Source organism: Moraxella catarrhalis (genome assembly GCF_001656295.1).
Taxonomy (GTDB): Bacteria; Pseudomonadota; Gammaproteobacteria; order Pseudomonadales; family Moraxellaceae; genus Moraxella; species Moraxella veridica.
This window is the reverse complement of sequence record NZ_LXHE01000002.1, coordinates 403,698-461,368: the sequence shown is the minus strand read 5'-3', so window position 1 is coordinate 461,368 and position 57,671 is coordinate 403,698. Positions and strand designations below refer to the sequence as shown.

Here is a 57,671-nt window from a genome sequence, read left to right as displayed (position 1 = left end):
ATACAGCCAATAGACATTCATTGTCAGACCCATAAAAACATGCTAAACTAGCCCAAATTTAGACCAATTCATGAGAATTCCTATGAAATCACAAAATAAGCTGATTGCCGCCATGATGGCAGCAACTTTGACTGTTACAGGCTGCCAAAGCGTGAACGGACTGTTTGACCGCAAGGCTGATACCGTAGAGACTGCTGAAAAAACAGATGCTGCATATTATCAACAGGCCAGTGAAGCACTTGATAAAAATCAAAATCGTAACGCCATTGAAGCACTAAATAACATCCGAACCTTTTATCCGACAGGTCAATATGCACAGCAGGCACTGCTAGATCTGATTTATGCCCAATACAAAGCCAATGATTTTGAAGCAGTTCTCCAAAGCACAGAAGAATTTATTCGCCTATATCCAAATAGCCGCTCGGTGCACTATGCACTGTATGTGCAAGGTGTTACTCATATGGGCGGCGCTCCCAAAGCTTCGCGTTTATTTAGATTTGATCAGTCTCAGCGTGATGTAACCTATCTACGCCTAGCTTTCCAAGATTTTCAACGCCTACTTAATAACTATCCAAACAGTCCATATGCTGCCGATGCCGCCCAGCGCATGATTGCGATTTATAATGACTTTGCTGAGCACGAATTGGTGGCGGCGCGTTGGTATGTCAAACGTGATGCGATGGTCGCTGCCGCTAACCGAGCTAAGTGGGTATTTCAATATTATCCACAGTCCACAGGTGTACCCGAAGCCATCGCCATCTTGGCTTATACCAATCAAGAACTTGGCTTGACTGAGACTGCCAACCAGTACAAGCAGCTGCTGCAAATTAACTATCCGAAATATCTCAATCAAGATGGCTCAGTGCGCCTAAATGATACGAGTGCTAAGACGCGTACACAGAAGGTATTATCAGCTCTAAGCTTTGGGCGTTTGGGTCGTGTAAGCGAAAACCTTGACAGCTATCAAGGTCAATATAATGGCGCAACACGCACCCAAATCATCAGCCAAGCAGGCGCCATTAGCTTACCTGCCACAACCCAAGTCCCAGAAGACATTCCTACAGCTGGCGGCACAAGTCGTCGTCCTGCCATCAGTCTGGATCTGCCAGCTGCAGAGGCAGAAGCTGGGCATCTGAATGAAGTACCGCGCTAATGCCAGTATTTAAGTAAGTTATCATTTGTTAATTATAATCTGTTAATTATAATCTCAGGCGGTGTATGACCGCCTGAGATTATTGCATCAATTGGAATTTCGGACATGAATATCCCCGAGTCCATCATCGAGCAGCTCAATAGCCAAGCTGACTTGGTGGGGATGATTGGCAAACATACCACGCTCAAAGCAGCAGGCCGCGAGTACAAAGGCTGTTGCCCCTTTCATGGTGAAAAAACGCCATCGTTTTATGTCAATCCTGAGACCAACTTATATTATTGCTTTGGCTGTCATGCTAAGGGCAATCCGATCACTTTTTTAAAAGAATTTGAGCGGATGAGCTTTATTGAATCGGTCAAATACTTGTCCGAACAAACGGGCATCGAGCTGCCCAAAGATGACGCTTACCAAAAAAAATTCAAATACAAAAAAACCACCAAGACTCAGGGTGCCAAGCCGCCCACTCAACCTTCGCCAGATGCGAACATCGCCCAACATACTGCCGAGCAGCAGCCTGACATACTCCCATCACCGACGACCGACTGGACAAATGATTTATCGGCATACGATACTTATTTTGGTTTAGATGATTCCCATCAACCCTGTTACAACGAACCTTATGACACTCAAGCGCCCGTCTTGACTCAGCCGCCAAGCGAAGCACAAGGCGATTTGTACACACTATTAAATGCAGTGCATGACTACTATCAGTTCATGCTCGGTAGCTTTGCTTTTGCAAAACAGTATTTTTTAGATCGTGGTCTTAGCGAAGAGACCATCCAAACCTTTAGTCTAGGATATGCACCCGAAGGTTGGCAGCACCTTGAACAAGTTTTCCCCCAAGACATCGAAGGCTTGAAAATATTAGGCTTGGTTCGAGAATCCTCCAAGGGTAATGGAAGAAACTTTTGCCTGCTGCGTCATCGGGTGATTTTCCCCATTCGCGATAACCAAGGGCGCGTTGTGGGTTTTGCAGGGCGAAGCCTAGGAGATGAAAATCCAAAATATATCAACTCAAGCGAATCGCCAGTTTTTCAAAAGCAGCACATTTTGTATGGTCTGTATGAATCGCGCAGACAAAAAGCCAAAGACTACTTACTGGTTGAGGGTTATATGGATGTCATCGCCTTATACCAAGCAGGGATTTATGGGGCGGTAGCGCCTATGGGTACTGCCGCTAACGAAAAGCAAATCGAGCGACTTTTACGCTATAACAATCAGCTTACCTTATGTTTTGATGGTGATAGCGCAGGGCAGCGTGCAGCTTGGCGCACACTAGAAATTGCCGCACCTGTCTTAAGTGATGGTCGCGAGCTTAAGTTTTTGACTTTGCCCGATAATCATGATCCTGACACTTACCTAAAATCTCATGGCGCAGCTGCGATGCGTGATGCCATCGAAGGCGCGGTGAGTCTGTCGGATTATATTTATGGCGTTTTGGCAAGTCAATACGACCTGACTCGTCCTGAATCTAAAGCGCAAGCCATGGCGACACTTAGGCAGCTGACCGAACTGCTGCCAAAAGGCTCTAGCTTAAAATGGTGGCTAAATGGCGATATTTATCAAAAATTAAAAGCGGTGGGCAAGGGAGGACGGTTTAGCCCAAAGGTTGATTTAATCAATTATAGTCGCCGCGATGAAGCCGATGCGATCACTGAAATCGGGCTACATCTGATCCATACCCCCATTTTGCTCAAATCCGATCCTTTGGCATTTGTGATCGAGCATTCAGGTATGGCACAGGCACACATGCCACTATCAAATCATCTTGAGCGTCAAGAAATTGACTTACCCAAGCTGCCAAATTGGGCAAGTTTTAAAAGTCCATTATTAGATGAAATCATCGCGACCATCAGCGCATTACCAGACGAAATCCTACAAGATAGCGCCGAAACGGCTCAAAGCTGTGCGTATTTCATCATCGCTGCTTTGAGCGATGTCAATAAAAGTCAAATACAGCTGCACTGGCAAAGATTTATCCAATCTTGGTCTAATCAAGATCTCAAAGCCATCACGCCAGTATTTTATGGACTGATTTGCACCGCCTTAAAAGACATTCTGCTCAAGCAACAAACTAACAGTAAAAATTTGATTTTATCAGAAGTTTATAAAAGACGCTTACAAGCATTGGTTCATTGGGATAATATCCATAATAAATCAAAATTGGCAGAAATTTTGACCAAATAACCCAAATCCTACCAAAGACGCGCTACACTATTTTAAATTAAGTCTTTGTGTCAGTGATAAGTCTTTGTGTCAGTGGTTTGGCAAATGACAATACCGCTTTGGATGGCAGGTACTTGATTGATGGATTTACAATAATTCATTTGGCGCGACTGATGGGAAAAATATCCTGCCACAAAACTCAATACACATAGCACGCCCACCAATATCTTGACACCACTGTTTTGTAAAATCACTGGCTTGTTCTTTTGCATCGCCATAAGCTCCTTGATTATGCCCGCTTACAACGGTGGGCCTGCCAAAGAAACAGCATACTTAAAACCTTGACGACCTTCACAAGTGCCAAGCCAAGCATGCGTATTGGTGTGCGTTTGTGGTATCAATCCACGCAAGCGTGCGCCATACACTGCCAAATACATCTGTATGTCAGCGGCACTAAATTGCCCTGTTAAGTATAACTTATCAGACAAAGCCGTCTCTAGCATCTTTAAAGCATTCATCAAATTCTTATCCAAAATGATCTGATGAATACTTGAGTTGAATTTATTGAGTACAGGTTTAACAAACCAAGGAGATTTTTGGCGAGCTTTATCTAAAATCAGCCCCATCACCAAAGGTGGCATCACTGACCCTTCTGCAAAATGCATCCAAAAAGTATAATCACGCCACACTTTGTCATTGGCTTGTTCATTTGGGGCAGCTGCCGCAGGATAAAAATACGCTTTAGAATCATAAGCTTTTAATAAATAAGATAAAATCAGCGCAGATTCTGCCAAAACTTGCTCCCCCTTAGGCAGTCTGTCATCGATTAAAATCGGTGCCTTCCCCATGGGGTGAATCTGCTCAAGATTTTTGGGTGCTAAAAAAGTTTTTTTATCACGCTCAACCAAATGGAGCTGATACTCTAAGCCATAAGCCAATTTAAGCTCTTCAAGCAGCCAAACCACTCTAAAAGAACGAGAGCTATTCAAATGATATAAGTGCAACATGATTGACAATTCCAAAAAGCCACGCCAATAAGCTTGGCTGAATATTTATTGAATAGACTCGGATGCCTGTTGCACCACATCAGCCAATACCTCTGACTCTTCGATTTCGTCTTCATCATGTTCAACACACGCCATGCCAACCAATACCTCTTCATCAGCAATGCGAATCAGCTTAACGCCTTGAGCATTGCGACCAGCGGTAGCAATCTGAGCCACAGGCGTACGCACCAAAGTGCCTTTATCCGAAATCAAAATGACATCTTCTTCGCCAGTCACTGCAATCGCCTTGACTAACTGACCATTACGCTCAGAGGTCTTGATTGCAATAACGCCTTTACCGCCACGACCTTTGGTTGGATAATCATCAATCGGCGTGCGTTTACCAAAACCATTTTCACAAGCACACAAAATCTCACCTTGTTTGGGTGCAACCACCAGCGACACAACTCGGCTCACCGCAAAATCATCGCTGATTTCATCGCCATCTTCATCCAACAGCTCTTCTTCATCAATTGTTGCAAGCAAATTCACGCGCATACCACGAACGCCTTTGGCAACTCGGCTCATGGCACGGATACTATGTTCTTTGAAGCGGATGGCTTTGCCTTCATTACTAAATAGCATGATCTCTTGTTCACCATCGGTGATTGCAACACCAATTAAGGTATCACCTTCCGCCAAATCAATCGCTCGCAAGCCTCCAGCACGCAGATTGGCAAATTGTGATAAAGCCACACGCTTGACTGTCCCTGATGCTGTTGCAAAGAACACAAAGCTATTTTCGTCTTTTAGGTCATTGACAGGCAAAATTGCTGTGACCGACTCATCTGACTCAAGATTAATCAAATTCACCAAAGGACGACCTTTTGAGCCACGACTGGCAATCGGAATTTCAAACCCACGCAATCTAAAGACACGACCTGTATTGGTAAAGCATAAAATATGGGCATGTGTACTGGTCACCAACAAATGCTCAATCACATCATCTTCTTTCATGGCAGTCGCTGAGCGTCCTTTACCCCCACGCTTTTGAGCCTGATAGTCACTGATCGGCTGAGTCTTGGCGTAGCCTGTACGAGAAACTGTCAAAACAACCGTTTGTTCAGGGATTAAGTCTTCACGATTAAAGTCATGGCGAGCATCGACGATGTCAGTTTTACGCTCATCACCAAATTCATCACGAATGTCAATCAATTCGGCACGCACCACGCCCATTAAGACATCAAAATCATCTAAAATCAAAGTCAGGCGTGCAATCTCGCCTAAAATTTCTTGATATTCACCCGTCAATTTATCCTGTTCAAGACCAGTTAAACGATGCAGCTGCATATCCAAAATGGCGTTCACCTGATCAGGTGACAGACGATAGCGAGTTTTGTTCTCAATCAAGCCATACGGGGCTTTAAGATCCTCACCATCAATGATCTCAGGGCGAATAGAATCAGCGCCCGCCGCTTCAAGCATTTTGACCACACCGGCTGAATGCCAAGTCTTAGCTAGCAAATTTTCGCGTGCTTCGCTGCGGTTAGCTGACTGCTTGATGGTCTCAAGCACATCGTCAATATTAGCAAGGGCAATGGTTAAGCCCTCAAGCAAATGCCCGCGCGCCAACGCTTTGTTAAGCTCAAAAATCGTACGGCGCGTCACCACCTCTTGGCGATGGCGAATGAACGCTGCCACCAAGTCGCGCAGTGTCATAAGCTTGGGCTGACCATTATCCAATGCCACCATATTAATACTAAAGCTCGTCTCAAGCGGCGTTTGGTTAAATAAGTTATTAACCATCACTTCGGCATTTTCGCCTCGGCGCAAATCAATCGCCACGCGCACGCCTTCTTTATCTGACTCATCTCGAATCTCCGTGATGCCTTCAATTTTTTTGGTATTCACCAAATCGGCGATGTGCTTGATCAGATTGGCTTTATTAACTTGGTAAGGAATTTCTGTAAAAATGATGCGCTCACGGTCTTTGTTTGCACCGCTATCGCCCATTGATTCGATATGATAGCGACCACGAATGTGCAGACGACCTTTGCCAGTACGATAAGCATCAATGATGCCACTTCTGCCATGGATGATGCCGCCCGTTGGGAAATCAGGTCCTGAAATGTGCGTAATCAGCTCATCGGTTGAAATATTTGGATCTTCGGCGTATGCTAAGCAGGCATTCAGTACTTCTGTCAGATTATGCGGCGCCATATTGGTTGCCATACCCACGGCGATCCCTGTCGCACCATTAACCAACAAATTTGGAATGCGCGCCGGCAATACGCTTGGCATTTTCATAGAGCCGTCATAGTTATCTTCCCAATCAACTGTATCTTTATCAAGATCGGCAAGCATTTTGTGCGTCAGCTTCTGCATTTTCATTTCTGTATAACGCATGGCTGCTGGCGGATCGCCATCCATTGACCCAAAATTACCTTGACCATTGACCAGCATATAACGCAAGCTAAAATCTTGTGCCATACGCACAATGGCATCATAGACAGCAGTATCACCATGTGGATGATATTTACCAATCACATCACCGACCACACGCGCCGATTTGAGGTATTTTTTATTATAATCATTCCCAAGCTCATGCATGGCATATAAAATACGGCGGTGAACAGGCTTAAGTCCATCACGCACATCAGGCAGCGCACGCGAAACGATGACACTCATCGCATAATCCAAATACGAACGCTTTAATTCTTCGACAATGCCAATTGGACTGACCGAATCACTCATAAATAATCCTAGCTACAAACGATTAATTTACACGGTTGTGGTAAATATCTCATCACCAAACCCATGCACAAATACCTTAAAAATAAGGCGATATTTTAGCACAAAATGCCCAAAAAATGTAGGTAATCACTGATTTTTATTTGGGCGGTCAAATTAAAACCAGCCAATCCATATCCCAAATCTAGCCACCAATTAAACCGTGTTCAGCTTAATCACACATCAGATAGCCATCTTAGGCTAAGATTTGGTTATTTGGATTTTTTGTTGGGGCGAATGACGCTGTTGAGCATCTGTTCATGTGTGATGATGGTTGCTTGGTTTGGTGTGCGTAGCTGCGGCTGATGGTTATGCTTATAGGCGGTAATCGCCATACAAGCGGCGACCTGTTTTGGCGCAAGCGCACGTTTGTTTTTATTTAGTTTAGATAATACACCATTGAGTGCTTGGCTGCCGAGGTTTTTTAGGCTCAGGCGCTGCTTGGGCAAGGTTAAGCGATGCAGCCGAAAAATTGCCAATGTATCAAAACTCAGCGTGCGCAAATAATACTCTACATCCGCCTTGGCTGTCAGCTCATCGTCATGGTTGGGCGCATCGGCACCATCTTTGGATAAAAAATAAAACTGCTGTACGCCCTTTTGTTTGCAGGCTTTGGCAAATTCTAGATTGTACAACACATTGACTTGATAAAATTCATCATGACTTGGTACTTGCTGTTTTGAGACACCAAGACAACTAAAAGCATCTGTATCAGCACCAATTGCCATCGCCTCAATGGTCGATGCCAGTGCCCGAAAATCCGCCACATGATACACCTGCATATTCGCACTCATGGCACGCGGCTGAGTACGCGTGATGAGTATCACTGACTCATAGATCAGTGAAAGCTCTTGGGCAAGTGCCTCACCCACTCGACTCGAACCACCGATTAAGATTGCTTTGGTTTTCATCAATTTTCACTCACGCTAAATATACGCATTATATTCAAGCAATCAATCGATTGCGCCAAGTGCTGATTTTTGAATTTATTATTCTAGCACAAAATCCATCAAAAAAATCAAGCACCAATTCCGTCAGTCAATCGACTAAGAAAATTTTTATTTGCATATTGTGAGATTGCCAAGATTTTGGTATCATAGATGGCATATTGTCCAAGCAATGCGTCTCCTCAAGCACATTGCCCCACTTTTTACAATTTATCATTTCAATTTTTTAAGGATTTATCCTATGGCAAACTCTGCACAAGCTCGCAAACGCGCTCGTCAAAATACCAAGCGTCGTCAGCACAATGCATCTCAGCGCTCTATGGTGCGTACCTACATCAAACGCGTCAATTCTGCAATTGAAGAAAAGTCTTATGAGCTTGCAACCGAAGCCTATAACAAAGCTGTGCCAGTCATTGACCGTATGGCTGATAAAGGCATCATCCACAAAAATAAAGCTGCTCGTCATAAGAGCCGTTTGAATGCTGCAATCAAAGCTCTAAAAGGCTAATAGTTGCTCAGCATCACAGAGTCCAAGTTGTCTTGGGCTCTTTTTTATATCCCAAATGATGCGATCAGCCAAAACCCATTGATGCATTATTTTTGAATAAAATGGCGACATGAACCTAAATTCTTGTTACAATATTCTTATCAATAAATAGTATAGGCGTTTGATGAGTATTAAAGTTTTGGTCGCAGATGACCATGATTTGGTAAGAATGGGCATTACTCGGATGCTTGATGATGATCCGAGCATTGAGGTCATCGGTGAAGCAGTTGATGGTGATAGTGCAGTCATGCAGGTGCGTGCGCTAAGCCCTGATGTTGTTTTATTGGATGTTAATATGCCGAATATCGATGGTGTGGAAGCCACTCGACGCATCAAGCAATTTAATCCAACCATTAAAGTGCTTGCTGTCTCAAGCTTGACAGCTCAGCCATATCCTTCCATGCTTTTAAAAGCTGGCGTAAATGGGTATATCACCAAAGGAACGCCGCTAGATGAGATGATCCGCGCCATTAAAAAAGTGCACGCAGGATCGCGTTATTTTAGCCATGATGTTGCTGAGCAGCTTGCCGAGACAGTGCTTGGTGAACAAAAAGAGTCGCCCTTTGACGCCCTATCTGAGCGCGAAAAACAGGTTGCCATGATGGTCGTTAACTGCCAAAGTACGCAGCAGATCGCCGATCAGCTATTTGTGAGCGCCAAAACAGTGAACACTTACCGTTATCGCATTTTTGAAAAACTGGGTGTAGATAGCGATGTTAAGCTTACGCACCTTGCCATCCGACATGGGCTGATACAGGCTCATTAATCAGTAATCAAATACAAAAATATCGCAATCAAAACAGCCAATTCATTGATCTTTTGATTGCGATTTTGCCTTAAATCAGCTTTGATTTGCTTTTGCTTGCTCCATCAAATCTAGGCTCAAGCGCAACCATTCATCGTCTTGTGAGTCATTAGAAGGCGGTTTAAAACTCACATCAGGCACTACACCGATTTTATCGATCTTTTTGCCATCAGGCGTTAGATAGTGTGCGGTAGTCATCTTGATCCCTTGATTATTCCCCAAAGGAATCACCGATTGCACCGACCCCTTACCATAACTGGTCTCACCGACGATCAGCGCACGCCCATGAGTTTGCAGTGAGCTTGCAAGCACTTCAGCTGCTGATGCCGAATAGCGGTTTTGTAAAATAATCACTGGCATGGATTCTAGCACAGGTGAGCCATGCGTTTCTATCACCCTTTCTATGCCACTTCGGTTTTGGACTTGGGTCACCACTTGCTTTCGCATAAATAAAGAGGCCACTTCAGCGGCTGAATCAAGCACACCACCAGGATTGTTTCGTAAATCGATTACCACACCCCGAACCTGCCCTTCTATCAAAGCAAGACGATTAATCATATCTTGTCTGGTGTTATTTTGAAAGACGGGAAGCTTGATGACAGCAATGTCATTTTGAACAAAAACTTCAATGCTGCTTTTTTGAACTTGGTTACGAATGACATTGGCAGATTGCTTGGATCGACCTGCTCTTGAATAAGTGATATCAACGCTTGAGCCTGCAATACCACTTAAAAGCTGAATGATGTCATTTTCAGTTTGGGATTGGTTCAGTTTAATATCACCAATCTGGTGTAAATAATCGCCAACATTAATACCTGCAGTTTTGGCAGGGCTATCGGCAGTCACTTCAGTCACCACCCAATGTGCATCTTGGCTTTTCCAAACTGCCTTTAGACCCACGCCTGCCACATTACCTGTGGTAAATGAGCTAAGATTGGCAAAGGCAGTCGCATCAAGAAACTCAGCATTGCGATCCACACGATTTAGCATCCCATGAATGGCATGATAAAATAACATCTCATCATCTACAGGCTCAATGTATTCACGACGCATCAAATCAACTACCTGCACAAAAGTTTTGAGCGTGGTGGGACTGATGGTATTCAAAGGCACTCGCCCAGAGTGCAAACCGTCAATACCGTACAAATGATTTGGTGCTACATCCAAAGCATCCAAGGCAGGCGTATCCATCATCAGATCGTCTACATCTGCTTGAGCATCAAAAGCCTGTTGATTGGCAAATGCACTCGCATAGCCCATCACACCAATTAATAAAGTCGTTATTACTGCCGAAAATCGCATACCAAACCTTCTTTATCTAATTGCTCAAAAAACCAATAAACTCTCTCCAGTCATCTGATTTGGCTTATCTAACCCCATCAGATCCAACAGTGTTGGTGACACATCGCACAGCTTGCCGCCACGACGCACAGTCGCTTTTTTATCACCAATATAGATAAAAGGTACAAGTTCTGTGGTATGCTGCGTGTGTACCTGACCACTTTGGTAGTCTTGCATCTGCTCACAGTTGCCATGATCAGCGGTGATTAATAAATGACCGTCAGCGGCACGAACATGCTTGACCACCTCGCCTATGCACTGATCCACCGCCTCTACTGCCTTAACTGCCGCCTCAAATACCCCCGAATGCCCCACCATATCGCCATTGGCATAATTGACAATCAATACATCATATTTGCCCGAGTCAATCGCATCATTTAATTTTTCGGTGACCTCAAAGGCACTCATTTCAGGCTTTAGGTCGTATGTTTTCACATCAGGACTATTAATCAAAATGCGATCTTCGCCGTTGTACAGATCTTCACGACCACCGCTAAAGAAAAAGGTTACATGTGCGTATTTTTCGGTTTCGGCAATTCTAAGTTGAGTTTTGCCCAAATTTTGCAAATATTCACCCAGCGTATTTGCCAGACTTGTTGGATGATAGGCGATGTCGGTTTTTGGATTATTTTCAAGCTCATCTGAATATTTGGTCAGCATAACAAATGCCGATAACTCAGGCACAATATGACGATCAAAGCCATCAAAATTAGCATCCAAAAAAGCCAAGCTGATTTCTCGTGCACGGTCAGCACGGAAATTCATAAAAATCACGCCATCATTATCACAAATAATACCATCTTCTTCGATGAAAGTTGCAGCGATAAATTCATCCGTCTCCCCTGCAGCATATGCTTGCTCGATTGCATCTAGTGCATTATCTGCTGTTCTGACCGATTTGCCTTCGGTTAATAGCTCATAACAAGATTCCACACGATCCCAACGCTTATCACGATCCATGGCATAAAATCGACCGATGATGCTGGCAATTTTAACATTACCTTCAAATTCTTGATTAAGCTGAGTAAAATAATCTTCAATATCAGTAACATAGCCTTTGGCAGACTGTGGCGGTGTATCACGACCATCCAAAAACGCATGCACAAACACTTGCATCGCCCCTTGAGATAAAGCAAGCTTAGCCGCTGCCTTGATATGATCAATATGCGCGTGCACACCGCCATCAGACAAAAGCCCTAAAATATGCACTGCGCCTTCATTGTTAAGCGTGGCTTGAACAGCATTCGTCAATGCCGAATTATTAAAAAATTCCCCTGACTCAATCTCATTCATAATTCGAGTTGAATCTTGGAACAAAATACGACCCGCCCCCAGATTCATATGCCCCACTTCAGAGTTACCAAACTGACCATCTGGCAATCCCACATCCATGCCAGAACCAGAAATCAGTCCATTGGGACAGCTGGCAAGCAAAGCATCTAAGTTTGGTGTATTGGCTGCCGCGACGGCATTATCTTTGGTCTCTTCACGATGGCCAATACCATCTAAAATCATCAATACATGGGGAATTTTTTTCTGATTTGACATCGTAAGCTCCAAATAAACTGATAAAAATACATCGTATTGTAGCATAATTTTTGGCAAATCATGCTTAACCGCTGAGAAATAAAATTCATCCTAGCGCTGCATCTTTTCTTGCAAATTCTCATAGAGTTTTATAAAATACCGACCAGTTGGTTTTATTTATCTTTATCAAAGATAAGTTTTGTCAATCATTTTTTAGTTTAGGATAATTTATTATATGAATGACACTTTATTTGCCAGTGAAAGCAATCTTCACGCTGACGCATCCAGCGCCAAACGAAAAAATAAACCAGAGGAGCTTAAACATGGGTTAATCATGGCGGCCAAGCATTTGATGGTCAGTGACGGCGTGGTGAATTTATCCATGCAAAAAGTTGCAGACGCTGCAGGTACCAGTAAAGGTGGGCTGTTTCATCATTTTAAAAACAAAGAAGAGCTGTTAAATGCTGTGGTGGGTCTTTATATCGCTCAGCTCAATACCGCAATTTTATCCATCACTGATGAACTGGGTGATGTCCAGGGGCGGTTTACCAAAGCATATTTACAAGTGATTTTTCAAAATCCTGAGATTGGATTGAATAGTAACTGGTCTGGGCTTTTAAAAGCCATTCATGCTGATGCCATCATGTTTGAGATATGGCAAAACTGGATGGCTCAAAAACAAAAGCAGTTCGCCGCCACTGACAGCCATGCACAGTATCAAGTGGTGCGCTATGCCATCGAAGGTGCTCAGCTTGACAGTGGGCTAAAATCCGACCAAACCAAACAGCAGGAGATTTATGAGAACTTAGCCAGTCTGATTTAGCACAAAACTAGCACAAAAAACCCTGCCAACTTTGACAGGGTTTTATTTAGGCGCTTAGTATCAAATGGCATAGCCGAGCGCATAAAATGCGACAAGAACGACAGCGATAATCACAGTGCCAATATTAAGCTTATTAAATTCACCAGAAATCACCCGTCCAAGCACCAATGCACCAAAACCAAGCATAATTCCTGTGACAATATTGGCAGTCAAAACAATAAATACGGCACAAATTAAACCGCTCATTGCTCCGACAAAATCTTCAAAATCAAGTTTTGAGACATTGCTTAGCATCAAAAGACCGACATACATGAGTGCAGGTGCAGTAGCATAGCTTGGTACCAAAAATGCCAATGGCTGAAAAAATAGCATCAATAAAAACAGCACACCAACCACAATCGCTGTCAAACCTGTCTTACCGCCCACTGCCGTACCAGCAGCAGATTCGATATACACCGCAGCAGGTGCTGTCCCAAAAATACCCGAAAACACGCTACTGACCGAATCTGATGTCAAAGCACGACCACCATTGATGATTTGACCATCTTTATCCAGTAGATTAGCCTGACCTGCCACAGCGCGAATGGTGCCTGTCGCATCAAAAATTGCCGTCATCACCAAGGCAAACACCACTGGCAAAATCGCGGCATTGAGTGCGCCCATGACATCCATTTGCATAAATAAAGAATCCGCGCCAAAGCTTGGTACTTTTAAAATAACACCATCTGACTTCACTGTAGGATCAAAAAGTAGCCCAATTATCGTAATGGTAATAATCACCCATAAGATACTGCCCTTAATGCGTAATCGCTCAAGACCAATAATCGCCGCCAGCCCCACCAAGGATAAAATCACAGGCAACGACATAAACTCACCCATCGTCACAGGCAAGCCTGCGTCATTTTTGATGACCAAACCCACGCCATTGGCAGCAATCAGTAGTAAAAATAGTCCAATACCAATGCCTGCGCCATGCGCAATCGATTCAGGTAAATTGCGTAAAATCCACGCACGCACGCCCGTCACCGAAATTAGGGTAAAAACCACACCCATCAAAAAAATCGCACCCAGTGTCACAGGAATGCTCACACCTTGCCCAAGCACCAAGCTAAAAGCAGTGAACGCCGTCAAAGAAATCGCACAGCCAATCGCCATCGGTACATTTGCCCAAAGTCCGATTAATATTGAACCAAGACCCGCCACCAAGCATGTTGCGATAAAAACCGATTCAGCAGGAAATCCAGCTGCTGATAACATATTTGGCACAACGATGACCGAATACACCATCGCCAAAAAAGTCGTCAAGCCAGCAATAATTTCTTGACGCACGGATGAGCCACGCTCATTAATTTTTAAATATGATGATAAAGACATATTCTATCCAAATAATAATCGCTAAAGTCTTAATTCAAAAGCGGTCAGCGAACGAAATAGCAAAGTAATTGCCTGTAATTAAAATAAAAAATTGTAATTTTACCGCAAAGTCATTTTGATGCCAAACAAAAATTTGCAAATTGATGCAGTTTGGAAAGAATTGATGATTACTAAGCAATTATGATGAATAAAAATGTTCTTTCATGGGTAAATTTTGCTAAAATATACATCGTTTAACTGTTATGATTAAAATGACAACGAGATACCAATGCTACAAAATTCTAACGAAACCATCGTGCTACCAAGTTTTGAGTTAACCATGGTGGCAGCTGATACCCAAGAAGCCACTTCGGTGCAGCTTGATCAACTACTCAGACAAAGCGATCAAGGTCTGATTTTGTATTTTTATCCCAAAGATAACACGCAAGGCTGTTCCATTCAGGCGATAGATTTTAGCGAACACAAAGCTAAGCTTGAATCCTTAGGATTTTACATTCTTGGCGTATCACGAGATGGCGTCAAATCTCATCAAAATTTTATCAATAAAAAAGCTTTGTCCATTGATTTGATTAGTGATACCGACGAAAAACTGTGCCAACACTATGATGTCATCAAAGAAAAAAAGATGTATGGTAAAACCCATCTTGGCGTGGTGCGCTCTACCTTTGTGTATAACAAAAACGGTGAGATGATTGGCAGTTTCCGTAATGTGAAAGCCAAAGAGCATGTTGCAAAAATTTTAGATTTTCTTGAAAATAAAACCAGTTGAACATCAGATGATCAGTGTATGAAAGTTCTTCAACTGTCATCTTCGCTTAGGCATGATGAGTCTGAGCGTGGCATTTATCCCATTTCGCATGCGCTCATCAAAGCTGGTCATGAGTCTATCATCATCGGCAGCGCACCAACCGACAGCAAGCTTATTGTGCGTCTTGTGCGTGATGGCGCAACATATTACCGTCTGCCCATGCCCAAAAAAAGCTGGTGGGCACTCATGCATACCTTCACGCTTCGGCGGATCATTGAAAAACATCAGCCCGACATCATTCATGTGCATTCTCGCACGCCTGCTTGGGTGCTGTATTGGGCGCTGCGCCCTTTTGCAAACGACAAAAGACCCAAAATTATTTCAAGCTTATATGGGTTTTATCCTTTAAATTCTTATTCAAAAGCACTGTTTAATGCCGATTTGCTGATCAGCGCATCTAGAAGTATTGATAAACATTTTAATAAAATTTTTGAAAAAATAAAACCAGAAAAAATCGATAAATCCATCAAGTTGCCTGATATTATTTGTGTGCCGCGTGGGGTAGATGTCCGAAAATATCCGTATCGCCATCACTCATCCGTGCATTGGCTGCATCAAACCTTTGCTCAATTTCCTGAGCTTGAACACAAAAAATGGTTGGTTTTTCCAACACCGATCGGTCCAGAATACGGTCAAGAATGGCTGATCGATATTTTAGGAAATTTACAAGAAAAATTTCCAAAAATTCACGCAATTATCATGGATGACGACCCCACAGCACGCATTCATCAGTGTGTGTTTTATGAGGATTTTGTCCAACGCCTGCATACTTTGGGCTTACAAGATCGGGTCTCTTTTATCGGTAAAAATCCGCCCGACATGCGTGAATGGCTGTCGTCAGCCAATATCGTATTATCGCTTGCTAATCGGCCTGAGAGCATTGGCATGACATCGCTTCAAGCCATTCACTTGGGGACGCCCGTGATTGGTTGGGCAAAAGGTGCTTTTGCTGATATCTTGGGAGACCTATATCCCCAAGGACTGGTCAAAGAACAAACCGCGATCATGCTGTGCAAAAGTGTTAAGTTTTTATTATCAAACCCAATCCCGCCCGCTATGACGCACGCTTACGAAATTGATGACATGGTCGTTAATACGATTCAAGTTTATCAAGACTTAGTCAATCAAAGCACAGAGTGATAAATTAAACTTGACCCTCACCCTCGATTTTGATGACCTGAACTTCACCCATCTGTTGCCATAGCTGGTGGGTACAAATTAATAATAAGCCAATATCACCAGATTTTTGGGCATCAATTAGACTTGACCATACATTGTGGCGTGTATCTGGATCCAAGCCTGCAAAAGGCTCATCTAGCATCATGACCGCTTTTGGAGTTAATAAAAGCCGAGCCAAGGCGATACGCCGCGCCTGCCCGCCCGACACAGCCATACCATATTCTCCAAGACGAGTTGCCAGACCTTTAGGCTGATTATTTAGCCAAGTTAATAAATTGACCTTCTTAAGAACCGCTATAAGCTCATCATCAGTCGCATTTGACTTACCTAAGCGCAGATTATCCGCAAGCGTTTGATCAAAAATATCAACTACCTGCCCCAAGAATCCAAGCGATTGACCAAAATCGACTGACTGCCAAGGATAGCGCTTGGCGTTAGTACACAACCAAATATCGCCTGAGATCAGATCATGTTCTTGGGCAAGCGTATGCAGTAAAGTGGATTTGCCAGAACCTGAAGGACCCACAATCAAGCAAGGTGTATCAGAGCTGATCTTAGCATGATGAATGTGAGCGCTGATGATGGCTTTTGGCGCTCTCACAACGGCATGATCAAGCTGTAAAGTCAAATTGTCATACTGATTAACAATCTGATCAAGATTGACTTTAGGGGTATCACTTTGGCTACCAAGCATCTCGTTCAGTCGCTGCTTAGCGACCTGACTGCGCCCCAAAGCCAATGGCTCAGCAATTAAGTTTTGGATAAATTCACCCAGCCCCATCAAACCTAAAAATACCGCCAGCGCCACTGCTGAACTCATCATCGGATAATCATTCAATGTCTGAACGCTAAAAGCAATGATGTCAGCCTGTCCAAAAAACTCTCCCATACCCCAAAGTAGCAGCACCGCCGCCAGTGCCAGCGCTACTTGCACTCCCAAGATACCGATTCGGCGCAGACGATGTGATGACAGGGTAATTTTGGTCTGCTGAGCATCCAAATCACTCAGCTGATGTATGTGCGCCTCCCAGCGATGCCAAATCAGCAAAGATGTCAGCGCAGGCAAGGTGTCTAGCAGCTTGGATTTACGAGTTTCAAGTAGCGCGCTCTCACGATGCGCCAAATCAATGCCGCGATATACCACCAAAGCAGCAATCAATATCGCCAAGCCAATCGGTAATAGCCCAAACCATGCTCTGGGCAACAGCAATAGCGTCACGCCAGCCACCAAAAGTACTGCACCGATTGCCATAATCCAAGGCGATATAAAGCGTAAAACAAATTCATCCAAAACATCAATGTCTTTGACAAGGCGATGCATTTTTTGGCTGCTAGATTGCCCTTGAAGATTGCGAGCTTTATAATCTAAATTTGCCCAAGCACCAAAAAATCTAACGCGCAAATCCTTTAAAAGCCCAAAGACAGCATGATGCGATACCATCAAGTCACCATAGCGAGATAAGGTGCGCGCAATGGCAAAGGTACGTATGATGGCTGCCGGCATCATATAGTTAAACGTATGAGTGCCTACTGCAACTAAGCCTGCTACGGCTGACATGGTCACAAACCATCCTGAAACCATCGATAATCCCAAGACCGACCAAACAGTCACAAGTCCCAACAGCCAAGCCAAGATCCATACCCAGATTTGGGTACTGATGAGTTCATGAAGCTTAAATGGTTTATTTGGTTTCATCATAAGCTCCCAAATGATGGACATCATCAAAGGTGATATCAGCGCTCTGATCATGAGTGATCCAGATGACCGTCCGCTGCGCTGATAAGCGTTTTAATAAATCTTTTATCACCAAGGCAGTCTCGCTATCTAGATGCTCTGTCGGCTCATCAAGCAGCCATACTTTGGCATCTTGAAGTAGAAGCTGTGCAATGGCAAGTCGATGTGCCTGCCCGCCTGACAAGCCACCGCCCCGCTCACCAAGTATGGTATCCATCTGCTCGGGCAAATCTCGGATCAAAGACCACAGACCAACCGCATCCAATACATTAGCCAGCTCATCATCGGTCGCATCAGATTTTGCCAATGTCAAATTATCGCGAATACTGATGGGTAGCAGCGCTGGCATTTGCGCCAAATAACCAAATTGGCGTCTAAGATACGCCATATCCAGCGTATCATAGCGATATCGCCCCTGATCATCATGTACCTCGACCACGCCAGTATATTGTCCAAATCCCAATAAGATCTGTAGAAGCGTTGATTTACCAGCGCCACTTTCTCCTTTTAATAATGTTGATTTGCCTGCTTCAAACTGAAATGTCGTCGGAGCCAATCTAACTCGCCCATCATCACCAAAGGCAGCCACTTGCCTTAAACAAAATCCCACTTGTCCTACCAAATCCACCTGGCGAAGCTCGGTTTTGCTATTTTTAAAATCAAGTATGCCCACCATCTCCTTGGCAGCGCCGACCGCTTGACCCTTGACATGATACTCGGCGCCCAAGCGGCGTAGTGGTGCATAAAATTCAGGCACCAATAATAAAATCATCAAAGCTGAACTGTAAGTGGTCATGACAACACCAGATTGCCAAGGTAAAATTCCAATCAATCCAAAACCCAAATAAACCGCCACAAGCGCAATGGATAGGGCTGATAAAAACTCAAGCACCGCACTATTCAAAAACGCAATGCGTAGCACCGCCATGGTTTTTTTGCGGTAATTGTCGCTGCTGATATCAATATCTCTCACAGCGATATCAACCGCGCCCAGACGCGATAATGTATTCACCCCGCGTATCCAATCAAAAAATCGCCCACCAAGCTGTGCCATCGCATCCATCTGTTCACGACTTTTGCGAGCTGTTGCCACACCAATCATTGCCATAAAAATTGGTACCAGTGGCGCCGTCGCCAATAAAATGACTGCCGACATTTTGCTAAAAAAGCTGACACAAATTGCCAATAAAATGGGGGTACTCACCGCGGTACGCTTTTGAATCTCAAAACGGGCATAACCGATCAGGTGCTCAGGCTCGTCAATGATCTTACTTGCCAATGCACCGTCAGAGCCAAAAAAGCGTCTGGCAGGACCCATTTCACCCAGCTTAATTAATAGCCGCTGACGCACATCACTGGCTGCTTGCACACCGATGCGCGTTAGTAACACATCTTTGGCATAACCAATCAATGCGCGCAGCACCATCACCGCAAATAAAGCCGTCAAATACATCCCCAAAGCCTCGATCGCCATCGCTTGATGCTGGGATAATGTCGGAATGAATGGCAAAAGCCAACCATCAAAAATCATCACCAAAATCCAAGCTTGTACCATTAATAATAGCAAGCTGATCACATCGCACAGCCATGCCAAAGTCAGCTGCTTTTTTGCAGGGCGAAAAACAGACTTTAAAAAATGATTAGCCGCGATATCGGCTTGTGAACGCCGTGGCTTTTTTGGTTTTTTAAGACGGGCTTGTGTGGTGGTCATGATGATGGCATATGATGATGGATAAATGGGCTATTATCGCTAAATTACGGCTTTTTTTCAACCAAAAACACCGCCAAATCACTGGCGGTGTTTGAGCATCAAACGCTTATTTTGGGGCAACCATTTGTTCTGGACGCACAAGCTCATCAAATTCCGCTTCGGTCAATAAGTTAAGCTGAATGGCAGTTTGTTTCAAAGACTGATTGTTTTTGAAAGCGGTTTTGGCGACTTTGGCGGCATTTTCATAGCCGATATGGCGATTGAGCGCGGTAACCAACATCAAAGAATGATGTAAATAATGGTCAATTTTTTCACGAATTGGCTCAATGCCTACTGCACAATGCTCATTAAAGCTATTGATGGCATCCGTTAGCAGACGAATCGACTGTAATAGGTTATATCCGATCACAGGCATATAAACGTTTAATTCAAAATTACCAGAAGCCCCTGCCATAGAAATGGTCGTATCATTACCAAAGACTTGGGTGACCACCATGGTCATCGCCTCGCACTGAGTTGGATTGACTTTACCAGGCATGATGGATGAGCCAGGCTCATTTTCAGGAATACTAAGTTCACCCAGACCACAGCGTGGACCTGAAGCCAGCCAACGAACATCATTGGCGATTTTGTTAAGGCTTGCTGCCAAGGTTTTTAGTGCACCCGAAGCAAATACTTCGGCATCTCGTGCAGCCAAAGCCTCAAATTTATTGGGTGCTGTGATAAAATTCAGCTTGGTTAATTCTGCCAAAACTTTAGCGACTTTAACAGCATAATCAGGATGGCTATTAAGCCCTGTGCCAACTGCTGTACCGCCTAATGGCAACTGATAAAGACCGCTCAATGCCGTCTCAATACGCTCCAAAGCATAATCAAGCTGCATGACATAACCGCTAAACTCTTGACCCAAAGTCAGCGGTGTGGCATCTTGTAAATGTGTGCGTCCGATTTTAATAATCTCATCAAAATCAGCTGATTTTTGTGCCAATGTTTGGCGTAAATTATTAATGGCTGGCAACAGTTTATTACTCATCTCTTGAGCAGCTGCCACTCGAATTGCTGTCGGAAAGCTGTCGTTAGTCGATTGGGCGTGATTGACATGATCGTTAGGATGAATCGGCTGATAACTTCCTTTTGGTTGACCAGCAATTTCATTGGCACGATTAGCGATAACCTCATTCATATTCATATTAGACTGAGTGCCTGAGCCTGTTTGCCACACCACAAGCGGGAATTGATCATTAAGCTTACCTGCCAAAATCTCATCACAGGCTTGAACGATTAGCTGTGATTGCTCATCGGTGATGCGGCCAAGTGTTGCATTAGTCATAGCAGCGGCTTTTTTAACAGTTGCCATCGCATGGATTAAGGGCTCTGGCAGTCTTTCTCCACCAATACGGAAATTTTGGCGACTGCGTTCAGTTTGTGCCCCCCAATAAGCCTCAGCAGGTACAGCAATCTCGCCCATGGTGTCTTTTTCGATGCGTGTTGTCATATTTTACTCCATTGATTTTTTGATAAAAGTCGCTTAAGATGCGTGATACAATCAGCGATGCAATTCTACTAGCAATGCACCTAACTGAATTGTACCACTTTATCTAAATGATGAGATGATTTAGCATACCATCAGTTTATCTAGGATTCAATAGCAAATAATAATCATTACCAAATATAAACACAATGACCAAGACCAACCACCAAACCAATTTATCCGCTGTCCATTTGCGTAAACACATGCGTATGCAAAGACGATCACTGAGTCACTGTGAGCGTCAAAGATCCGCTTACTTGGCGAGCAGATTTTTATATAAATTAATACCACTATTGCCCAAAAAAGCCAATATTGGTTTTTATTTGGATGGATTTGGCGAACTACCAACTGCTACCATTGCCCAATTTTGCCAAAAACTTGACTATCAAGCGTATTTACCCATCACCACGCCAAACAAACCCTTGACATTTACCCCCATCATTCAACCACTCAATAAAACACCTCTTAAAAAGCATCGCCTAGGGATGCATGAACCCCACTCAAAACTGATATTATCTGCCAATCATATGGATGCCATCATTTGCCCTTTGGTGATGGTTGATCTTGACGGTGTACGCCTTGGTATGGGGGGCGGCTACTATGATCGTACATTTGCAAAAGCCAAAAACTGCCTAAAAATCGCTTGGTGTTATGATTTTCAAGTGACAGATCGGCTGCCCAAACAGCCTTGGGATATGTCGGTGGACATCATCATTACCGATCAAAGGCTAATTAGATTAAAATGATGCTAATTCGTCATCTGTTAACCAAATAGCCAAAATAAAGGCGGATTTATCATTGTACTCATCCGAACCTTTAGAGGCAGGCTCGAACATGGTTGATGCTAATAAAATGAAAATAGGTATTCGTTTGAGTACTGGTCTGGTTCGTAGAACTTCAACTCAACAGGGTTATTCTTATCCCCCGACATTGCTTCCATCTCAGGATAAACCCAGCCTTGAACTGCGTTCCCATAAATAAGAATGGTATTGTTAGAAACATCTGTTTGCACTTCCGTCCCAAATTCCACATTAGATGTATAAACCTTTTTAGATTTAACATCAACCATTACTGGGGACTTGGTTAATCCATCCTCGGATGCAACAACAACAGCTCTGTATTTACCAAGGATGGGGCTAGATTTTGAATTGGTAGCCACCTTGATAATATTGGCAGCAGATTTTTCTGAACAATAATTAATTCTTCCGCCTTGATACGAACAGGTATCAAACTTAAAACCATTGATGGTTTTGCCATCTTGTTCACTAAGCAGCCTCAAATTTCTTTTGCCATCTAATGATTGCTGGTACATTAAATCAACATCAAGGGCATGAGCGGTGGCGCCCATGACCATACACCCAATCAATACGCTTTTAAATAAAGTTAGAATACGCATACATTGCCTCTACATGTAATATATTAAACATTAAATACTTATTTAGCTAAACTTACTTTAATACAATAAAAAGAGATTAAATATGGCACGATTTAATCTCTTAATTGAATCAGTTTTCAAATACATCAGCTATAATGTGCTGGTTCTTCATCATATACATGTGCATGCCAAAAGTTGCTTTGGCGTTGTACAACGCTTGCGATGGCAGCATGGATCATCGCTTGCCCAACCACTCTAGCATCAGCACCTAGCATATCTTGGACTTGCTCTGAAAAAGTAATACTCACCAATGGCTCATCATGATCATGACCCACTTCTCGCAAAATCATCACCCCTGACGACTCTTCAATAAATTCAAGCAAAGTTTCTTGGACAAAACCATCCTTGGGCTTTTTTGATTTGCTGGCATGTCGCAACTGTGATACACGCTCTTTGGTATCCAAATCCTCTTGATCTGGCTGCTTACGCTGACGACGCTTGGGGCGATGCTCACCGTCAGATGCTTGCACCTGTGCATTTAATCGCTGACTGCGTGCCAGTTTTGATAATCTGGCTAAATCGACGCCTAATGTCCGCTCTACTTGCTGTGCAAGCTCCTCAACTGTCGCAGGATCCATAAACTGAGCAATGGCTGAAGCGAGTGCATCAATCAGCGTCTCATCACCACGCCCATTAACTTCCTGAAAAAACAGCTCATGTAAAATTGATAGTGTGTCCTCTTCATCAGAATCAGACGCATGATATACCAAATCATCAACAAATGATAGGCATTCTGCAATACTCATCGTTTGCCAATTTTCAATGGTTTGTGAAATTTGATTTGTCATTATGATTGCCATCTCATCATTATTTTAGTCTATCTTGGTATATGGCATCATTTTGGTACTTTTCAAGTCATCGCCAGTAGCGTAGCTTTGCCAACATAAATAAAAGTGCAACAAACATACCCAAATAATAGACCATACGCACATCAAAGGTGCTATCACGCCACTTTAAAGGCAATGAGATCAATGCAGTTAAGGCAGGAATCACCACCAAAGCGACGAGCCAATTTTCAAGGACATGAAGCCATCCTTCCACACCGCCATATCTAAGCCCTGATAAACCCACCAGCAAACACGCCACAATAAGCAATAAAATCAAGCCTTTAGGGATATCTTTTGGCGTGATGATATCAGGAATTAGCTTGGAGAGCATCAGCTATACACTCCCATAATGGATAACATCGCCACTGTCGATAATAACCAACCAAAAGTCCAAGCATTTCTAGGGTGGATATTGGTTTTACCCAGTTTATTTAGTCCAGTCGCACCAAGCCAAGTCATCAGCGGAATGCCAATCACAAATACAGGCACAACGACAGCAGCATGACGCAATACCTCAGACATCTCATCACCAAACATCAATCGAAATCCATAGCCTGCTAAGCTTAATAGCAAACTTGCCAAACATAGCCCTATGGTAAAGCCCATCGGTACGACGCTGGCGGGTTTGTTGGGTTTTGGGGGATTGTGATGCGTGGTTTGGGCTTGATGGTGCGGCATAGTCATGATCGATTTACCTTTGATAACTCATCACGCATAGCATCAATCACAGCCTTGTAATTAGGCTGATTAAAAATCGCCGACCCTGCCACAAACATATCAGCACCCGCCTCAGCAATGGTGCGAATATTTGCCACATTGACACCGCCATCAACTTCCAAGCGAATGTCTCGACCACTATCGTCAATCATTTGACGCACAGTTGCTAATTTATCCAATGTTGTATCAATAAACTTTTGACCACCAAAACCTGGATTGACACTCATCAGCAAAATTTGATCAACCTTATCCAAAGTATGATCCAAATAATATAAAGGTGTTGCAGGATTAAAGACCAAACCGCATTTGGCACCACCATCTTTAATCAGCTGAAGGCTTCTGTCTATATGCTCACTGGCTTCGGGATGAAAAGTGATGATGTCAGCCCCCGCCTTTAAAAACTGCTCAATCATGCCATCGACTGGCTTAACCATCAAATGTACATCAATGGGTGCAGTGATGCCATAGTCTTTTAACGCTTGACAAATCATCGAACCAAAAGTTAGATTTGGTACATAATGGTTGTCCATCACATCAAAATGCACAACATCTGCACCAGCTTCAAGAACGCTTTCAATATCCGCTCCAAGCCGTGCAAAATCAGCAGACAAAATCGATGGGGCAATCAAAAAAGGCTGGGTCATAATCACTCTCAACAATTAAATGGTATGGCGTATCATACCAAAAATCGGATATTTGTGCCAATGTTTGATGTCGTTGGCACAATTTTGCTCACTACCAACTTAACTTTTTATGAAAGTTTTAAAGCGTTGTTATTGTTCGCCGTCGCCTACCATCATCATGATTTTTTCACTGATGGCAACGGTATTAAAGCCTGCATCCACAAATAAAATCTCGCCAGTAATACCGCTTGCCCAAGGCGATAACAAAAACAGTGCAGCATTACCCACTTCTTCTTGGCTAACATTACGCCCAAGCGGTGCGATTTTTTCGCTAACATCAAGCATACGGCGAAATGATTTAATACCACTGGCAGCCAATGTGCGGATAGGACCGGCACTGATGGCATTGACACGAATGCCCTCACCGCCCAATGATGATGCCAAATAGCGTACCGAAGCTTCTAGGCTTGCTTTTGCCATGCCCATGACATTATAATTTGGCAATACAGAAATACTGCCTTCATAAGTTAAAGTCAACAGTGAGCCTTGGCGTGCAGCAAGTAATTCACGCCCTGCTTTGGCAAGTGCGACAAAACTGTAGCTTGAGATATCATGGGCAATTTGACTGCCCTCACGAGTGGTTGCTTGGGTAAAATCACCATCAAGCTGATCGGCAGGGGCAAAACCGATGGCATGCACAATACCATCGATGCCTTTATCGTCACCTACACCCCAATGTTTGGCGATTTCATCAAAACACACTTGAATCGACTCATCTGAGCCAACATCACACTCAATCACCGCCACCGCATCAAATGCTTCGGCAGCCATATCCACACGCTTTTTAATTTTATCATTCGGATAGGTTAAAATCAGCTGTGCCCCCTCACGATGCAAGCTTTCAGCGATCGCCCAAGCAATTGATAATTTACTGGCAATCCCAGTCACCACAAAACGCCGACCTTTTAGTAACATGACTTTATCCTTTTGATAGAAATTTTTGCCATTATAGCATGGAATTTTAAAATGTGGGATACAATTAGTACAAATGTAAACTTAATTTTACACATCAACTCATCCAAGGTGTTTGATAAATGCTCAAAAAGTGATGAAAAAATCAGTTTTTTGTTAAATCAATCGCTATTTTATGATAAGCTATGCATTTTTTTACTAGATGCTTCAAATATGTCAAATTCTGATACCGTAAACTTTATCCACGATTACGAAATCCTGTCTAAGCATTATGCCGAAATCATCTCCTCAGCAGGAGAAGATTTGACCCGTGATGGATTAATTGATACACCAATGCGGGCTGCCAAGGCGTTTGGTTATCTTACTCGTGGCTATCATCAGGATTTGGCAACTGTGGCTAATAATGCCGTCTTTGATTCTGATAATCCTGAGCTGGTTTTGGTACAAAATATTGAATTTTATTCGCTATGTGAGCATCATCTACTGCCTTTTTATGGGGTTGCCCATGTTGGCTATCTGCCAGATGGCAAAGTATTAGGATTATCTAAAGTGGCACGCATCATTGATATGTATGCACGCCGTCTACAAATCCAAGAAAACTTAACCAAGCAAGTAGCCAGTGCTATCGAAGAGCTGACGGGTTGCCGTGGTGTTGCGGTTATTATGGATGCCTGCCATATGTGCATGATGATGCGTGGTGTTGGCAAACAACAATCTACCACACGCACCACCAGCATGTTGGGTGAGTTTACCACCAATCATGACGCACGCCGTGAATTTTTGGATGCTGTACCTCGCCGAATGCCCGCTTTTGGTTAATTGGTTTACTTGTGGTTAAATGATTTGGCAACAGCTCGCCATTTGATAACAATCATCGCCAAAATGATTAAAAAAGAAGCGATTTTGTTTGGTAAAATTTTGGTAAAGCACTTCTTTTTTGGGATAAATTTGCTATGATAAATCAAATTTTTAGACTTTTTGAGTCATGATTCATCATTTTCGCTCTTTGTTTGTTATCGGCATTCCTAGTGTCATGCTAACATTTCTTGTTGGCTGCAAAAACCTGCCCGATACGCCTCACTTACCAAAGAGTCTGGCATTGACCAAACAGGTTCAAGCGCGTCACCAAATGGTCAAACATGGTGGCAGCTCAGACGGACTCATCTCAGCCATCAACGCCCAAAGTCATCATCACCCCAATCAATCTGGATATTATCCGATTACAACAGGCGCTAATGCTTTTGCTGCACGCAGTACGCTGACTGATGTGGCAAACCAATCCATTGATATTCAATACTACATTTGGCACAATGATGAAGCTGGTCAACTGATGCTTAAAGACCTGTGGGAAGCGGCTGATCGTGGTGTGATTGTTCGATTGCTGCTTGATGATTTTAATAGCTCACCTGAACTTGATCAGCTCCTACTACGCATCTCAAAGCATAAAAATATTGCTGTCAGATTAATCAATCCCATGCCTTATCGTGGCTTCCGTAGTCTAAACTATATGTTACATCCCATACGCACCAATCGGCGTATGCATAATAAAAGCATGACATTTGATAATAAAATCAGTGTCATAGGTGGTCGTAATATTGGTAATGAATATTTAAATAATGCACCTGTTAATCATTTTGCTGATTTGGATGTTATGTTGGTCGGTCATGTCGTTGGCAAAATTACCCAAAGCTTTGAGATTTATTGGGCATCACCCTTATCCTTTGATATTGAAACACTTGTCAAACATGACAACAAAGATGACATCAGTGGCATCAAACCTGTAGTATTTGATGAGCTTGAAAAAGTCAAAGACAGCTCGGATGCTGATCGTGAGCTACGCACTTATCGCCAAGCCATGCAAAATTCAACCATTGGGCAAGATTTACTCACCCAGCAAGTACCATTTTTTTGGACGCAGATTGATTTGATGGTAGACAATGTCGTCAAATTAAACGGCCACTCAGAGCCTAATGAATTTTTAGTTTCGCAGCTGCAAACGCAATTGGGTCAACCCAGCAAAAAACTCAGCATCATCTCTTCTTATTTTGTCCCCACCAAGGACGGCGTAGAGACTCTGACCGCACTTGCCAAAATGGGGGTCGAGGTGAATATTTTGACCAATTCATTTGATGCCACCGATGTCGGTATTGTGCATGCAGGCTATGCGCACTGGCGAAAACAGCTACTGGCGGCAGGTGTGCGCCTTTTTGAGATTAAATCTAGCGCTCAGAGTATCCAAGATAACGAAAATCGTTTTTGGCGTACACGCCAGCACAGTACCACAAGTCTACACGCCAAAGCCTTTGCGGTAGATGATGATCAAATATTTATTGGTTCATATAATGTCGACCCACGCTCAGCCAATATCAATACCGAGCTTGGCGTACTTATCAAAGATGGCAAATTGGCAGATCAGCTACACAAAGCTTTGAGTAATAGCCAAGCCATCACCCATCAAGCCTATGAACTAAAACTTGACGCCAAAGGTAATATTAATTGGCATACCATCGAAAATGGCAAGCCAGTCATTTTGTATCATGAACCACATATGGATCATAAAGATCGTATTATCATCTGGTTGGCTGGATTGATGCCCATCGATTGGCTACTTTAGTGCAACTCATCAAGGACACGATGTTTATGATAGATTGTGTTAAAATACCTTATTTAAATGGATGTTTGGTTCTAAATTGTATAAATAACACTGGTGTTTTGTAGGTTTTATTTGTAAAATACCCATGAGTACTGAACGCTTTATGGACGCTCAGCGTGTCTACTTTTGCTATTTTTGATGCCGCCGGTGACGCTTAAGGCATCAGATTTGCAAGGTATTATTTATACTTTGTGCTGTCAAACCTGTTGTTTGATCAGTATTTAGCGAGAAGATTATCATGCCAGCCAGCCAACTACTCAGTCAGCGCCATTTCAGTGCCATTATCATTGCAAGTCTCATCGCCAGTGTGGCTTTTTTTGACTTTGCGATTTTTTTATACTTATCTGACTTATTGCTAAACATTTTTTTTGGCGATACAGAGCACACGTGGCTTTCTCGTCTTCAGCTATTTGGGCTATTTGCGGCAGGCTATATTGCCAGACCTCTAGGCGGACTGCTGATTGGTCGCTATGGTGACACCAAAGGTCGCAAGCCTGCACTGTTTATCAGCATACTGGGTGTGGCGGTATTTACTTTATTAATTGGGCTATTGCCACAGTATAGCCAAATTGGCTTAATTGCGCCTGTTCTCTTTATTATCGCTCGAGTGATCCAAAGTCTTGCCATTGGTGGCATCATGCCAAGCGTTTGGGTATATGTCACCGAACATCTGCCTACGCGCTTTATGGGCGCAGGTTGCGGTACGGTCTTATCAGGCTGCACATTATCTTTGATTGCTTTGATTTTATTAATTAACTGGCTAGATGGCGCATTGACTTTGGCACAGATGATGAGCTTTGGTTGGCGCATTCCGTTTATTTGTGGTGGTTTGTTAAGCTTGGTATTGATCTTGGCGTCATACAGATATCTGCAAGAGACGCCCATTTTCTTAGCGGCGCAATCTCAAACGCCATCAAATCATGAGAACGACTCAATGCTCAGTACCGTGGGTCTGTCCACCTTGACTGATTCGCAAATAAAGCAGATTAATGATCTGCCAACAACTGAATTTGAGCTTTCTCAAGATACGACGTTGGCTCATGACAGTGCAAATTCAAACTCAATGACGCCGCCACCCAAAATCAGCGGAATAGATCAGCGCACAGTCGCGCCAGTCATGCGCTTTGCCTCAAAATTGACCAGCTTTGCCAAATCATCGGTGTCATTTTTTCAAATTATTTGTAATAAAAATATGCTCGTCAGCATTGTGACTGCCGTGATTTTGGTCAGTATTGTGGTAAGCTTATTGATCTTTACCCCAATTTTATTGACAGATTTGGTTGATGGTAGCTTCCGAGTTTCCGAAACTGTTTTGTGGTTTGGTAATTTGCTTGCGATTTTATTTATGGCAATTGGCTGCCTGATATTCGGTGTCTTGGTGGATAGGCTCAATCCTGGAATTGTACTGACTTTTGGTAGCTTATTTTTAGCAATGCAAGCGGCTTTGTTTTTCAATCATCTGCGTGATGGCGGTGACTATGCTTTGATATTCTTTGCCCTGTTTGGGTTTGCTTCAGGCATCATTGGAGCCATTCCTTCGATTGTTATGCGCTTATTTTCTGTTAAGATTCGCTTAACAAGCGTTGGTGTCATCCATAATGTTGTCATCGCACTTGTCGGTGGTTTGTTGCCTTTTGTTCTGAATTCAGCTTCAGCCTATGCAGCTTTTGCCCCCGTGATTTTTATCGTCTCACTATCACTGTTGATAATGTTCATGAGTTTTTATATCTACTATATTCCTCGCACCGACTTTGATATGAGTCGCTAAAAAAAACACCGCATGGCTCAGACCATACGGTGTTTTTATGAATGATCATTCAAAATTTAACAGTTTGCACACCTTGGTCACCGGCTTTTAGCATCAGATGCGCTGACTGCGCTGAAAATACGCCATGGCAGACCACGCCTACAATGTTATTTAAGACAGCCTCCATCTTAGCCGCGTCGGTGATGTCAAGGTCATATGTATCTAAGATGACATTGCCATAATCAGTCACAAATCCTTCGCGATACATAGGATCGCCACCCATCGCCACCAACTCACGCGCCACATAAGAGCGCGCCTGAGGTAAAACTTCGATCGCAACAGGAAATCTGCCCAGTTTATCGACGATTTTTGAGTCATCTACCATACAAATAAAGTACTTTGAGGCAGCCGCGACGATTTTCTCGCGCGTCAGTGCGCCGCCGCCGCCCTTGATCATATTGCCGTGCGCATCAATCTCATCAGCACCATCAATGTACAAATCCAAAACCCCCACTTGATTCAAATCATAAATCTCAATACCCAAAGCTTTTAATTTATCTTCGGTGGCTTGAGAGCTGGCCACTGCGCCTTTGATGCGCACTTGCGGTAGCAGCTCGATCAAGCAATTGACTGTACTGCCTGTGCCCACACCCAAAATCATACCATCTTCGATGTAGCTTAATGCAGCTTTGGCAGCGGCTTGTTTTTGAGCAAGTTTTGGATCGGTTGCGGTCATCGTATTTTCCCAATAAAAATTTACTTAATTTTACGCCAAAGTCGCCAAAAACTAAACCACTTTTTACCAATCCAAGCATTTTTACCGATTCTCAACCGCCCATTTTATACCCAAAATCAAATTAACATGGTGATTAATCAAATTACGGTGGATAATCGCCAAAATTATTGTTGAAAATGTTACAATGCCAGTTTATTTTTGCTTTGATAAATTTAGGGGATTGGATGCAAGGCATCATCACACTATTGCTGATTCTAAGCCCAATGTTTGTTGGGTTTGCACTACCCACATCACAAAAAAGGGTCGCTGCCAGCGAGCGGGCGCTCAATTATTTGGTATATTTGATTTTGATTGTGATTGGTATTGAGCTAGGATTGGTAGAAGACTTAGCACAAAAAGTTGGTGATATTGCCAAATATCTGAGTACATTGGTCGTGCTAACGATCGGGGCTGGGCTGATCAGTCTTGGCATATTTGATAAATATTCGCTAAAAAATCAGCCTAAAAATCAGGCATCTTTAACCAACAAACCAAAAATCAGCCTAAGGGGCAGTTTGGTGCAGCTGGTCTGCCTAGCGATCGGGTTCGTCGCTGCCAAGTTTTTGCCAGCCCAGTTTATACCACCTGATAAGACTACAACTGTGCTTTTAATGGCGTTATTATTTTTTGTGGGTGTCAGCCTAAAAGGCTCAGGCATCACCTTAAAGCAGGCTTTGGTGAATAAACAGGGCTTAAAAATAAGCGCCATATTTATGCTATGCACGACCTTATCAGGGGCAGTGTTTGCACTGCTATTTGATGAAGTCACGTTCATGCAGGGTTTGGCTTTGGCGTCTGGGTATGGTTGGTACTCACTTTCAGGCACAATTATGACAGATGCTTATGGGGCGGTATGGGGCAGCGTCGCCCTACTCAATGATCTGGCTCGCGAAGTGATAGCCTTGATTTTTATTCCGTGGGTCATGCGCTACTCTACTTCTGCAGGCGTCGGCTTGGGCGGTGTGACCAGTCTTGATTTTACGCTGCCAACCATCTTGCAGGCAGGTGGTACCCACATCATGCCCATGGTCATCAGTTTTGGATTTATTACTAATGTCGTCTCGCCTGTGCTGATGGTGCTATTTAGCTCATTTGGGTAACCTGTCAGGCGCATCAAGCCCAGCCGCTTAGCGATTGGCTCGCTCGATCAGCAGGCGCATCACCGATGGTGACTTGGAAATCGCCTTGACAATCTCACTGCGCGCATAGCGTATCACAGGAATATCGCCAAGCGCCGACGCATAAGCAAAATTAATCATAGAAAAGCTGTGCATCATCACCGAATTATGCCCTTTGACCGCACGTTCATACTCACCCAATAAACGTGCGCTTAAGGGTAAATTTTTGGTGCGGTACACATCTATCAAAGTAATCAGCGCCTTCACATCGGATAAGCCCAAATTTAGCCCCTGCCCTGCTAATGGATGCACCCCATGCGCGGCATCGCCCATCAGCGCTATCAAGCCCTTATGATAGCATTTAGCACTTTGTGCAGACAGTGGAAAACTGGCAACCGACTGCACCTCATGAATATCCCCAAGCACATAACCACTTGCTAACGCCAACCTATCTATGAGACTCTTAGGATTTTGATGGTAGTCGCTCAAATATGCCTCTGCGATCTGCTCAGGCAAGGTCCATACGATCGACTGCCACCGCCCTCGATCCTGTTGATTGAGATCAGCGATGGGCAATAGTGCCAAAGTGCCTGTTGGTAGCATCACTTGACGCGCTGTATTATCATGCGGCTGATCAGTTCGTATGGCGCAGCAGATGGCTTTTTGATGGTAATCAAGCTTATCGATCCCAATCCCCATTTCGCGGCGCACCAAAGACACACGGCCATCGGCACCAATCAACAGCTTAGCCTTCACCATCTTAGCTTGATTATCAGCTTGATAGCGTATGCACACACCGTCAGACATCTCATCAAAAGCCATGCCATGAGCCGTCAAGCTGATCTCGTATTTTAAAGTTAAATTGTCACACGCTTGGGCGCGGCGCCACAGTGCCTCATCCAACACCGAAGGCTCAACCATAGAGCCAAGCATGATATTTTCAAAAGCTCGTTCGTCTTGAAAAATCAGCTCACCAAAATCATCTCGCGCCCACACATGCATTTGGTCATAGTCAGCACGTCTGGTGATACCATCCCATACATCGGCACTTTTTAATAAATCGATACTGCTATGATTTAGCGCATAGACTCTGGCATCTCGCTGAGTCAATCGCTGATCAAACGATGCCTTGCTGGGAGCGGGCTTATTATCCAAAATGATAACCTGCCTGCCTCTTTTGGCAAGTAAAATGGCACAGACCATACCGACAACACCAGCACCGATAATGGCAATATCATATTGTTTTATTTGGGATTTTGGATAAGCCCATGAGCTTGGTGGATTGTCTGCTGGATGATTTTGAATAGTCATAATAGTCAGATGCGGTAAAATATGGTTTATTTTACCGCATCTACTTTTATTTTTCAGAGAAAATTTGACGCTGATAAGCTTGGGCTGTTCAATTCAACATTTATCCCAAGCAGTAAACCCCAAAGTTTCTACCTACTTGGGGTTTTTTAGACGATAAGCATCTATCAACTGATAAGCGGGCGATTAGCAGCGATAATATAAATCAAATTCAAGCGGATGCACCGCTTCATTTAATTTATGAACTTCTTGCATTTTTAGATCAATATAAGCATCAATCATATCTTTGCTAAACACATCGCCTTTTAATAAAAAAGCATGATCTTGTTTTAGGGCTTTTAAGGCAGCTTCTAGATTTTCTGCCACAGTTGGGATCAATGCTTCTTCTTCTGGTGGCAAATCATACAAGTTTTTATCAGCTGCCTCACCTGGGCCAACCTTATTTTCAATACCATCAATGCCTGCCATCAGTAGTGCAGCAAAGCACAAATAAGGATTTGCCGCTGGATCTGGGAAACGGGCTTCAATACGCACCGCTTTTGGGCTAGAGACATGCGGAATACGAATAGACGCTGAGCGGTTTGATGCTGAATACGCCAATTTAATCGGTGCCTCAAAATGTGGTACCAAACGCTTATAGCTATTAACGGTTGGGTTGGTGATAGCGTTTAGTGCACGAGCGTGTTTAATAATACCACCAATAAAATACAATGCCGTCATTGACAAGCCAGCGTATTCATCTCCAGAAAAAGTATTCACACCCTCTTTTGAGATGGAAATATGTACATGCATGCCAGAACCATTATCACCAACAATCGGTTTTGGCATAAAGGTTGCAGATTTACCAAATTGATTGGCAACATTTTGCACCACATATTTAAATTGCTGTACTTCGTCGGCTTTTTTAACCAAAGTATTAAAAGACACGCCAATTTCAAGCTGACATGAAGCCACTTCATGATGATGCACTTCCACACGACCTTCGCCCATGATATCTTCGATGCGCTCACACATGACGGCGCGCATGTCATGATAATGATCAATCGGTGCAGTCACAGCATAGCCGCCTTTCACAGCTGGACGCTGACCATTATTGCCCCATTGGTACTCTTTGTTTGATGACCAAGCTGCCGCTTCAGAAGTGATGGTGTTGCGAGCGCCTGATTGGTCAATATCCCATTTAACATCATCAAACACAAAAAATTCAGGCTCAGGACCAAAATAAGCCGTATCGCCAATCCCTGTTGATTTTAGATAAGTTTCCGCGCGGCGTGCGATTGAGCGTGGGTCTTTTTCATAACCTTGTAAGGTCGCAGGCTCGATCACATCACAAGTCACGACCACTGTTGGCGCCTCATAAAATGGATCTAAATACGCTGTCTCAGAATCAGGAAGCAAAATCATATCCGATGACTCGATGCCCTTCCAGCCTGCCACTGACGAGCCATCAAACATTTTACCATCTTCTAGCGTGTCTTCATCCACTGTAGACGCTGGAAAAGTCAAATGCAGCTCCTTGCCATGCGTGTCAGTAAAACGAAAATCAACCCACTTAGCACCCGATGATTCGATCAGATCAAATAACTTGTTTGACATAATACACTCCTGCTTTTTTATGAAATCTTTTTTATGAAATTTTCAGTTAAGCTTACCGACTTTACGCGCTGTCAGTGATTGGCTTGTCAGTTATCATACGCTTTTTTTGGGTAAAGGTAAAGGTAAAAACCCAGCAAAAATCATATTATAAATATAAATAATAAATAAAAGAATATTTATTATTTATAAAAATAAATAAGCAGATATTTTATTATATTATAATATAAATATATGATTTTATTCGATTTAATTTTTATCATATTTTTATGAAATTTTTATAATATTAATAAAATTAAATATATATTTTTATTATTAATTAATTTATAAATATTTATGATAATATAATCTGTTTTTATTATTATATATTGATAATATCTTATCTGTTTAATGAGCATAAAAAATCGCGCTCCAAAAGCGCGATCATGACCCAAATTTCGCCAAATCAGTCAGGCAAATTCATCTTGGTCGTATCAGGATTGAGACTAAAATAAAAAACAACGGTCGCCACCAAAGTATTCACTCCAATAAACGCCCAATCAATCCCCTCATGATGCAGCACAAATCTCCCCAAAAGCGCTGACACGCCAAGCATCACAATAAAGCACCCCATCAAATAGCCAATGATGGTCGGATGTTTGACAGAAGTGATCTCACCTGACTGACGCTTTGGATGTAATAACTTTAGATTGATAAAAAAGCCAATGGTATAAACGATCGCACCCATCAACAGATAGCCCAAAAATCCCATGCCAATTTTCCTTACACTCAAATAAGTGGTTATTTATTTTGATGAAACTCTGATGTTAAGCTGATGCGCTTATCATCGCATGCCACTTGATAAATGGTGTTAACCGCCCCCATCAAAGACACAGCGTAGTGACTGTCAAGCATCGGATTGGTATTGGCGCTGGTCTCATGCAGCTTGGCAATCACCAAGACTTCATCTGGTCTTGCGATGATCTCGCCTGCCACATCGCTCATAGACAGATTGATAGAATTGGTAGAAAAATATTTCCAACCATCTGATTTGGCAAGCACAGTCAGAGACTCAGGCTCATCCCAGACTTGGGCTTTGCTTTCATCTTCTTTCATCTGCATCACATATTTACCATCTTTTAAGCTGATCTGAATACTGGCAGGTGTGTCCTTGTCAATGGTGTAACAGCCTATATAGGTCGTCTGCTGAATGTCAGCCTCAGGGGCGCTGACCGAAGCTTGTTCAGTCGGTTTATCACCACACGCAGTCACCATCATCGCCACACTCAATGCACTTGCAAAAACTAAAAATTTCATCAACTTTCCAAGACAGTCATATATTTACGCTATTGTACTTTGAAATCTTGATTTTGACTAGGTTTAAAATACTGGAAAACCACGATAAAGTTCAGTAAAATAAGCTTTTATTTTTATTAAGTTTATCATAATGAATGCAGCCAAGCCCCATCGTCTTTCTGTCGTCATGATCGTCAAAAATGAAGCTCATAATTTGGCATTATCGTTGCCAAGCGTGGCTGAATTTGCTGACGAAATCATCATCTTAGACAGTGGCAGCACCGATAACAGCCGTGATATCGCTGAAAGCTTTGGGGCAAAATGGTATGTCAATACCGACTGGCAAGGCTTTGGTAAACAAAGACAGCTTGCCCAAAGCCATGCCACAGGTGAGTGGATTTTAGCCCTTGATGCTGATGAAGTGGTCACGCCCACACTCAAAAACAGCATCTTACAAACCATTAACAATCCCCCTGCCAATACAGTCTATGGCATCAAACGGCTTGATTTTGTGTTTGGACATCAAATTGACAATGCTTTGTGGGGTGTGAAAGCCCATTGGCGACTTTATCCCAAGCACTTTGGTTATGACAATAATTTGGTGCACGAATCCGTTGTTTTGACTGGGGCAAATACCGCAAAACTGGACGGATTTTTGGAGCATCACACCGCACCCACACCCAAATTTTGGCTAGAGAAACGCCTAGACTATGCCAAAGCATGGGCAGATGATCGCCATGCCCAAGGCAAAACAAGCAAATTTTATAAAGTAGTACTTAATCCTTTGTGGGCATTTGTGAAGCAATATGTGATTGATGGACGATTTTTGCAGGGGCGTTATGGACTGATTTATTCGCTGATGTTTAGCCAATATACCTTTAATAAATACGCCTGTCTTTATGATTTAAGCCACAATCAAGCCGAGCAGGCATTTTTAAACTCTGTAGCGATGACAAAAAACTTACAGCCCATTGACCTCTCACAAAAAAAATCGACACTCTCGCTGGTGATGATTTGCAAAAACGAAAGCAAACATCTAAAAGCGTGCCTAGATACGGTGCATGATATCGCTGATGAAATCATCATCTTAGATAGTGGCAGCACCGATAACACTCGCCAAATCGCCGAAAGCTTTGGGGCAAAATGGCATGTCAATACCGATTGGCAAGGCTTTGGTAAACAAAGACAGCTTGCCCAAAGCTATGCCACAGGCGATTATGTGCTGGTGCTTGATGCTGATGAACGACTTGACCAGACGCTGCGTGAGTCTATCGCCAAGGTACTCAGCCTGCCTGTACAAACCGATAAAGTATTTAGTGTGGCTCGGGTTAATACGTTTTGCGGGGTGGAAGTTCAGCCACGCCGTTGGTACACCGATAAATTGGCTCGCTTATATGCCCGTAAGTTTGGGTACTGCGACCTAAAAGTACACGAATCCTTAGACCAACAAGGTGTGCCAAGCCAAGTTTTAGACGGCTACTTGCCCCACATCACTAATGATAATTTACATCATTTTTTAGTAAAGAACATTCGTTATAGCCATGATTGGGCGCAAGAAAAACATGCCAAAGGTAAGCAAGTGAGCCTATTTGGGATAATGGGTCGCTCGCTGGTGTCATTTTTGCGCGAATACGTACTTAGAGCTGATTTTAGTGGTGGTGCATACGGCTATATCCTAGCGGCGGCATCCATGGGCTACACTTTAGATAAATACATCATGCTTTGGCAGATGAATCAGGAGAATTAATGAAAACTTACGTCATCAGCCTAAGCCATGCCGAAGAACGCCGAGACCATATTCAGGCAGAATTTGGTAAACAAGGCATCGAATTTAAGTTTTTTGATGCGGTGACGCCTGCTGCTATTGCCAAGTACTCCCATAAGCTTTCAATGCCAATCATTAATAATCAAAGACTCACCGACGGCGAAAAAGCCTGCTTTTTAAGCCATGCAGCTCTTTGGCAGCAGATGATTGATGAAAACTTAGATTATATGGCAATTTTTGAAGATGACGTATTTTTGGGTGATGATGCAGCTCGTTTCATCAAAGATGATTGGCTGGATTTTGAATTTGATATTATCAAACTTGAAACTTGGCATGAATTGGTCCATGTTGGTAAAAGCATCCATCACTATGGCGAAAGAACGCTTAACCCCCTAAAAAGCACCCACGTTGGCGCCGCTGGCTACATTCTCAGTCAGTCAGGCGCCCAGCAGCTGCTACAATTTATTAAAAGCATTGATGAATATGAGTGTTATGCCATTGATCATGTTATGTTTGGTGCTTATCTGTCTATGGGTAAGGTGCTGCAGTTATGCCCTGCGCTGTGCCAGCAACCAGACAGTCAGGCAAAAAATTTAGCCAGTCAGCTGGAGCAAGATAGAAAAAATCATAAGTCTGTTTATCATGCCAAAGAATCCCTTCCTACCAAACTAAACAAAACAGCCAAGCGCTTTTATAGAAGTTTTGGAAAACGCTTTTTTTATATCACTGTCGTATTTCGCTGATTTAGATGACAGTCATCAAATTTATTCGTCTGACATTTTTTGACGAGCTTTGATGTTTGATTTTGAAATGGGGCGTAATGGATTTAAGCTCTCGCCTGCAAGCACACGCTCATAGCAGTCCAGATAAGCCTTAGACATCGCCATATGGCTAAAATGAGACTTGGCATGTTCATGGCACGCTCTTCGGTCAAATCGTGCCACATCCTTAATAGCTTCGGTCAAAACGGCATAGCTATCTGACAATACGCCGACTTCTTGACTGATAATGTCAGGCATCGCCCCAAATGGCGTGGCAAACACAGGACAGCCCAAATATAAGCTTTCAATCACTGCAAGCCCGAAAGGCTCGTGCCATAAGACAGGAAAAATCAAGCCTTTAGAGTTGGCGATTAGGTCGTTTTTTTGTTGACCGCCCACCATGCCATGAAAATTCAGCTTATTTGATAAATAAAAGTAAGGATTACGGCGGATATTAAACCGATGACCGCCCAGCACATGCAGCGGCATGCCTGCTCCTTTGGCAATTCGCACTGTGCCTTGCAAGTTTTTGATTCGCCATGATGCTTTTGCCAAAAAATGCATATAATGCTTCGGCGACGTCAAGTTTGGCTCGCCATAATCTGGCCAAAATAATCCATTGTGCACATAGCATGTGGCGGTATTATTATCGGCATGTTTTTTTGACAGATAAATGGTGTTGATATTAAACTGTCTTGGCGTTTCGCTGTTACTGTGCTCGGTACACACATAAGGGGTCTTGATATCCCCATCATAAGGGAAATGAAAATGAATGATATCTGCCCAGCCTTGTATTTGAGTCTCTAGAGACTGTGCGTCATCATAAAGCAGTCCATCTGGATGACTACCATTGTGTTTGGTTAAAAATTTGACGTCATGCCCAAGCGCTTTTTGCCCTTGATATAACGCCCATAAGACACGCTCAGTGCCGCCATAATCATTGGGCGGTATGGGTAGCTGAGTGAGTAGCACGTGTAATATTTTCATAATTATTCATCTAACTCAAAGTCATAAGGCAAATTTTTTGTGACCGCAGGCTCGCTGGCATGTAGCGATTCACCATCTAACACTTTTTCATAATAGTTTAAATATTCTTGACTCATGCGCAAGTGATTAAACGTCTCTTTGGCATATTCATGGCAAGTTTTTCGATTGTATTGATCAATATTAGCGATTGCCTCGATCATCACTGACTTTTTATTTGTGCTAACGCCAACTTCAGGAATGATCAGCTCTGGCACCGAACCACAGTGGCTGCCAACCACAGGGCATCCCAGATATAAGCTTTCAATCATTGCAAGCCCAAAGGCTTCATAATTGAGCACAGGAAAAAGCAATGCACTAGAATTTTTGATCACTTGATTTTTCTTCTCGCCGCCCAGCATGCCATGAAAAGTAATTTCATTACCCCAATAAAAATAAGGCTGATATCTGCCGTGAGTCGCCCATTTTAAGGAATAGCGCTTACTGCCTATCACATGCAGCTGCTTATTACAACGGTGAGCTATCTCAACACTATCTTTAAGGTTTTTGTCTTTATATTTAGCATTTGCCAAAAAATGCACATAATTTTGGGGCTTGCCTAGGTTGGGCTCTCCATAGTCTGGCCAGTATAGTCCATTGTACACATACGCCTGACCACCGCTACGCTCAGCGTGTAATTTGCCCAAAAAAATGGTATTCTTTGGAAATATAGCAGGCGTGACTTGTTGATTGTGAGTGGTGCAGACAAAGGGTGTGGCGATCTCACCGCGATACAGAAAGTGAAAATGAATGATATCCGCCCAACCTTCCACCTGCTCTTCAAGGCTAAGCTTTGAATCAAAAACCAAGGCATCTGGGTGCTTATTGTCATGCTTGGTTAAAAATTTAACTTCATGCCCCAATGCTTTTTGACCCAAATACAAAGCCCACACGACACGCTCAGTGCCGCCATACTTGGTCGGTGGGATGGGCATACGAGTAAGTAGCACATGAAGAATTTTCATAACATTTCTTGACAGGGTGAATAAATTGTAACCAATATTAGCATATTTATGTATAAAAGACTATGATGAAATCTTAGCCAACTGCCTTTGATACCTTGGCTTGATTTGTCTGTTTATAAAGGTATATCACAGCAATTAAATCAAACTTAAATTAAAGAATAAAGGAATCAAAATGGACTTTGTCGATGTAGAGCCAACCTTAGAAAACTATTGGCGAGCCATTATATTATTTGGCAAAAATACAGCCTCTTACAAGTTTGCCCTTGCCAAAAGCCTGATTGATGTGAGCCTTGAGCGAAAATCAGATTTAATTACCCTCGATGATTTAGCCCTGCCGTATGCCTTGCACCTTACCGAACACCTTAAACACAGCCCCAAGCAATCCACCAATAAAAATGTTGACAAATTCATTCAGGCATGCAGGGATTATAATAAGCATTTAATCTCATAAAATAACTGATCAATGTCACCACAAAAGAAGGGTTTAACTATGTTTTAGATGCTTTTCATGTTGTGAACAATAAAGCCGTTAAAGAAAACTTTTTTGATGTGATTTCCCAAGAGTTTTTTGTTGATGAGCGCAGGTTTAACAAAGGCATTCGCTTGACAGAAAATTTATTTCATTTGTTTTATGATTTCGATCACGTTGCATCCAATCTCAGCCAAGAAACAGAATCCAGATGGCATTTGGTTGAAAAGGCTTGGGAGCTGGGGATTAGCCGAAATTTGATCGATGTAGAATATGATAAAATCTCAGACTTATTATTCATCAAAGACGATAAGTACAAAAGAATTAATATCACCAGCTCACGCAGTGCCTTGAACGGCTATCGAAAAGGACGCTGTTTTTACTGCGCTAGAGATACCAGCATCCTTCCTGGGTCTGATGAGTTGGTGGATGTGGATCACTTCTTCCCCCATATCCTAAAACCAGATGTGGCAAAAGTAGGCTGTCGTCGCTCTTGTCAATATTGACGGTGTTTGGAATTTGGTCTTATCCTGCACAGAGTGCAATCGTGGTGAAAGCGGTAAATTTGCCAGAGTGCCGAATGTTGATTTATTAAATAAATTGCACATACGTAATGAATACTTGATCGGTAGTCATCACCCATTAAAAGAAACATTAATCATGCAAACAGGCTCAAGCGAAGCTGAAAGAAAACAGTTTTTGCAAAAATCTTTTAATTTTTCAGAAGAGAAACTTATCCATACATGGCATCCATATCAGCTGGGTAGAGCAGACATCTGATGAAAAATACCACACTCAGCTTTTATGAAAATCATGCTTTGCAATTTTATCATGACACCATTAATGTGGATATGACGGACATTTATCAGCCATTTTTGCACAACCTACCAAAAGACGCCCTGCATATATTGGATGTGGGTTGTGGCTCAGGTCGCGATAGTCGATATTTTGGCGATTTGGGCTATTATGTCACCGCCATTGACGGCAGTCAGAATTTGATTGACCTGGCAAAAAACGCCAACACTCCACACATAGACTGGCTATGCCTTAATTTTGATGAAATTTACCAACAAGCTTGGCAAGGTAAATTTTCAGGGATTTGGGCTTGTGCTTCTTTATTGCACATTCCTTTTGATCATTTAGTCAATTTAATAAATACACTTCTAAATTTATTGATAGAAAATGGTATCATTTATTTATCCTTTAAATATGGCGACCAGGATAGACTAAAGGATGGGCGATATTTTTGTGATATGAATGACAAGCGGTGGTCTGATATCAATAACCATCTTAACGCCCAAACAATCAAAACTTGGATCACGCGAGACAATAGAAAAGACAGAAGTGAGCAATGGTTTAATGCTATCTTGAAAAAGGTTTGATAAAATGATGTACTATTTAAACCTCCCAAAAATAATTTTAAATCAATCACAAATATTATTTTAGTAGATATAACTTAATCAATTAGCGATTATACCTTTAATTTTTGATAGATTGATTCTAAGGTTTTCCCTGATAATTTTCTTGAAGGCATTTCAATCACATCCTCAAAAATAACAGTCACTCAGAGCATCCGTCTTCGAATCACCATTAACCATATTTTAATTTTTAGAATATACGATCAAATTTAAAGTTATCTATATTATAAATTAATAATTATCATCGCATGAAGATTCTTTAAGGTATATCTTGACAAGCTGAGTAATTTGTAAATAATATGAGCATATTTATCAATAACAGATTATGATGAAAAATTACGTTATCAGTTTAACGACAGCATCAGCAAGACGAGATCATATCATACGCGAGTTTGGTAAACAAGGTGTGGATTTTGAGTTTTTTGATGCAGTGACGCCAGAACAGGTTGACAACTTAGCTGAAAGATATAATATCAATGTCGGCTCGTCTGAATTAACTAAAGGTGAATTAGCCTGTCTATTTAGCCATTTATCCTTATGGCATAAAGCTTTAGAGGAAAACATGTATTATATCGCCATTTTTGAAGACGATGTATATTTGGGGAATAACTCTCATTTATACCTTGGTGATACAAAATGGATACCAAAAAACATAGACACGGTTAAACTTGAGTTCTTTCAAGAATTGGTTGATATGGATTTCACTGGTCTTAGACTGCCAGGAAATAGAAAACTGAGAAAAATAAATTCAGTTCATTTGGGCGCAGCCGGGTACATCCTAAATACACATTCAATTAATAAATTTTTAAATATAATCAAAAGTTATCAGCAAATCATCCCTATTGACCATGTCTTATTTGATTCTCATTTAAAAGAAATAGATGTATTCCAAATGCATCCTGCTATCGTTGTGCAAAGCGACCGAGTGAACACTGCTGGAAATAATAATATTAATGTTTTTAAAAGCCAGTTAGAAGCGGATCGCAGGGTTAGAATTAATAATTCGCAAATATCAGAAAATATACTTAAAAACGAACTACCATATACTCGTTACAAGCGTAAAATAATTAGAGAAATTCATAGAATCATTGTTCAAGTTACTACTTTGACAAACAATGTATATAGGTATTTTTTTTCAAAATCAAAATTTAGATAATTATTTGCGGTTTATTGTATAGATTTTTAGAGAGGCTTATGATTAGCAAACTCACCTTCGGCCTATTCTCCGAAAAAGATACCGCAAGTTTTATGCGGCTTATGACTTATATCAAGCCATACAAAGCACGCATTTTGTTTGCCTTGCTCGCTATTGTTGGGGTTGCCCTCAGTGAAAGTTATTTAGCGGCATTTATTGCCCCACTTGTCAATCAAGGCTTTGCAGTTGCCGATCCTACAAACATCCCCATGCTGACAGGAGATGGACTAGGCGCGAAGCTAAAGTATTATGCCCAAAGCTTTCAGCATATGATTTGGGGTACAAAAAATAAAGTTTGGATCGTTCCGCTGTTTTTTATGGGCTTGGTGATCTTTCGTGGGATTTGCCGCTTTATCAGCGCTTATTTGATGGCATGGATAGCCACCACCGCCATCGGTCATCTTCGCCGAGATATGTTTGATAAAATGCTGTCATTTTCATCAGCGCACCACCAAACCATGCCCTCAGGCGAGATGCTGATGAATATGGTGCAGATGGCCGAAAACTCCATCAGTAATGCCAGTAATGTATTTATCGTTTTAACACGCGATACTTTAATTGTGATTGGCTTGGTGTGCGTGCTGTTTTATCTGAATTGGCAGCTTGCATTGTTTATTATGATTATGTTTCCAGTACTGTCCGCCCTGTCGCGCTACTATCGTAATCGACTTAAGGACATTATTGATAACGCTCAAAAAAGTATTGGTTCATTAAATAATGTTGTCAATGAAACCCATCAAGGTCACCGCGTGGTCAAACTGTTTGGTGGTCAGGCGCAATCTTCTGCCAAATTCTCTGAAGTCAATAATATCATCGTGCGACTTGGCAAAAAAATCAGCCAAGCCAACGCAGCTCGCTCCCCCATCAGCGAAGTGGTTGGTTCCACAGCATTGGCCGGTGTGATATTTTTTGCCCTATGGCAAAGTCAGCAAGGACTGACCACCATTGGTGAATTTATGGCGTTCATCGTGGCGATGATGCAGATGTTTGGACCCATCAAAAATCTTGCCAATATCAGCATCCCGATGCAGACGATGTTTTTGGCAGCTGACTCAGTGTGCACCTTTTTGGATACCCAGCCTGAAGATGATGAGGGTACGATCGAGATGAGCAATGTCAAAGGCTACATTCATTTTAATCATGTCAGCGTGCAATATGACAATGAAACAACCAAAGCACTCGATGATTTTAATCTTGATATCCGTCCTGGCGAAAAAATCGCTTTTGTTGGGCGATCAGGATCAGGTAAAACCACTGCGATCAACCTACTGCCGCGCTTTATCAATCCCATTGCTGGTGAGATTTTATTAGATAATATTAATATTCAAGAAGTAAAGCTTACCAATCTAAGAAGCCAGTTCGCCTTAGTCTCTCAAGAGATATTTTTATTTGATGATACCTTATTTGAAAATGTGCGTTACTCACGCCCAAATGCTACCGAAGCAGAAGTTATGGCAGCTTTAGAAGCCGCCAATCTTAGTGAGCTGGTCAACAAGCACCCAAAAGGTCTGTATCAGCCGATCGGCGCCAATGGTAGTCTGCTATCAGGGGGTCAGCGCCAACGCGTGTCGATTGCGCGCGCCATTTTAAAAGATGCGCCGATTCTGCTGCTAGATGAAGCTACCAGCGCTCTTGATAATGAGTCTGAGCGCCTTGTACAGCAAGCACTTGAGCGTCTAATGTCAGGTCGTACCAGCATCATTGTGGCTCACCGCTTAAGCACGATTGAACAAGCCGACCGTATCATCGTCATGGACGGCGGAAAAATCATTGAAGAAGGCTCTCATACAGAGCTTTTGGCAAAAGATGGGTATTATGCGATGCTCCATAATTCATCCGCCATCACAGAATCTTAAGTACTCGTTTAAAACCCAAAGCCAAGCGTTTATTCAATTTTAATAAGCGCTTGGCTTTATCTATTATTTGATCAAATCCAACTGAAATTGGCACAATCCCCCCTCTCGCTATCTAAACCCGCCCAAATATCGCCAAGCTTTAAGTGTCATGATTTTTTTACAGTCATCAGTTATAGTACAAAACTGGGCGTTATAGCGCCCTTGGCTTGACTTTGACCGTTCTAACTTTGCAAATTTGCAAAATTATCTTTGAATTTTCGCCCTTATCATTTGCTGACTGCTGATTATACTATACCCAATGAATGATTAAATTTTGGAGTTTTTATGAAATCTGTATATCACGCAGCTGACAGTCGCGGTACCGCTAATCATGGCTGGCTAAAAAGCCGTCACACATTTAGTTTTGGTCACTATTATGACCCAAAACGCATGGGATTTGGGACGCTGCTTGTCATCAATGATGATCAAGTCATTGGTGGTCAAGGCTTTGGCACGCACCCGCATCGCGACATGGAGATTATTTCCATCCCTTTGAGTAGTGATTTGGCGCACAAAGACAGCATGGGAAATGGCAGCATTATTAAAAATGGCGACATCCAAGTCATGTCGGCAGGTACAGGCGTCACTCACAGCGAAATGAACGCCAATGCTGATCAAATTGTCAAATTTTTGCAGATTTGGATTCAGCCTAATAAAGCTGGCGTCACCCCACGCTATCAGCAAATCAGTCTGGCTGACCTGATTGGCAAAAATGAATTCGGTCAAGTGTTATCGCCCAATGCTGATGATGCAGGCGTTTAGATTCATCAAGATGCTTGGTTCCATCTTGGTCATTTTGACGATGGCAACTCAAGCGAATATACGCTCAAAAATTCCGATAACGGTGTCTATGTCTCTGTAATTAAAGGTAAAATCCGTGTTAATGACACCATTTTAGATGAGCGAGATGGCTTGGGCGTGTGGGAAGTAGATACACTGAATGTACAAGCCGATACGAATGCTGAAGTGTTGCTGATTAAAGTGCCTATGAGCCGATCTTTTATCTTTGATGATCACAGAATGCTGATCCATCAGACTCAAGTCTTAACCCGTTCATCACGATAGTTTTACTTATAATTTAACCAATCATCCATAATAGGAACATGGATATGATTACAAAAGACGATTTTCGCATTCATAATGAGTCATTTGATTTGAGCAATCCGATGAATTCTTTGAGAATCTTGGCGGGTGCAGGCTTTATCCCACATGCTTTTGGTAAATTTGCCAATGGCGGGATCAATCCAGCAACTTTGGGATTTTTTGAAGCGGCAGGATATGCACCAGTCTCATTATGGATTATTTTTGCGGTGATCGCCGAAATTGTGGTAGGCGTGATGCTGGTTTTGGGCATTGGCACACGTTTTAGCGCCTTCATTGTTGCCGCTATCTTGGTCTTTGCGCTAGGATCTTTGATTGTTGTGGCGGGGTTTGGTTGGTTTTGGAATACTGGCGGGATTGAATATCTGATGTTCTGGATTTTGGTGTGTTTATTAGTTTGTCAGTATGAATTTATAAAACATAAAACCCATTATAACAGATAATCCTTAAAAGCTTGCCGATACTACCGATATCAGCAAGCTTTTTTAATAACAAGTCATCACCTACAGAGCTACGCTTGTTTCTTAAGTGGATTTTGCTAGAATAGGATTGGCATAGGTATGCACGCTGGCTACCCCATTTGACTGATCGGCGGTCAGTTTAACGATTAAAATTTAAAATGACTTTAAAATGACGAAAGATATGATATGACTGACTATCAAGTGATCGATAATAAAGAGCTGTCTCGATTTGAAATCCATAAAGATGGACATGTAGCATTTGAAAATTACCGCTTATTTGATGGCGACATTGCTTATACTTATACCGAAGTGCCAGAAGCGCTTGGCGGTCAAGGTATTGCTGCATAGCTGGTAAAGCACATTTTAGATGACGCAGCAGCCAAGGGCTTAAAGGTGGATCCTGTTTGCCCTTATGTGCACAAGTACATTGACAAGCACCCTGAATATCAAGCAAATACAGTCAATTATAGCGCACTAAGCGAATAAATAAGCACAATGATAAATTTCAAGGAAAAAAAATGAGTGTTGATAAATACATTGCAGCGACCAAAGATGTTGGGGGCATTCCTGTTGCTCGCTTGTTGCCGCAGCCACAGCGCAAGACCATTGGCGCTTGGTGCTTTTTGGATCATGCAGGCTCTGATGAGCTTGAGTTTGGTGCAGAAGAAGACGGCTTGCAGGTTGGCTTACATCCACATATCAACTTGCAAACATTTACTTGGATGTTGGCGGGCGAGGTTTGGCATCAAGACAGCCTAGGTCATCGTCAGCTGATCCGCCAAAAACAAGTCAATCTCATGACCGCAGGCACAGGCAGCCATCGCGGTATCAGCCATACCGAGCAAACCCCAGAAGGCGTCAAAGACCTGCACGCAGTTCAGCTTTGGATCGCCCTGCCGATGGATCAAGAGATTGAACCAAATTTTGAGCATTATCCAGATCTGCCAACTTGGTCAAAAGATGGTATCGATTATATTTTGACCACCGGCAGCTACCACGGTCATACCGCGCTTACCACTCAATACAGCCCTTTGGTTGGCGTTGATATGCGTTTTAATCAGGTGACCGAGTTTGATATTGAAGAACAAGATGGTTTTGAGTATGGCTTCTTGATCATTAAAGGCAAGCTTACCATCAATGGTCAAGTATACCAACAAGATGAATTGGTCGTGCTGTCTGAGTGCGCGAGTGCGGATGGCTCTTTGTCCATGTCGGCTACTGACGATACCCATGTGATGCTCGTTGGTGGTGAGCCGCTGCCACATCCGACGGTGATTTGGTGGAACTTTATAAGCAAAGACATTGAAAGCCTACAAGAAGCTGTGGATGATTGGAATAATCACCACGAGCGCTTTGGTGATATTAACTTAGAAGGTTCTAAACTGCGTCGCTTGGTAGCGCCAGATGTTCCAGACACACTGAGTGTGCCAGATCATCGTTGATAAGATACCGATTTAATAAAAATGGCAATACGCCCTGTATTGCCATTTTTGCATTTATAACTTAACAACTTCTTCGGCTTGCAATCCTTTATCGCCTGTTGTTACGACAAACTCTACCGCTTGACCTTCTTTAAGTGAGCGATAGCCTTCCCCTTGAATCGCACGAAAATGCACAAAAACATCTTCGCCAGTCTCGCGTTGAATGAAACCAAAGCCCTTGGCATCATTGAACCACTTTACAACACCTTGCTCTTTAGACATAACAAATTTCCTTGAGTGCTCAATCGACAGACGAGCCATTAAGTACCAGTAGGTCTGATAATTTGAGCAATCATCAAACCTGCCAAAAATCACAAATGATTTTGAAATTTCATCTTAACATTATTTCAGACAATAACAAATACTTAGCCCCTTAAAATCTTCTAAATGATGAACATTTATTTTTAAAATAGTGAAATATTGTGGCTCAAAATCTTGTATTCAAACCATTTGCCAAAATTGCTGAAATTGGCTACAATAATTTTTTGTCAAATATATTTAGCCTTATGAGCATCCAAACCACCAAAAAAGTCGCTTTGATTAATGGACCTAATTTACATCTTTTGGGTCTTCGAGAGCCTGAGGTCTATGGCTCAGTCACTTTGACGGATATTATCAATGACTTAACATCCCAAGCTGCATCGCATGGTATTGAGCTGATCGCCTATCAATCAAATCATGAAGGCGCGATTGTCGATTTTATCGGTGAGCAAGGGCTGCTATCATCCGATCCCGTTGATGGTGTCATCATCAATCCAGGGGCGTATACGCACACTTCTGTGGCGATTCGTGATGCTCTATCAGCCATGGATAAGCCATTTATTGAGGTGCATTTATCAAACATTCATGCGCGCGAGCCGTTTCGTAGCCACTCTTATTTGTCCGATAAAGCGATTGGAGTGATCTGTGGCTTAGGTGATATGGGCTACAAGATGGCAATGGATTGGTTTATCAAGCATCTTAAATAGTCAATTTAGCAGGATTTATTTTTAGGTCATATTCAGAAGGACGGTCATGACAACGACAACACAAAAACTCATCGCTCAAAACGATCAATACGGCACCAAAAACTATCTGCCACTGCCCATCGTGGTCAGTCAGGCATCTGGGATTTGGGTAGAAGACCCTGAAGGGAATCGCTATATGGATATGCTAAGCGCTTATTCTGCGGTCAATCAAGGGCACTGCCACCCACGCATTATCCAAACACTTAAGCAACAAGCTGACAAAGTGACCTTAACCAGCCGAGCTTTTCACAATGATCAGCTGGCACCATGGAGTGAGAAAATTTGTCAGCTTGCTGGTAAAGATCGGGTTTTGCCAATGAATACAGGCGCTGAAGCGGTTGAAACTGCCATCAAAACCGCTCGTCGATGGGGGTATGACATCAAAGGGGTAGCTGATGATCAGGCCGAGATCATCGCCTGCGTGGGCAATTTTCATGGTCGCACCATGGGTGCGGTATCGCTGTCATCCGATCCTGAATATAAGCGCGGCTTTGGTCCAATGTTGGGTGGTATTAAGCTGGTGCCTTATGGTGATATTGAGGCATTATCAGCTGCCATCACCCCAAATACCGTTGCATTTATCATGGAGCCTATCCAAGGCGAAGCAGGGATAAATATTCCTAAAAAAGGCTTTATGAAACAAGCTTTTGAGCTTTGTAAGGCTAATCAAGTGCTATTCATTGCCGATGAGATTCAAGCAGGGCTCGGCCGAACTGGCAAGCTATTTGCGTGTGAGCATGAAGATGTCACACCAGATATGTATATTCTTGGTAAAGCTTTGGGCGGCGGCGTTTTTCCGATCTCATGCGTGTTGGCAAATAATGAAATCTTGGGCGTCTTTGAGCCAGGCTCGCACGGCTCAACCTTTGGCGGTAATCCGCTCGCCTGCGCTGTCTCCATCACCGCATTAGATGTCTTGATAGAAGAAGGCTTGATTGAAAATTCTGCCACATTGGGCGAATACTTTTTGGAAGAACTACAAAAAATCAATCACAGCAGTATCAAACAGGTGCGTGGACGAGGATTGTTTATTGGCATGGAGCTCAATGAACCTGCTCGCCCCTATTGCGAAAAACTCAAAGAGTTGGGGCTTTTGTGCAAAGAGACGCATGACACCGTGATTCGGTTTGCACCGCCACTGATCATTACTAAGGATGAAATTGACCTAGCTCTTCAAAAGATCCGTCAGGTGTTTGGGTAAGGTTTAATGCCGCCAAATAAATAGCCTGATGCTAAGATCAGGCTATGAATGATTACACCAATGGGTTGATTATAGGGATTTTATACGGCTTATCTTTTTGATCTGCCTTCTGTGCATCATCAGAATTATCGCTTTTTTGCTGAAATTTTGGGTTAAAGCTTTGAACCAAAGGATTAATTGGTAAGCCCATTTTATCAAGTTCATCAGTCACACCTGATTGGATATTATCGCCCTCAAATAAACGCTCATCATCATTACGATCAAGCGTTAAATGCTCAAAATCAAATAAATTTCGGTCAGCAAGCTGGCTTGGTGCAACATTTTGCAAGGCTTTAAACATGCTTGCCAAACGCTTAGGGTGAGCATTATCCCACTCACGCAACATATCATTAATCATGGCACGCTGTAGATTTTCTTGCGAGCCACACAAATTACAAGGAATGATGGGGAATTTTTTGTAATTGGCATATCTAATAATATCTTTTTCAGCAACATACGCCAATGGGCGAATGAGTATATTTTGCTTATCATCTGATAGCAGTTTGGGCGGCATGGCTTTTAAACTGCCCCCATGAAATAAGTTTAAGAAAAAAGTTGCCAAAATATCATCTCGGTGATGCCCAAGCGCTACTTTGGTTGCACCAATTTGCTTGGCAAACCCATACAGTGAACCACGGCGTAGGCGTGAGCAAGCTGAACAATAAGTTTTGCCCTCTGGTACAACAGATTTGACGATACTGTAAGTATCTTTTTCTAGGATATAATAAGGAATGCCTTGCTCTGACAAGTAGCGTGGTAATACTTCTTCGGGGAATCCAGGTTGTTTTTGGTCAAGATTAACCGCCACCACCTCAAAATGAATCGGTGCAATGCGTTTTAAGAATAATAAAATATCCAGCAAAGTAAAGCTGTCTTTACCACCAGAAATACACACCATGACGACATCGCCATCTTCAATCATATTAAAATCACGAATCGCCCAAGAAACCTCTTTTCTTAGCTTTTTTTGTAATTTTTTAAATCGGCTAGATTTTATGCCATCATCAAGCTCATGAGGCTCATCATCTGGCGGTAATCCATCATCATCGTCATCTTCTGTTATATGAACGGATTTACCCAAAAGAACATCGGCAATATGTTGCTCGTCGGTAGTTTGTGCTTGAGAATGCTCAATGTGTGAATTTGTCATAATCTACTCTGTTTTAGCTTTTTTCTTAATTGTATATCGTTTTTCGCCTTGCAGATTGGCTTCGGCAAGTTTATCAGTCAAACGCTTGGCTAAATTTTCATCTGCCGACTTTGGATTGACATAAACTCGTTTTATGCTTGGTTGATTTGGCGTATGTTCGCTATGATTTGAACGGCGAGCGTTAGGCGTCGCTCGTTTTGCGGATTTATCAAAATGACCAAAGCGGTCAGTGTGCGATTTTTTGCCATCTTTAGCAAACTTTTGATGAGGTTTTTTATCAGTGGTTTGATTAAAATTTTTAGTAAAACGCTTGGGCTGATCATGGTTTTTGGGCATTTGATGCTGTAAATTTTGATCCATGGTCTTATTGGTGACAACGGTCATAGATTTGACGGCATTTTTATGGCGAATCTCATAACTGCGATGGATGGGTTTTTTTAGATCAAAATCAAAACCAATGGTTTCATGCGTGATATCTTTGACATCGTATCGTGCCATCAAACTTTCGTCAAACTCAAAACGGGTGTAATTATTGCTAAAGTATAAAACACCGTCTGCAGTCAAGCGATTCATCGCACGATTGATCAATGCCACATGATCTCTTTGGACATCAAATGTCCCTTTAAATTTTTTGGAATTAGAAAAAGTTGGCGGATCAATAAAGATGACTTCATATTGTTCGGTATGGTGTTTTATCCATTCAAAAACATCGTGTGCGATGAATTGATACTTCTCGCCATCATCATAAAAAGCATCAAGCACCAGCCCATTTAGGGCAAAATTTTGTTTTCCCCAATCCAAATAATTGGCAGACAAATCCACACTGGTTACCGATTTTGCACCCGCCAAAGCCGCATGAACAGAAGCTGTGCAGGTGTATGAAAATAAATTTAATACCCGCTTGGCACGGCTAGCATCACCGATTTTGGCACGCATATGACGATGGTCAATAAATAGTCCTGTGTCCAAATAATCAGTGAAATTAACATAAAAATAAGCACCAAGCTCACGCACCACCCACATTTTTCTGCGTTTGGTGGTGTTGTCGTTTTTGGTATATTGCTCATTACCCGACTGCTTGGCACGAGTCTTGATAAAAATGGCTTCACGAGATACGCCAAACACCTCTCGAGTAGCTTGCAGAACAAGATTAAAGCGAGTTTTGGCGACATCAGCGGGAATTTGTTTGGGCGGTGCATATTCTTGTACATGAATTTTATCGCCATAGACATCGATCGCAACATTGAAATTTGGTAGGTCAGCGTCGTAGACACGCAGGTTGGTCACGCCTGTTTTGATCGCTTGTCTTTTAAGATTAGATAAATTTTTTTGTAAGCGATTAATAAAATCTTGAGCATCTGGATGGGTAATTTCTTGTTTTTGCCACGCAAAAATTAGATCAGATGGCTCAGACAAATTTAGCTCACCATGACGAAAATACACCGTCAAAGCACCATTATGGCAACGCAAAGTCTGAGGCTCTATGATTGGTAAAGTGTCTGCATGCTCAACATGACTTGCCAAAACCGCTATCGTGGCATCAATCGCTTGTCCTGTATTGGCAGAAATTGACCGCATGGCAGCTGCGATATGCAATCCAAGCCCATGATATAAAGGCTTAATAAAGTCAGTATCCCCCAATCGCTCTCCATAGGGTGGATTGGTGATGATTAAAGGCTTTGAGCAGGTCAAAGTGGATAAAAGCTTAGGCAGCTGATATAAAGCACGCTGGGCCAAGGTGACTTGATCTAATATGGGTCTAAGCCCTGCTGCGATCAAATTCTTATGGCAAGCCTGTACCGCATAAGCATCGGCATCGCAGGCAATCACTGTCAAAGGATTGTTTTGCAGATATGATAAACACGCATGGAATCGCTGTGTGGCATCGGACACCATCTCATCCCACAGTTTATCATTATGATGCTGCCAGCAATAAAATCCAAATTCACCAGCTGCCTTTTCAAGCCCAACAGGATAATCCGCACGCATCAGTAATGCTTCGGTGATGAATGTGCCTGAGCCACACATCGGATCGATGATGGCATCATGAATGCCTTGATGCCAACCACACTCGTATAGCAGTGCTGCTGCCAAATTTTCTTTGAGTGGTGCTGCAGTATTAGCAACACGGTAGCCTCTGCGATGTAAACTGACACCCGATAAATCCAAAAAAATTTCGGCAAATTTATGGTTGGCTGTTGCAAAAATTTGAAAATCAGGCTGCTTGGCATCAACATCAGGCCGTGCACCAAAAGCACGATTAAAGGTATCTGCAATGGCGTCTTTAATGCGTAAAGTGGCAAATTGTTGATTGACCGATAGGCGTTTGTCGGTCGAAAGACGAATCGCAAAACGATGTTCAAGCCCAAATAAATTTATCCAATCAATACGACTGGCAAATTGATATAACGCCTCAGACACATCCTCATCCAATACCTCAACAGACTGGCTAGGTGCCACTTGCGATAATTTTTGTTTAAAATGGTATTCACCAAGCGGTAACAAAACACGGCTAGCCACTCGGCTATATAGGCAAATATGGTATAGCTTTGCCAAATCCGTAATGACTGCCACACGCCCTGCTCGCAGCACATCGCTTGACAAGCCAAAACTGCCCAGCTCAATTTGTAAGGCAGCTTCAAGACCATCGGCACAAGTCACAACGATTGTGAACTCATTTACGTCAAAGTTTTTGAGATCGGCAAAATAAGAGGGTTTGTGCTGAGTCATAAGAGTCCAAATTTGGGTTTTAAAGAACAGAGTATTATAGCATAAACCTTGATAAGAATTTAAGAAATATGAACCGCCCATATTCTTAGGCGATTCATATTTTTAGATGCTTAAATTTTATGTTCAAATTTTTTGTTCATCATCTTCAAATTTAAACCGCTGTGCTTGATCGCCATCTTCGGTCATGATCAGCCTCATATATGGGAATGGCACTTCAATACCTGCTTCATCAAGTGCTCGCTTGATTTTTTCATTAATATTTTCTTTAATAATCGGGATTCGAGCGACAGACAGTGGCGCCACCCAAAAACGCACTATCAAATGAACACCCGACTCACCAATCTCTGATACTGTCGCAAGCGGCGCAGGGTGTTTCAGGACCACTTCATCTTTTTGAAGGGTTTTGATGATCGCACTTCTGGCTGCTGTGATATCTGCATGCAAGCCAATGCGGGTTTTGACATCAAAGCGGATCATTTTTTTGGACGTTAAATTCACCACCTCAGATGAGGCAACCGTCGAGTTTGGAATGATGATAATGATATTATCTCGGTCAAGGATTTGGGTGGCGCGTAAGGAGATTTTGACCACGCGCCCTTCTTTTTCACCCAAACGAATCCAATCGCCAACTTGAAACGACTGCTCAACCAAAATTACGATTCCAGCGATAAAGTTTGCAAGGGTGCTTTGAGATGCCCAACCAACAGCAAGACCAGCGATACCTAGACCTGCCACAATGGAAAATATATCAAAGCCAAATTTTGCCATGACTGTGGCAAAAGCAAGCGCCAATATGATGACCAGCAATAAGTTTTTTAAAAGCTGCTCAATGGAGGCGTTTAAATCATAATGCTTTAACACACTGCTGACCATTTGACCGCTCAGCGCCCAAAGCACATAATAAAACCCCGCCCATGTCGCTGCTTTGGCTGTGGCTGTCACGGTATTGTCGGTAACGCCAATTTGCGACATCACGGCGAGCAAACTGGTCATAAACCACAAATACCGCAAAGTTGCGCGTGCGATGCGCGCATAGCGATAAGGCAGACCAAATAATTTTCGTACAGTTTTGACGGTATAAACCAAAAACCAGTAAATAAACCCCACCAGCAAAAGCAAAATAATGATTTTAATGCCGCTGCTTAATATCGACAAACCTATGTGTGCTAGGGTTAGCTTTTGATCATCCAACGATCCGCCAAACAGTTGGTAGATATTTTGGTATAGCTCTTTTAAAATTCTTTCAAAAAATTCAGCGATTTTTGGTGTCGTCATGACGAATATCGTACGGCTTATGAATAAAGTTAAATCAAATAAAGCGGGAAAAATAAGCACAAAACCCTCAAGGTACAATACCTCAAGGGTGTGAAATTAGATGAATTTATGAGTAATCGTCTGCTGGTTGGTTATTTTCATCTGCCAAAAAGAACCAAGTATCAAGCACTGAATCTGGATTTAAAGAAACCGAATCAATGCCTTGTTCCATCAGCCAATAGGCCAAATCAGAATGGTCTGAGGGGCCTTGACCACAGATACCGACATATTTACCAGCTTTATTACAAGCTTGGATCGCTAAGCTTAGCATTTTCTTGACTGCTGGATCACGCTCATCAAACAAATGTGATACAATGCCTGAATCACGGTCAAGACCAAGCGTCAGCTGAGTTAAGTCATTTGACCCGATTGAAAAACCATCAAAATATTCTAAGAATTCATCGGCCAGTACAGCGTTGGTTGGCAGCTCGCACATCATGATGATTTCAAGACCGTTATCACCGCGCTTTAAGCCATTTTTCTCAAGCAGTTCAATAACTTGTCTGGCCTCTTCAGTGGTACGCACAAATGGGATCATGATCTTAACATTGGTCAAGCCCATGTCATCACGCACATATTTTAGCGCACGGCACTCAAGCTCAAAGCAGTCGCGGAAATTATCCGATACATAACGGCTCGCACCGCGGAAACCAAGCATTGGGTTTTCTTCAGAAGGCTCGTACAGCTTACCGCCGATCAAGTTGGCATATTCGTTCGATTTAAAGTCACTCATACGCACAATGACAGGCTTATCACGGAATGCCACCGCCAAAGTTGAGATGCCTTCAATCAATTTATTGATGTAAAATTCAACAGGAGAATTATAACCCGCCATACGCGCTTGGACAGCTTGTACGGTCTCTTGTGGTAGCGTGTCGATATTTAACAGAGCTTTAGGGTGCACGCCAATCATGCGGTTAATAATAAACTCAAGTCGAGCCAAGCCCACACCTTGGTTCGGAATCTGTGCAAAATCAAAAGCACGGTCAGGATTGCCCACATTCATCATGATCTTAAAGGCAAGTTCAGGCATGGTGCTGATTGAGTTGCGCTGCACTTCATAATCCAAAAGACCTTCATAGATAAAACCAGTATCCCCTTCTGCACAAGATACCGTGACTTCTTGACCGTCGGTGAGCACTTCTGTGGCATTACCCGAACCAACGATAGCAGGCACGCCCAATTCACGCGCGATGATCGCTGCGTGGCAGGTACGGCCGCCGCGGTTTG

At 42.7% G+C, this 57,671-nt stretch carries 51 protein-coding genes and 2 pseudogenes (1 of these 53 only partly in view); 25 read left to right on the top strand and 28 right to left on the bottom strand.

Annotated elements, in window-relative coordinates; genetic code table 11:
• Positions 1 to 82: 82 nt before the first annotated feature.
• Complete coding sequence (locus AO382_RS02130) at positions 83 to 1,153, top strand: outer membrane protein assembly factor BamD (protein WP_064617741.1); 1,071 nt, start codon at positions 83 to 85, stop codon at positions 1,151 to 1,153.
• A 105-nt stretch (positions 1,154 to 1,258) separates the two neighbouring features.
• Complete coding sequence (locus AO382_RS02125; protein ID WP_064617739.1) at positions 1,259 to 3,340, top strand: DNA primase; 2,082 nt, start codon at positions 1,259 to 1,261, stop codon at positions 3,338 to 3,340.
• 50 nt (positions 3,341 to 3,390) lie between these two features.
• Here the strand turns inward: AO382_RS02125 and AO382_RS02120 are convergent, their stop codons facing one another.
• The 4 genes from AO382_RS02120 to AO382_RS02105 form a co-directional block, all read right to left on the bottom strand.
• The gene (locus AO382_RS02120; RefSeq protein ID WP_064617921.1) at positions 3,391 to 3,591 is read right to left on the bottom strand and encodes a hypothetical protein; all 201 of its coding nucleotides are present in this window, start codon (positions 3,589 to 3,591) and stop codon (positions 3,391 to 3,393) included.
• 27 nt (positions 3,592 to 3,618) lie between these two features.
• Positions 3,619 to 4,371, bottom strand: coding sequence for a glutathione S-transferase (locus tag AO382_RS02115; protein ID WP_081261334.1), 753 nt, complete (start codon positions 4,369 to 4,371; stop codon positions 3,619 to 3,621).
• Positions 4,372 to 7,059: a DNA gyrase subunit A gene (gene gyrA, locus AO382_RS02110; protein WP_064617735.1), complete on the bottom strand. Its 2,688-nt coding sequence runs from the start codon at positions 7,057 to 7,059 to the stop codon at positions 4,372 to 4,374.
• 248 nt (positions 7,060 to 7,307) lie between these two features.
• On the bottom strand, positions 7,308 to 8,006 hold the full coding sequence (locus AO382_RS02105) for an NAD-dependent epimerase/dehydratase family protein (RefSeq protein WP_064617733.1): 699 nt from the start codon (positions 8,004 to 8,006) through the stop codon (positions 7,308 to 7,310).
• Between the two features lie 277 nt (positions 8,007 to 8,283).
• On the opposite strand from AO382_RS02105, the gene rpsT reads away from it, so the two are divergent.
• Both rpsT and AO382_RS02095 read left to right on the top strand, forming a co-directional pair.
• Positions 8,284 to 8,550, top strand: coding sequence for a 30S ribosomal protein S20 (gene rpsT, locus AO382_RS02100; protein WP_064605113.1), 267 nt, complete (start codon positions 8,284 to 8,286; stop codon positions 8,548 to 8,550).
• Between the two features lie 163 nt (positions 8,551 to 8,713).
• On the top strand, positions 8,714 to 9,355 hold the full coding sequence (locus AO382_RS02095; protein WP_064611862.1) for a response regulator: 642 nt from the start codon (positions 8,714 to 8,716) through the stop codon (positions 9,353 to 9,355).
• 75 nt (positions 9,356 to 9,430) lie between these two features.
• On the opposite strand, the gene AO382_RS02090 is transcribed toward AO382_RS02095, so the two are convergent.
• Both AO382_RS02090 and gpmI read right to left on the bottom strand, forming a co-directional pair.
• Positions 9,431 to 10,696: a S41 family peptidase gene (locus tag AO382_RS02090; RefSeq protein WP_064617731.1), complete on the bottom strand. Its 1,266-nt coding sequence runs from the start codon at positions 10,694 to 10,696 to the stop codon at positions 9,431 to 9,433.
• A gap of 24 nt (positions 10,697 to 10,720) precedes the next feature.
• Positions 10,721 to 12,283 carry a 2,3-bisphosphoglycerate-independent phosphoglycerate mutase gene (gene gpmI, locus AO382_RS02085; RefSeq protein WP_064617728.1) on the bottom strand — a complete coding sequence of 521 codons (1,563 nt, stop codon included), beginning with the start codon at positions 12,281 to 12,283 and terminating at the stop codon, positions 10,721 to 10,723.
• A gap of 214 nt (positions 12,284 to 12,497) precedes the next feature.
• On the opposite strand from gpmI, the gene AO382_RS02080 reads away from it, so the two are divergent.
• Complete coding sequence (locus tag AO382_RS02080) at positions 12,498 to 13,085, top strand: TetR/AcrR family transcriptional regulator (protein WP_064617727.1); 588 nt, start codon at positions 12,498 to 12,500, stop codon at positions 13,083 to 13,085.
• A 60-nt stretch (positions 13,086 to 13,145) separates the two neighbouring features.
• On the opposite strand, the gene AO382_RS02075 is transcribed toward AO382_RS02080, so the two are convergent.
• Positions 13,146 to 14,459: an NCS2 family permease gene (locus AO382_RS02075; RefSeq protein WP_064617725.1), complete on the bottom strand. Its 1,314-nt coding sequence runs from the start codon at positions 14,457 to 14,459 to the stop codon at positions 13,146 to 13,148.
• A gap of 268 nt (positions 14,460 to 14,727) precedes the next feature.
• On the opposite strand from AO382_RS02075, the gene AO382_RS02070 reads away from it, so the two are divergent.
• Complete coding sequence (locus AO382_RS02070; protein WP_064617723.1) at positions 14,728 to 15,228, top strand: peroxiredoxin; 501 nt, start codon at positions 14,728 to 14,730, stop codon at positions 15,226 to 15,228.
• A gap of 18 nt (positions 15,229 to 15,246) precedes the next feature.
• Entirely contained in the window at positions 15,247 to 16,407 is a 1,161-nt protein-coding gene (locus tag AO382_RS02065) for a glycosyltransferase (protein ID WP_064617721.1), read from the top strand.
• A 4-nt stretch (positions 16,408 to 16,411) separates the two neighbouring features.
• On the opposite strand, the gene AO382_RS02060 is transcribed toward AO382_RS02065, so the two are convergent.
• The 3 genes from AO382_RS02060 to fumC form a co-directional block, all read right to left on the bottom strand.
• Entirely contained in the window at positions 16,412 to 18,142 is a 1,731-nt protein-coding gene (locus AO382_RS02060; protein ID WP_064617720.1) for an amino acid ABC transporter ATP-binding/permease protein, read from the bottom strand.
• On the bottom strand, positions 18,129 to 19,892 hold the full coding sequence (cydD, locus tag AO382_RS02055) for a thiol reductant ABC exporter subunit CydD (protein WP_064617718.1): 1,764 nt from the start codon (positions 19,890 to 19,892) through the stop codon (positions 18,129 to 18,131). Before cydD ends, AO382_RS02060 begins: the two co-directional genes overlap by 14 nt.
• A 106-nt stretch (positions 19,893 to 19,998) precedes the next feature.
• Positions 19,999 to 21,387 carry a class II fumarate hydratase gene (gene fumC / locus AO382_RS02050; protein ID WP_064617716.1) on the bottom strand — a complete coding sequence of 463 codons (1,389 nt, stop codon included), beginning with the start codon at positions 21,385 to 21,387 and terminating at the stop codon, positions 19,999 to 20,001.
• Positions 21,388 to 21,572: 185 nt separating this feature from the next.
• On the opposite strand from fumC, the gene AO382_RS02045 reads away from it, so the two are divergent.
• The gene (locus AO382_RS02045) at positions 21,573 to 22,169 is read left to right on the top strand and encodes a 5-formyltetrahydrofolate cyclo-ligase (protein WP_064617714.1); all 597 of its coding nucleotides are present in this window, start codon (positions 21,573 to 21,575) and stop codon (positions 22,167 to 22,169) included.
• Positions 22,170 to 22,267: 98 nt separating this feature from the next.
• Here AO382_RS02045 and AO382_RS02040 read toward each other — a convergent pair whose 3' ends face one another.
• From AO382_RS02040 to AO382_RS02015, 6 genes are all read right to left on the bottom strand, one after another.
• Positions 22,268 to 22,819 (bottom strand): hypothetical protein, encoded by a 552-nt coding sequence (locus AO382_RS02040; protein WP_147286444.1) that lies wholly within the window; start codon positions 22,817 to 22,819, stop codon positions 22,268 to 22,270.
• Between the two features lie 125 nt (positions 22,820 to 22,944).
• Positions 22,945 to 23,646, bottom strand: a complete 702-nt coding sequence (locus AO382_RS02035; RefSeq protein ID WP_064617710.1) for a hypothetical protein — start codon at positions 23,644 to 23,646, stop codon at positions 22,945 to 22,947.
• 67 nt (positions 23,647 to 23,713) lie between these two features.
• Positions 23,714 to 24,016: a hypothetical protein gene (locus tag AO382_RS02030; protein WP_003659938.1), complete on the bottom strand. Its 303-nt coding sequence runs from the start codon at positions 24,014 to 24,016 to the stop codon at positions 23,714 to 23,716.
• Positions 24,016 to 24,369 carry a hypothetical protein gene (locus tag AO382_RS02025; RefSeq protein ID WP_064605134.1) on the bottom strand — a complete coding sequence of 118 codons (354 nt, stop codon included), beginning with the start codon at positions 24,367 to 24,369 and terminating at the stop codon, positions 24,016 to 24,018. Before AO382_RS02025 ends, AO382_RS02030 begins: the two co-directional genes overlap by 1 nt.
• Positions 24,366 to 25,046, bottom strand: coding sequence for a ribulose-phosphate 3-epimerase (rpe, locus tag AO382_RS02020; protein ID WP_064606223.1), 681 nt, complete (start codon positions 25,044 to 25,046; stop codon positions 24,366 to 24,368). The genes AO382_RS02025 and rpe overlap by 4 nt, the downstream gene beginning before the upstream one ends.
• A 129-nt stretch (positions 25,047 to 25,175) precedes the next feature.
• The gene (locus AO382_RS02015; RefSeq protein ID WP_064617708.1) at positions 25,176 to 26,000 is read right to left on the bottom strand and encodes an enoyl-ACP reductase; all 825 of its coding nucleotides are present in this window, start codon (positions 25,998 to 26,000) and stop codon (positions 25,176 to 25,178) included.
• Positions 26,001 to 26,210: 210 nt separating this feature from the next.
• On the opposite strand from AO382_RS02015, the gene folE reads away from it, so the two are divergent.
• The 3 genes from folE (at position 26,211) to AO382_RS02000 (ending at position 30,418) form a co-directional block, all read left to right on the top strand.
• Positions 26,211 to 26,816, top strand: a complete 606-nt coding sequence (folE, locus tag AO382_RS02010) for a GTP cyclohydrolase I FolE (RefSeq protein WP_003659947.1) — start codon at positions 26,211 to 26,213, stop codon at positions 26,814 to 26,816.
• Positions 26,817 to 26,982: 166 nt separating this feature from the next.
• Complete coding sequence (locus AO382_RS02005) at positions 26,983 to 28,611, top strand: phospholipase D family protein (protein ID WP_064617706.1); 1,629 nt, start codon at positions 26,983 to 26,985, stop codon at positions 28,609 to 28,611.
• A gap of 277 nt (positions 28,612 to 28,888) precedes the next feature.
• Entirely contained in the window at positions 28,889 to 30,418 is a 1,530-nt protein-coding gene (locus AO382_RS02000) for an MFS transporter (protein WP_064617704.1), read from the top strand.
• A 49-nt stretch (positions 30,419 to 30,467) separates the two neighbouring features.
• Here AO382_RS02000 and rpiA read toward each other — a convergent pair whose 3' ends face one another.
• Positions 30,468 to 31,133 (bottom strand): ribose-5-phosphate isomerase RpiA, encoded by a 666-nt coding sequence (gene rpiA / locus AO382_RS01995; RefSeq protein ID WP_064617702.1) that lies wholly within the window; start codon positions 31,131 to 31,133, stop codon positions 30,468 to 30,470.
• A 224-nt stretch (positions 31,134 to 31,357) separates the two neighbouring features.
• Between rpiA and AO382_RS01990 the strand changes: the two genes are divergently transcribed.
• Complete coding sequence (locus tag AO382_RS01990) at positions 31,358 to 32,272, top strand: lysine exporter LysO family protein (protein ID WP_064617700.1); 915 nt, start codon at positions 31,358 to 31,360, stop codon at positions 32,270 to 32,272.
• 27 nt (positions 32,273 to 32,299) lie between these two features.
• Here AO382_RS01990 and AO382_RS01985 read toward each other — a convergent pair whose 3' ends face one another.
• From AO382_RS01985 to AO382_RS01970, 4 genes are all read right to left on the bottom strand, one after another.
• Positions 32,300 to 33,601 carry an FAD-dependent oxidoreductase gene (locus AO382_RS01985; protein WP_064617698.1) on the bottom strand — a complete coding sequence of 434 codons (1,302 nt, stop codon included), beginning with the start codon at positions 33,599 to 33,601 and terminating at the stop codon, positions 32,300 to 32,302.
• A 183-nt stretch (positions 33,602 to 33,784) separates the two neighbouring features.
• Positions 33,785 to 35,194, bottom strand: a complete 1,410-nt coding sequence (glnA, locus tag AO382_RS01980; RefSeq protein ID WP_064617696.1) for a type I glutamate--ammonia ligase — start codon at positions 35,192 to 35,194, stop codon at positions 33,785 to 33,787.
• Positions 35,195 to 35,636: 442 nt separating this feature from the next.
• Complete coding sequence (locus AO382_RS01975) at positions 35,637 to 35,963, bottom strand: hypothetical protein (protein ID WP_227513601.1); 327 nt, start codon at positions 35,961 to 35,963, stop codon at positions 35,637 to 35,639.
• Between the two features lie 8 nt (positions 35,964 to 35,971).
• A complete protein-coding gene (locus AO382_RS01970; RefSeq protein ID WP_064617692.1) occupies positions 35,972 to 36,487 on the bottom strand; it encodes a hypothetical protein in 516 nt (171 codons plus the stop codon).
• Positions 36,488 to 36,617: 130 nt separating this feature from the next.
• On the opposite strand from AO382_RS01970, the gene AO382_RS01965 reads away from it, so the two are divergent.
• Entirely contained in the window at positions 36,618 to 38,213 is a 1,596-nt protein-coding gene (locus tag AO382_RS01965) for a glycosyltransferase family 2 protein (protein WP_064617691.1), read from the top strand.
• Positions 38,213 to 38,974: a glycosyltransferase family 25 protein gene (locus tag AO382_RS01960; RefSeq protein WP_064617689.1), complete on the top strand. Its 762-nt coding sequence runs from the start codon at positions 38,213 to 38,215 to the stop codon at positions 38,972 to 38,974. The genes AO382_RS01965 and AO382_RS01960 overlap by 1 nt, the downstream gene beginning before the upstream one ends.
• Positions 38,975 to 38,995: 21 nt before the next feature.
• Here AO382_RS01960 and AO382_RS01955 read toward each other — a convergent pair whose 3' ends face one another.
• Together AO382_RS01955 and AO382_RS01950 are read right to left on the bottom strand one after the other, a co-directional pair.
• Positions 38,996 to 39,979 carry a glycosyltransferase family 4 protein gene (locus tag AO382_RS01955; protein ID WP_064617687.1) on the bottom strand — a complete coding sequence of 328 codons (984 nt, stop codon included), beginning with the start codon at positions 39,977 to 39,979 and terminating at the stop codon, positions 38,996 to 38,998.
• Positions 39,980 to 39,981: 2 nt separating this feature from the next.
• A complete protein-coding gene (locus AO382_RS01950) occupies positions 39,982 to 40,980 on the bottom strand; it encodes a glycosyltransferase family 4 protein (protein ID WP_064617684.1) in 999 nt (332 codons plus the stop codon).
• Positions 40,981 to 41,152: 172 nt separating this feature from the next.
• Between AO382_RS01950 and AO382_RS11280 the strand changes: the two genes are divergently transcribed.
• The 9 genes and pseudogenes from AO382_RS11280 (at position 41,153) to AO382_RS01910 (ending at position 48,961) form a co-directional block, all read left to right on the top strand.
• Positions 41,153 to 41,431 (top strand): hypothetical protein, encoded by a 279-nt coding sequence (locus AO382_RS11280; RefSeq protein WP_201030207.1) that lies wholly within the window; start codon positions 41,153 to 41,155, stop codon positions 41,429 to 41,431.
• Between the two features lie 62 nt (positions 41,432 to 41,493).
• Entirely contained in the window at positions 41,494 to 41,955 is a 462-nt protein-coding gene (locus AO382_RS11275) for a hypothetical protein (RefSeq protein ID WP_201030206.1), read from the top strand.
• A gap of 273 nt (positions 41,956 to 42,228) precedes the next feature.
• A complete protein-coding gene (locus tag AO382_RS01940) occupies positions 42,229 to 42,831 on the top strand; it encodes a class I SAM-dependent methyltransferase (protein WP_064617682.1) in 603 nt (200 codons plus the stop codon).
• Between the two features lie 364 nt (positions 42,832 to 43,195).
• Positions 43,196 to 44,023, top strand: coding sequence for a glycosyltransferase family 25 protein (locus AO382_RS01935; RefSeq protein WP_064617919.1), 828 nt, complete (start codon positions 43,196 to 43,198; stop codon positions 44,021 to 44,023).
• 38 nt (positions 44,024 to 44,061) lie between these two features.
• Positions 44,062 to 45,918 (top strand): lipid A export permease/ATP-binding protein MsbA, encoded by a 1,857-nt coding sequence (gene msbA / locus AO382_RS01930; protein ID WP_064617680.1) that lies wholly within the window; start codon positions 44,062 to 44,064, stop codon positions 45,916 to 45,918.
• Between the two features lie 324 nt (positions 45,919 to 46,242).
• Positions 46,243 to 47,022 (top strand): annotated as a pseudogene (locus tag AO382_RS11365) (pirin family protein).
• Positions 47,023 to 47,066: 44 nt separating this feature from the next.
• A complete protein-coding gene (locus tag AO382_RS01920; protein WP_201030205.1) occupies positions 47,067 to 47,501 on the top strand; it encodes a DoxX family protein in 435 nt (144 codons plus the stop codon).
• A 204-nt stretch (positions 47,502 to 47,705) separates the two neighbouring features.
• A pseudogene (locus tag AO382_RS11415) lies at positions 47,706 to 48,005 on the top strand (GNAT family N-acetyltransferase).
• Between the two features lie 32 nt (positions 48,006 to 48,037).
• Positions 48,038 to 48,961, top strand: a complete 924-nt coding sequence (locus AO382_RS01910; RefSeq protein ID WP_064617674.1) for a pirin family protein — start codon at positions 48,038 to 48,040, stop codon at positions 48,959 to 48,961.
• A 54-nt stretch (positions 48,962 to 49,015) separates the two neighbouring features.
• On the opposite strand, the gene AO382_RS01905 is transcribed toward AO382_RS01910, so the two are convergent.
• Positions 49,016 to 49,222 carry a cold-shock protein gene (locus AO382_RS01905; RefSeq protein WP_049237789.1) on the bottom strand — a complete coding sequence of 69 codons (207 nt, stop codon included), beginning with the start codon at positions 49,220 to 49,222 and terminating at the stop codon, positions 49,016 to 49,018.
• A 284-nt stretch (positions 49,223 to 49,506) separates the two neighbouring features.
• Here AO382_RS01905 and aroQ point away from each other — a divergent pair, with 284 nt between their 5' ends.
• The gene (gene aroQ, locus AO382_RS01900) at positions 49,507 to 49,968 is read left to right on the top strand and encodes a type II 3-dehydroquinate dehydratase (RefSeq protein ID WP_064617918.1); all 462 of its coding nucleotides are present in this window, start codon (positions 49,507 to 49,509) and stop codon (positions 49,966 to 49,968) included.
• Positions 49,969 to 50,014: 46 nt separating this feature from the next.
• Complete coding sequence (locus AO382_RS01895; protein ID WP_064617672.1) at positions 50,015 to 51,208, top strand: ornithine--oxo-acid transaminase; 1,194 nt, start codon at positions 50,015 to 50,017, stop codon at positions 51,206 to 51,208.
• A 52-nt stretch (positions 51,209 to 51,260) separates the two neighbouring features.
• On the opposite strand, the gene ttcA is transcribed toward AO382_RS01895, so the two are convergent.
• The 4 genes from ttcA to ppsA form a co-directional block, all read right to left on the bottom strand.
• A complete protein-coding gene (gene ttcA, locus AO382_RS01890) occupies positions 51,261 to 52,397 on the bottom strand; it encodes a tRNA 2-thiocytidine(32) synthetase TtcA (RefSeq protein ID WP_064617670.1) in 1,137 nt (378 codons plus the stop codon).
• Between the two features lie 3 nt (positions 52,398 to 52,400).
• Positions 52,401 to 55,208 (bottom strand): bifunctional 23S rRNA (guanine(2069)-N(7))-methyltransferase RlmK/23S rRNA (guanine(2445)-N(2))-methyltransferase RlmL, encoded by a 2,808-nt coding sequence (gene rlmKL, locus AO382_RS01885; protein ID WP_064617668.1) that lies wholly within the window; start codon positions 55,206 to 55,208, stop codon positions 52,401 to 52,403.
• Positions 55,209 to 55,250: 42 nt separating this feature from the next.
• Positions 55,251 to 56,402, bottom strand: coding sequence for a mechanosensitive ion channel family protein (locus AO382_RS01880; RefSeq protein ID WP_064617666.1), 1,152 nt, complete (start codon positions 56,400 to 56,402; stop codon positions 55,251 to 55,253).
• A 106-nt stretch (positions 56,403 to 56,508) separates the two neighbouring features.
• A protein-coding gene (ppsA, locus tag AO382_RS01875) for a phosphoenolpyruvate synthase (protein WP_064617664.1) crosses the window boundary here: on the bottom strand, positions 56,509 to 57,671 show its 3' portion. The gene runs 1,234 nt beyond the window's last position; the window shows 1,163 of its 2,397 coding nt (coding positions 1,235-2,397); its start codon lies beyond the right edge, outside the window; its stop codon occupies positions 56,509 to 56,511.

Bases quoted from the DNA above. Each gene is read 5' to 3' on its own strand.
- AO382_RS02060 (WP_064617720.1), bottom strand. From the start codon at position 18,142: ATGAAACCAAATAAACCATTTAAGCTTCATGAACTCATCAGTACCCAA.
- AO382_RS01940 (WP_064617682.1), top strand. From the start codon at position 42,229: ATGAAAAATACCACACTCAGCTTTTATGAAAATCATGCTTTGCAATTT.
- AO382_RS02080 (WP_064617727.1), top strand. From the start codon at position 12,498: ATGAATGACACTTTATTTGCCAGTGAAAGCAATCTTCACGCTGACGCA.
- AO382_RS02015 (WP_064617708.1), bottom strand. From the start codon at position 26,000: ATGTTACTAAAAGGTCGGCGTTTTGTGGTGACTGGGATTGCCAGTAAA.
- AO382_RS02125 (WP_064617739.1), top strand. From the start codon at position 1,259: ATGAATATCCCCGAGTCCATCATCGAGCAGCTCAATAGCCAAGCTGAC.
- glnA (WP_064617696.1), bottom strand. From the start codon at position 35,194: ATGTCAAACAAGTTATTTGATCTGATCGAATCATCGGGTGCTAAGTGG.
- gyrA (WP_064617735.1), bottom strand. From the start codon at position 7,059: ATGAGTGATTCGGTCAGTCCAATTGGCATTGTCGAAGAATTAAAGCGT.
- rpiA (WP_064617702.1), bottom strand. From the start codon at position 31,133: ATGACCGCAACCGATCCAAAACTTGCTCAAAAACAAGCCGCTGCCAAA.
- rpe (WP_064606223.1), bottom strand. From the start codon at position 25,046: ATGACCCAGCCTTTTTTGATTGCCCCATCGATTTTGTCTGCTGATTTT.
- AO382_RS01880 (WP_064617666.1), bottom strand. From the start codon at position 56,402: ATGACGACACCAAAAATCGCTGAATTTTTTGAAAGAATTTTAAAAGAG.
- AO382_RS02035 (WP_064617710.1), bottom strand. From the start codon at position 23,646: ATGACAAATCAAATTTCACAAACCATTGAAAATTGGCAAACGATGAGT.
- msbA (WP_064617680.1), top strand. From the start codon at position 44,062: ATGATTAGCAAACTCACCTTCGGCCTATTCTCCGAAAAAGATACCGCA.
- AO382_RS01990 (WP_064617700.1), top strand. From the start codon at position 31,358: ATGCAAGGCATCATCACACTATTGCTGATTCTAAGCCCAATGTTTGTT.
- AO382_RS02130 (WP_064617741.1), top strand. From the start codon at position 83: ATGAAATCACAAAATAAGCTGATTGCCGCCATGATGGCAGCAACTTTG.
- AO382_RS02090 (WP_064617731.1), bottom strand. From the start codon at position 10,696: ATGCGATTTTCGGCAGTAATAACGACTTTATTAATTGGTGTGATGGGC.
- AO382_RS02030 (WP_003659938.1), bottom strand. From the start codon at position 24,016: ATGCTCTCCAAGCTAATTCCTGATATCATCACGCCAAAAGATATCCCT.
- AO382_RS01920 (WP_201030205.1), top strand. From the start codon at position 47,067: ATGATTACAAAAGACGATTTTCGCATTCATAATGAGTCATTTGATTTG.
- folE (WP_003659947.1), top strand. From the start codon at position 26,211: ATGTCAAATTCTGATACCGTAAACTTTATCCACGATTACGAAATCCTG.
- AO382_RS11280 (WP_201030207.1), top strand. From the start codon at position 41,153: ATGGACTTTGTCGATGTAGAGCCAACCTTAGAAAACTATTGGCGAGCC.
- AO382_RS02075 (WP_064617725.1), bottom strand. From the start codon at position 14,459: ATGTCTTTATCATCATATTTAAAAATTAATGAGCGTGGCTCATCCGTG.
- AO382_RS01955 (WP_064617687.1), bottom strand. From the start codon at position 39,979: ATGAAAATATTACACGTGCTACTCACTCAGCTACCCATACCGCCCAAT.
- AO382_RS01905 (WP_049237789.1), bottom strand. From the start codon at position 49,222: ATGTCTAAAGAGCAAGGTGTTGTAAAGTGGTTCAATGATGCCAAGGGC.
- AO382_RS02000 (WP_064617704.1), top strand. From the start codon at position 28,889: ATGCCAGCCAGCCAACTACTCAGTCAGCGCCATTTCAGTGCCATTATC.
- AO382_RS02120 (WP_064617921.1), bottom strand. From the start codon at position 3,591: ATGCAAAAGAACAAGCCAGTGATTTTACAAAACAGTGGTGTCAAGATA.
- AO382_RS02040 (WP_147286444.1), bottom strand. From the start codon at position 22,819: ATGCGTATTCTAACTTTATTTAAAAGCGTATTGATTGGGTGTATGGTC.
- ttcA (WP_064617670.1), bottom strand. From the start codon at position 52,397: ATGACAAATTCACACATTGAGCATTCTCAAGCACAAACTACCGACGAG.
- rlmKL (WP_064617668.1), bottom strand. From the start codon at position 55,208: ATGGGCGGTTCATATTTCTTAAATTCTTATCAAGGTTTATGCTATAAT.
- cydD (WP_064617718.1), bottom strand. From the start codon at position 19,892: ATGACCACCACACAAGCCCGTCTTAAAAAACCAAAAAAGCCACGGCGT.
- AO382_RS01935 (WP_064617919.1), top strand. From the start codon at position 43,196: ATGAAAAATTACGTTATCAGTTTAACGACAGCATCAGCAAGACGAGAT.
- AO382_RS01910 (WP_064617674.1), top strand. From the start codon at position 48,038: ATGAGTGTTGATAAATACATTGCAGCGACCAAAGATGTTGGGGGCATT.
- AO382_RS01950 (WP_064617684.1), bottom strand. From the start codon at position 40,980: ATGAAAATTCTTCATGTGCTACTTACTCGTATGCCCATCCCACCGACC.
- AO382_RS02045 (WP_064617714.1), top strand. From the start codon at position 21,573: ATGACCAAGACCAACCACCAAACCAATTTATCCGCTGTCCATTTGCGT.
- AO382_RS01970 (WP_064617692.1), bottom strand. From the start codon at position 36,487: ATGAAATTTTTAGTTTTTGCAAGTGCATTGAGTGTGGCGATGATGGTG.
- AO382_RS02065 (WP_064617721.1), top strand. From the start codon at position 15,247: ATGAAAGTTCTTCAACTGTCATCTTCGCTTAGGCATGATGAGTCTGAG.
- AO382_RS01965 (WP_064617691.1), top strand. From the start codon at position 36,618: ATGAATGCAGCCAAGCCCCATCGTCTTTCTGTCGTCATGATCGTCAAA.
- AO382_RS01985 (WP_064617698.1), bottom strand. From the start codon at position 33,601: ATGACTATTCAAAATCATCCAGCAGACAATCCACCAAGCTCATGGGCT.
- AO382_RS02070 (WP_064617723.1), top strand. From the start codon at position 14,728: ATGCTACAAAATTCTAACGAAACCATCGTGCTACCAAGTTTTGAGTTA.
- AO382_RS02025 (WP_064605134.1), bottom strand. From the start codon at position 24,369: ATGACTATGCCGCACCATCAAGCCCAAACCACGCATCACAATCCCCCA.
- fumC (WP_064617716.1), bottom strand. From the start codon at position 21,387: ATGACAACACGCATCGAAAAAGACACCATGGGCGAGATTGCTGTACCT.
- AO382_RS02095 (WP_064611862.1), top strand. From the start codon at position 8,714: ATGAGTATTAAAGTTTTGGTCGCAGATGACCATGATTTGGTAAGAATG.
- gpmI (WP_064617728.1), bottom strand. From the start codon at position 12,283: ATGTCAAATCAGAAAAAAATTCCCCATGTATTGATGATTTTAGATGGT.
- aroQ (WP_064617918.1), top strand. From the start codon at position 49,507: ATGAGCATCCAAACCACCAAAAAAGTCGCTTTGATTAATGGACCTAAT.
- AO382_RS02005 (WP_064617706.1), top strand. From the start codon at position 26,983: ATGATTCATCATTTTCGCTCTTTGTTTGTTATCGGCATTCCTAGTGTC.
- rpsT (WP_064605113.1), top strand. From the start codon at position 8,284: ATGGCAAACTCTGCACAAGCTCGCAAACGCGCTCGTCAAAATACCAAG.
- AO382_RS01895 (WP_064617672.1), top strand. From the start codon at position 50,015: ATGACAACGACAACACAAAAACTCATCGCTCAAAACGATCAATACGGC.
- AO382_RS01960 (WP_064617689.1), top strand. From the start codon at position 38,213: ATGAAAACTTACGTCATCAGCCTAAGCCATGCCGAAGAACGCCGAGAC.
- AO382_RS02105 (WP_064617733.1), bottom strand. From the start codon at position 8,006: ATGAAAACCAAAGCAATCTTAATCGGTGGTTCGAGTCGAGTGGGTGAG.